At 42.4% G+C, this 41,816-nt stretch carries 29 protein-coding genes (1 of these 29 only partly in view); 13 read left to right on the top strand and 16 right to left on the bottom strand.

Going from position 1 to position 41,816, the window contains the following annotated elements:
* Positions 1-137: hypothetical protein (locus HY063_01930; GenBank protein ID MBI3500526.1), on the top strand; the 137-nt coding region annotated here is incomplete at its 5' end.
* A gap of 62 nt (positions 138-199) precedes the next feature.
* Here the strand turns inward: HY063_01930 and HY063_01925 are convergent.
* A complete protein-coding gene (locus HY063_01925) occupies positions 200-1,726 on the bottom strand; it encodes a hypothetical protein (protein ID MBI3500525.1) in 1,527 nt (508 codons plus the stop codon).
* A gap of 470 nt (positions 1,727-2,196) precedes the next feature.
* On the opposite strand from HY063_01925, the gene HY063_01920 reads away from it, so the two are divergent.
* Both HY063_01920 and HY063_01915 read left to right on the top strand, forming a co-directional pair.
* Positions 2,197-3,063, top strand: coding sequence for a T9SS type A sorting domain-containing protein (locus tag HY063_01920; protein ID MBI3500524.1), 867 nt, complete (start codon positions 2,197-2,199; stop codon positions 3,061-3,063).
* 15 nt (positions 3,064-3,078) lie between these two features.
* Positions 3,079-6,786 (top strand): gliding motility-associated C-terminal domain-containing protein, encoded by a 3,708-nt coding sequence (locus HY063_01915; GenBank protein ID MBI3500523.1) that lies wholly within the window; start codon positions 3,079-3,081, stop codon positions 6,784-6,786.
* A gap of 14 nt (positions 6,787-6,800) precedes the next feature.
* Here HY063_01915 and HY063_01910 read toward each other — a convergent pair whose 3' ends face one another.
* The 9 genes from HY063_01910 to HY063_01870 form a co-directional block, all read right to left on the bottom strand.
* Positions 6,801-7,010, bottom strand: a complete 210-nt coding sequence (locus HY063_01910; GenBank protein ID MBI3500522.1) for a twin-arginine translocase TatA/TatE family subunit — start codon at positions 7,008-7,010, stop codon at positions 6,801-6,803.
* 52 nt (positions 7,011-7,062) lie between these two features.
* Positions 7,063-7,488 carry an ATP-binding protein gene (locus tag HY063_01905; GenBank protein ID MBI3500521.1) on the bottom strand — a complete coding sequence of 142 codons (426 nt, stop codon included), beginning with the start codon at positions 7,486-7,488 and terminating at the stop codon, positions 7,063-7,065.
* Positions 7,489-7,495: 7 nt separating this feature from the next.
* Positions 7,496-10,855 (bottom strand): hypothetical protein, encoded by a 3,360-nt coding sequence (locus HY063_01900; protein ID MBI3500520.1) that lies wholly within the window; start codon positions 10,853-10,855, stop codon positions 7,496-7,498.
* A gap of 97 nt (positions 10,856-10,952) precedes the next feature.
* Positions 10,953-12,236: a gliding motility-associated C-terminal domain-containing protein gene (locus tag HY063_01895; protein ID MBI3500519.1), complete on the bottom strand. Its 1,284-nt coding sequence runs from the start codon at positions 12,234-12,236 to the stop codon at positions 10,953-10,955.
* 87 nt (positions 12,237-12,323) lie between these two features.
* Positions 12,324-16,583: a gliding motility-associated C-terminal domain-containing protein gene (locus HY063_01890; protein MBI3500518.1), complete on the bottom strand. Its 4,260-nt coding sequence runs from the start codon at positions 16,581-16,583 to the stop codon at positions 12,324-12,326.
* 89 nt (positions 16,584-16,672) lie between these two features.
* Positions 16,673-17,155 carry a hypothetical protein gene (locus tag HY063_01885; protein ID MBI3500517.1) on the bottom strand — a complete coding sequence of 161 codons (483 nt, stop codon included), beginning with the start codon at positions 17,153-17,155 and terminating at the stop codon, positions 16,673-16,675.
* A gap of 122 nt (positions 17,156-17,277) precedes the next feature.
* On the bottom strand, positions 17,278-18,369 hold the full coding sequence (locus HY063_01880) for a PorP/SprF family type IX secretion system membrane protein (GenBank protein MBI3500516.1): 1,092 nt from the start codon (positions 18,367-18,369) through the stop codon (positions 17,278-17,280).
* A gap of 112 nt (positions 18,370-18,481) precedes the next feature.
* Positions 18,482-18,910 carry a ribose 5-phosphate isomerase B gene (rpiB, locus tag HY063_01875; protein ID MBI3500515.1) on the bottom strand — a complete coding sequence of 143 codons (429 nt, stop codon included), beginning with the start codon at positions 18,908-18,910 and terminating at the stop codon, positions 18,482-18,484.
* 105 nt (positions 18,911-19,015) lie between these two features.
* Entirely contained in the window at positions 19,016-20,185 is a 1,170-nt protein-coding gene (locus HY063_01870; GenBank protein ID MBI3500514.1) for a homogentisate 1,2-dioxygenase, read from the bottom strand.
* 172 nt (positions 20,186-20,357) lie between these two features.
* On the opposite strand from HY063_01870, the gene HY063_01865 reads away from it, so the two are divergent.
* From HY063_01865 to HY063_01845, 5 genes are all read left to right on the top strand, one after another.
* Positions 20,358-20,990 carry a TetR/AcrR family transcriptional regulator gene (locus tag HY063_01865; GenBank protein MBI3500513.1) on the top strand — a complete coding sequence of 211 codons (633 nt, stop codon included), beginning with the start codon at positions 20,358-20,360 and terminating at the stop codon, positions 20,988-20,990.
* A gap of 65 nt (positions 20,991-21,055) precedes the next feature.
* Positions 21,056-22,924, top strand: coding sequence for a T9SS type A sorting domain-containing protein (locus HY063_01860; protein MBI3500512.1), 1,869 nt, complete (start codon positions 21,056-21,058; stop codon positions 22,922-22,924).
* A gap of 39 nt (positions 22,925-22,963) precedes the next feature.
* Positions 22,964-24,361: a T9SS type A sorting domain-containing protein gene (locus HY063_01855; protein MBI3500511.1), complete on the top strand. Its 1,398-nt coding sequence runs from the start codon at positions 22,964-22,966 to the stop codon at positions 24,359-24,361.
* A gap of 19 nt (positions 24,362-24,380) precedes the next feature.
* A complete protein-coding gene (locus HY063_01850) occupies positions 24,381-25,673 on the top strand; it encodes a T9SS type A sorting domain-containing protein (protein MBI3500510.1) in 1,293 nt (430 codons plus the stop codon).
* 4 nt (positions 25,674-25,677) lie between these two features.
* Complete coding sequence (locus HY063_01845; GenBank protein ID MBI3500509.1) at positions 25,678-27,558, top strand: T9SS type A sorting domain-containing protein; 1,881 nt, start codon at positions 25,678-25,680, stop codon at positions 27,556-27,558.
* On the opposite strand, the gene ispG is transcribed toward HY063_01845, so the two are convergent.
* Entirely contained in the window at positions 27,555-29,525 is a 1,971-nt protein-coding gene (gene ispG / locus HY063_01840) for a (E)-4-hydroxy-3-methylbut-2-enyl-diphosphate synthase (protein ID MBI3500508.1), read from the bottom strand. The two genes, HY063_01845 and ispG, sit on opposite strands and share 4 nt — an antisense overlap.
* Before the next feature lie 59 nt (positions 29,526-29,584).
* Positions 29,585-30,271 carry a T9SS type A sorting domain-containing protein gene (locus tag HY063_01835; protein MBI3500507.1) on the bottom strand — a complete coding sequence of 229 codons (687 nt, stop codon included), beginning with the start codon at positions 30,269-30,271 and terminating at the stop codon, positions 29,585-29,587.
* Between the two features lie 104 nt (positions 30,272-30,375).
* Here HY063_01835 and HY063_01830 point away from each other — a divergent pair, with 104 nt between their 5' ends.
* Both HY063_01830 and HY063_01825 read left to right on the top strand, forming a co-directional pair.
* Positions 30,376-31,836, top strand: coding sequence for a hypothetical protein (locus HY063_01830; GenBank protein MBI3500506.1), 1,461 nt, complete (start codon positions 30,376-30,378; stop codon positions 31,834-31,836).
* A 210-nt stretch (positions 31,837-32,046) separates the two neighbouring features.
* Complete coding sequence (locus HY063_01825; GenBank protein MBI3500505.1) at positions 32,047-33,417, top strand: PKD domain-containing protein; 1,371 nt, start codon at positions 32,047-32,049, stop codon at positions 33,415-33,417.
* A 57-nt stretch (positions 33,418-33,474) separates the two neighbouring features.
* Here the strand turns inward: HY063_01825 and HY063_01820 are convergent, their stop codons facing one another.
* The 4 genes from HY063_01820 to HY063_01805 all read right to left on the bottom strand — a co-directional run bounded on the left by HY063_01820 (position 33,475) and on the right by HY063_01805 (position 36,474).
* Positions 33,475-34,353: a DMT family transporter gene (locus tag HY063_01820; GenBank protein ID MBI3500504.1), complete on the bottom strand. Its 879-nt coding sequence runs from the start codon at positions 34,351-34,353 to the stop codon at positions 33,475-33,477.
* Positions 34,354-34,364: 11 nt separating this feature from the next.
* Positions 34,365-34,670 (bottom strand): type II toxin-antitoxin system RelE/ParE family toxin, encoded by a 306-nt coding sequence (locus HY063_01815; GenBank protein ID MBI3500503.1) that lies wholly within the window; start codon positions 34,668-34,670, stop codon positions 34,365-34,367.
* The gene (locus tag HY063_01810; GenBank protein ID MBI3500502.1) at positions 34,655-34,888 is read right to left on the bottom strand and encodes a hypothetical protein; all 234 of its coding nucleotides are present in this window, start codon (positions 34,886-34,888) and stop codon (positions 34,655-34,657) included. The genes HY063_01815 and HY063_01810 overlap by 16 nt, the downstream gene beginning before the upstream one ends.
* Before the next feature lie 77 nt (positions 34,889-34,965).
* The gene (locus HY063_01805) at positions 34,966-36,474 is read right to left on the bottom strand and encodes a hypothetical protein (protein ID MBI3500501.1); all 1,509 of its coding nucleotides are present in this window, start codon (positions 36,472-36,474) and stop codon (positions 34,966-34,968) included.
* Between the two features lie 134 nt (positions 36,475-36,608).
* Between HY063_01805 and gcvP the strand changes: the two genes are divergently transcribed.
* The 3 genes from gcvP to HY063_01790 form a co-directional block, all read left to right on the top strand.
* Positions 36,609-39,485: an aminomethyl-transferring glycine dehydrogenase gene (gene gcvP, locus HY063_01800; protein ID MBI3500500.1), complete on the top strand. Its 2,877-nt coding sequence runs from the start codon at positions 36,609-36,611 to the stop codon at positions 39,483-39,485.
* Between the two features lie 63 nt (positions 39,486-39,548).
* Positions 39,549-40,616 (top strand): T9SS type A sorting domain-containing protein, encoded by a 1,068-nt coding sequence (locus HY063_01795; GenBank protein ID MBI3500499.1) that lies wholly within the window; start codon positions 39,549-39,551, stop codon positions 40,614-40,616.
* Between the two features lie 382 nt (positions 40,617-40,998).
* A protein-coding gene (locus HY063_01790) for a T9SS type A sorting domain-containing protein (GenBank protein ID MBI3500498.1) crosses the window boundary here: on the top strand, positions 40,999-41,816 show its 5' portion. Its footprint extends 169 nt past the window's final position; the window shows 818 of its 987 coding nt (coding positions 1-818); its start codon is at positions 40,999-41,001; its stop codon lies beyond the right edge, outside the window.

The raw sequence follows: 41,816 nt of genomic DNA, 5'->3' as shown, positions 1-41,816 counted from the left end.
TGTTCACCAGCACTGACACCAAGCGCTGCTGGGACGGAACGAACATGAGCGGCAACCCGGCTAAGGAAGGAACGTACTATTACGTTGCCATCTTTAAGGATGTTGTCTTAAAGGGCTATGTGGAGTTGCTGAGGTAAAAAAATCTTTTCCCATGAAAAATCCCTTCTCCCAAGCGGAAAGGGATTTTTTATTTTCAGCATCAGGATGTTTTAATTTTCTCCCTGATAATTTCCTGGAAAGATTTATTTTTTATTTTGCTCTCGAGCCATGATTCAATATCAAAGTATTTGAAAATATAGTAATGCATTTTTTCGCTGGGAATATTTTCAATTTCTTTTTTCATCCGCCTGAATGCTTCGGGAAGATTTTTTTCCTTGTCGGCACGCGGAAGTTTTTTCAGCAAATCCACCATCACGGTTTCCACTTTTGAAATATGGCTCTTCTTGCGCAGGAACCGGTTAAACGATTCCACGAGGTACGGCAGAATTTCATGATGCCCCGAATCGTAATGTGCAATGAGATAAAAAATATTCAGGAAGTACTGCACTTCGGGGTTGATGGATAAATCAAATTCGTTGCGGAGTTTGTTCAGGTATTGGATGCAGAGTTTCAGATTGCCGAGATAAAAACACGAAATGGCGAAGTTGGTGAGCAGCGCAATTTTTTCAAAGTTGCTGAGTTCGCTTTCGTGTGCTGCCATGCCGCTGATGACGGAAGAAAGTTTTTTCTCCAGTTCCCTGAACTTTGCAGTTTGATAGAGATAATGCAGCGATGCGTTTTCGTGCAGGTAAAAATATTTTGCGCGCTGCGAGTAAGTTTTAACATACGGCAATGCCTTTTCCAGTTGAAGAAGATACGTATATGCCTGGTAATATTTTTTCTGTTCGCTGCGCACGTAAAATAAATTACTCACCATTACGAGATAAAGTTTGATATTGTTTTCCATCACCACCGGAGAAGCAAGGCAGAGGCGTGCGGCCTTGTCTCCTTCCGTGCAGGCGGCATCGAGGTTTCCTTTCGCGTACTGGAAAAAAAATTTCGCTTCGTAAATGCGCAGGCGGCCGGTGAACGATTTTATTCCTTCTGCATTTTTGAAATACGGATTCTTCATCAGTGCTTCCGCCTGCTCCAGAATTTTTTTATCGCGCGTTTTATAATAATGATTGTACAGGTTCACCATTTTCAAACTCAGGTTGCGGCACATCACTGCATCGTTCATAAGCGCGGTGGTGTTGAGCGCGTCTTCGTGCAGCGCGCCTAATTGCCCGAGGTCGTATTTCTCAAGAAGCACATTGAACTCCCAGTGCATGTTTATTTCGAGCAGCGCGTGAAATAAATCGAGCGAGGCGGCATCTTCTTTTGCCTTGCGCAGAAGTTTCATGGAAGGGTCATACAATCCTTTTTTCTGAAGAAGTTCCGAACGGTAAATGTTTCTACGCACCAGGGAATGAATGCTTGAATCGCGGTGGTAAAATTCAAGTGCGTCAAGAATTTTTGAGAACAAATAATTTTTTGCCACCGGAAACTGCCGCATGAATGCCTGGGCTTTGAACTGCTTCTTCAGCGCCTCTTCGTCAAATTGTTTTTGCTTTGCAATGGCATCGAACAACAGAAGATATTTATTGTCTTCCTTTCCGTGCAGTTCGGAGAATTTTTTGAAGTAGCGCTTCTCAGTTTTGCTCAGCGACTGAATAAGTAGAAATAAATCCTGCGAAGGCGTTTTCATTAGACCTCTAAGATATGAATTATAAGATTGCATTATTCCGAAAACAAAATCATCTCTTTCAACCGGTTCTTCCTATAGAAAAACCAGGCAGGGCTGTTTTTCTTTCTCTTATATAAACCTGTAAAGCCGTATGTTTAACGGCTAATTTCTGAAGGCAGATTGCGTTGGATTCATGCGCGCAATGAATGAAATTTGCAGAGCCATGAAACAAAATATTTTTTCAATCAACAACTAAAAATGTTTCCAGATGAAAAAAGTTTTTTGTTTCAGATTTCTTTCTGAAAAACTTGCTGCATGCGCTGCGGTTTTATTTTTTTCTTTCGCTGCGAGCGCGCAATGGATGGCTGTTCCGTGTTCGGGCATTTATTACAACAGTTACACCATTACGCCTACTTCCACTACGCAGCAAATTCCGCCCACTGCTTCGAACACATTTAACACCGGAAGTTCAAAGTATGTGAAAGCGCAGTTTGCCGCAACAGCCGGACAGCAATATTGCTTTGCGCTCGCCTGCGAAGGCAGCGGAGAAATTTACTGCCTGCTCGAACGGAAGCGGCTCTCCGCTGGTGGATTCTTACAACAACAACGGAAATAATAATTTTGGCGGCTGCGGCATGAATCAAATCACGTGGACGGCTCCTGCTACCGCTACCTATTATATATGCCTTTCAGACGGTGGCGGTGCAGGACCTTTCAACGTAATGTTTGGCGCAAACGGAAGCGAGATAGTGAAATTTTATTACAAGACCGGTGGAGGACCCTGCAACACGGTGCTGCCGGTTGAACTTCTTTCATTCACCGGAAAAATTTCCGGCAGCGGAGTATTGCTGAACTGGGAAACCGCTACTGAAACCAACAACGATTATTTTGAAATACAGCGGAAGGATGGAATGCCGGAAGATTGGAAGAATGTGGGAACCATAAAAGGCGCGGGCAATTCTTCTACTGTTCGCAGTTATGAATTTACCGACCCGCTTGAAACTTTAAACCTTAAACCCGAAACTGTTTATTACCGCCTTAAGCAAACTGATTTCGATGGACGATCTGAATATGCCGGCACCATTCCGGTGGAACTTGCTTCGCCCGATGAATGGAAATTATTTTTAAAAAATCCTGCAGGTGAAGAATTGCAGGGCACACTGCTCGCTCCTGAAAACTCGGAAGTTCAACTGGAAATTTTTGATTTGCAGGGAAGAATTCTGCAGAGCGAAAAGCAAAACGCAGTGAAGGGCTCCACGCTGCTGCAACTAAGCATTCGCGAACTTAACAGCGGAATTTATTTTCTCCGCGTGAACGGAGCGGGCAAACAACTTCTGGCTAAATTTGTCAAACTCTGAAACCCGTTCAAGCGTATGAAAAAACTTTCCTTCCCGTTTATTTTTCTTCTTCCGTTTTTTTCTTACTCGCTCGACTGGAACACTTCCTTTCAAACAAAACGCTTCATCGAAAACAAATCGCAGTTTGACGGCAGAAATAATTTGCCCGGCACAAAAATTTTGTATGCGGTGGATTGGGATGCCGCGCAGATTTATTTTACCAAGCAGGGCTTGACGTACCGCTTCGACAAAGCCGAACGGAAAAAAGAAAAAGAGAATGAATGGGGAAAAAAATTCAGGAGCGAAAAAGAATTCCGCGAGCATGAAAAGGAAGAACACTCCGCAAAAATCACCACCGCGCTCATTCATCTGCAATGGGAAAATGCAAACCCCGATGCGGAAGTAACAGGCGAAGACAAATCGGAAGATTATTTCAGTTACGCTACGGCAGCGGGAAAAAACAGCAACTTCATTCCCGCCTATAAAAAACTTATTTACAAAAATCTTTATCCGAATATAGATGTGGAATATATTTTCCCTGAAGGAAAAGAAGGAATAAAATATTCTCTTATACTTCACCCGGGAGCGGATGTTTCAAAAGTGAAAATGAAATATTCCGGTCCCGAAAAAATTTTTACCGATGCGGAAGGAAATATTCATATTCCAACATTGTTCGGAGATATTATTGACCATGCTCCTTTTACTTTCTATGAAAGCAATCATAAAAAAATTTCTTCTTCCTTCTCTGTAAAAAATAATGTTGTTTCTTTTTCTCTTCCTGACGGGGAAGGAAAAGCAAACGCTGCAATCATCATTGACCCCTGGACGGTAAGCCCTGTTTTTACCGGTGGACTGAACAAAGCATGGGATGTTGAAACCGACTATGCCGGCAACGTATATGTATGGGGCGATTCGGTAACCAAACTGAAAAAGTTTAATGCCGCAGGAGCGATTCAATGGACATATAATTCAGGATGGGCTGCTTCCGGCAACTGGATTGGAACATTGATTACGCAGCCGCAAACAGGCGAGAGTTATGTTACTTCCGGTTCGTCCGCAGTCATCCGGAAAATAAGTACTGCAGGCACACAGGCATGGACGGCAAACGGAGGAAGCAACGATGAATACTGGCATGGCTCGTTCAACTGCGATTACACGCAACTGGTCATGGGCGGAACGCGGCTCACTTTTAATCCCATGCTTCAACTCACAGGCGAAGGACGGGCATACACTATTAATTTAACAAACGGCTCTGTCATCAGCAGTGTGGCGGTGGCAAAAGTAGTTTCGTTTCAGCCATTCCCTCCGCCTTTTCCAGCAGTAACCAATCCGAATGAAATACGCGCGCTGTGCAAAGCGCCCAATGGCGATTATCATTTTGCTACGTTCGATACCATTGGTTCGTTCACCACCGCGCTCGCCATTAATTACCGCGCGGCAACCACTTATACATTCAGTTACGGCTGCGCGGGCTATGGAGTAACCAACCAGGGAGTGAACGCCATTGCTGCCACCAACTCCGACCTTTATACACTCACAGGCGCCACGCTTTACCGGAGAAATATTTCCACAGGCGCCATTGTAAACCAGGTTTCTGTTCCGAATGGGATAACTACTACTGCGAGCGGACAAATTTCCATGGGCACCGGAGGAATTGACATTGATTCCTGCGGAAATGTGTACGTGGGCGCGAACGGAAAAATTCATAAGTACGATGCAGGTTTGAATCTGCTTTCTTCCGCCAATGTTCCGGCAGAAGTTTACGATGTGGCGGTGAACACCAATGGCGAAGTGGTTGCCTGCGGAAACGGGTTTGCCGCTTCGGTGAACATGTCGGCCTGCAAAAAAGTTTCACCTGTTTGTTCAACTTCTTCGCTGGCAGTAACCGCAGCAGGCGTGAATCCGAAATGCAACGCGCAATGCAACGGCACTGCCACAGCAACCGTTTCAAGCGGAACATCGCCTTATACTTATACCTGGAGCAACGGACAAACTACTTCCACTGCCACAGGATTATGCGCTGGAAATTATACAGTAACTGTGAAAGATGCTTCGGGCGCAACCAGCACGGCAACGGTTTCCATCACGCAGCCGCCCGCCATTGCAGCAACTACCACCATTACTTCTTCTTCGTGCGGAGGAAACAACGGCAGCGCGGCTGTTTCTTCCAGCGGAGGAACATCGCCTTATACTTATTCGTGGAGCAGCGGGCAAAGCACTTCTTCTGTTTCTAATCTTTCCGCAGGAAATTATTCGGTAACTATTACCGATGCAAACGGCTGCACCACTTCCGCCACTGCGCTTATTACCACCACGCCCAGTTTATCGGTGGCGGTAACGCCAACTAATTTACTTTGCAACGGAGGAAGCAACGGCTCGGCTTCTGCCAACGCAAGCGGAGGAACAGCGCCTTATACTTATTCGTGGAGCAGCGGGCAAACTACTTCTTCCGTTTCCAATCTTTCCGCAGGAACATATACTATTATTATTACCGATGCGGCAGGATGCGCGGGCAATCAAACGGTTTCCATTTCACAGCCGCCTGTAATCACTTCGAGCGTTTCGGTTACCAACACCACTTGCGGTTCGAGCACGGGAGCGGCAACCGTGACAGCAACAGGAGGCACGGGAAACTTAACTTATTCGTGGAGCAGCGGGCAATCCACATCTTCCATTTCCAACCTTGCTGTGGGAAATTACACCTGCACTATTACCGATGCGAACGGCTGCACGCAAACACAAACGGCAAACATTGCAAATGCAAACGGACCCAACGTTAGTGCATCCTCCACCAACACGGTTACCTGCAACGGAGGAAGCAACGGCTCGGCAGCGGCAGCGGTAACAGGAGGCAGTGCTCCTTATACATATTGGTGGAGCAGCGGGCAAACCATTTCTTCTGCCACCGGGCTTTCTGCGGGAACATATACCGTTGTTGTTACCGATGCAAGCGGATGCAGCAATCTTCAGACAATAACTATTGCGCAGCCGCCTGCCGTTACTGCAACGCTTTCTTCCACGCCTGCCAATTGCGGCACGAGCGATGGAACCGCCACCGCAAATCCTTCGGGCGGAAATGCTCCTTTCACGTATGTGTGGAATAATTTCCAGGGAACGCAAACCGCTACGGGGCTTTCTTCGGGAACCTACTCTGTAATTATAACCGATGCGAACGGATGCTCCCAAACTTTTTCCGTATCGGTGGGATTGACGGGAGGACCTAAAGCCGTTGCCGGAACAAGTTCAGCGATTCCTTTCGGAAGTTCGGTTCAACTTTCTTCTTCCGGTGGAACAACCTATTCGTGGTTTCCCTCCGGTGGATTGAGTTGCACCAACTGTGCAAATCCTGTTGCCACGCCAACCGCGAGCACCCAATATTGCGTGAGCGTATCTGACACGAGCGGATGCGCGGATACCGCCTGCGTGAAAATTTTGGTGGAACCGCCCTGCGGAAGCGGTTATTTTCTGCCCAACGCTTTTTCGCCCAACAGTGACGGAGAAAACGATGTGCTGAAAATTTTTCCTCCCGAAATTGTTGCCTGCATCAAAGAATTCAAACTTGCAATTTACGACCGCTGGGGCGAAAAGGTTTTTGAAACCACCAATGCTTCACAGGCATGGGACGGAGTTCCGATGCGACAGGGAAAAGTAATGGATTCAGAGGTGGTGGTGTATGTGCTGCATATTGTTTTTGTGGACGAAACCACCGTGGATAAGCAGGGGAATGTTTCGATTTTGAAGTAAGGAGATAGAAAAAATTACTCGTCCGTCATTTTCTTCACCTCCGCGCTTTCTTTCACCTCATTTACTTCTTTGGTAATTTCTTTTTCAATTCCGCTGGCGGCTTCTTTCATTTCGCGCAGTCCTTTGCCTAATCCGCGCGCGAGTTCGGGAATTTTTTTCGAGCCGAAAAAAAGAAGAATGATGAACAGGATAAAAAAGATTTCGCTTCCGCCTAAATTGAACATAGTAGGTAAAGTTAATTAAAAAGTCCCTTCGATTTCGATCAGGGAAACAAATTCAGGAGGGCTTTTGTTTGTTCAGAATGAATTCCAGAATCACTTTAGTGCCTTTGTCTTCAAAAGAAACATTGTCGGAAAGATGTTTCATCAGAAAAATTCCTCTGCCGGTTGGCTTTTCAATATTCTTCGGGTCGGTGGGGTCGGGAAGATTTGTGTGATCGAACCCGGGACCGTGGTCTTTTACCGTGAAAAATAATTTGCTGTCTTTCATTTTAAAAGTCACCTCAATATTTTTATCGGGGTTTGCTTTGTTGCCGTGCTGAAGAGAATTGTTCACCGCTTCGGTGAGCGCTACGAGAATATGCCCGTATAAATCTTCTTTTATGTCAAACAAATCGCAAACATCGTCCACCAGTTTTTCAACCAGCACCATGTTTTCCGCCTTAGAAGGGATGAGTAATTTCTGATTTTCTGCCAAGACCATTTTTTGTTTATTGTTTTTCGTTTGCTAAATTATTAAAATACTCGGATACTTTATTTTTATAGTAACTTTTAAAAGAGGGAGGCATTGTTTTCAGCAACTCGGTCTCGGTCTCTTTTCGAAGGTTATACTCTTTAAATTGGAAAAGGTTACGTTTTTGTTCATCTTTTGCTTCGGTGGCTTGTCTTTTTTGTTCAGTATCACGTTCTTTCTCTGCCTTTTCGTAATCCAAAAGTTTTTCTAAAATCTGTTGCTGGCGCTTCATTGTTTCTTCCGTAATATTACGGTTCACCACATCTTTTTGTGATTCTTCAATCATCTTCAGCGTATTTTTCATATCGCCCGGGTTCATTCCCCCTTCCTTGTTCATTTGCTGAAGCATTTGCTTGAGGGCTTCCTGCTGCGCGGCAATCTTCACCATTTCCTGGCTCCAGTTTGAATTTCCCTGCTGCCCGCCTTGCTTTTTGCCTTGCTCCATTCCTTTCTTGAGCGCTTCCATTTGCTTTTTTAATTGCTCCTGCATTTGCCGCATGCTTGCCGAAGAAGGTTTTTTTCCATGCCCCGGTTTTTTGCACGAGCCCGGCTTGGTGCACTGCCCGCTGCTCTTGCAATTGTTTTGCATATCGCTCAGCGATTGGTCAAGCATGAGCGCGAGATTGTTTATGGAAGTCATGGAAAATTGCTGCTTCGAAGAAATATCAGGAGCAAAACGATTTTCTCTTTTTCCCATGAGTTCGATGGATTTTTCCATGTTGGAATTGATGGCAGAAATTTCCCTGTTCACTACCGATTGAATAGCCGCTTGCCGTTTACTCAGCGCGAATAAACTATCTTCAATCATTTTGGCATCGTCTTTTAATTTTTTCTGTTGCTGCGAAAGTTTTACATACTGCGGATTATCTGTTTTTGTTTTATCCGCATCTTTCATCAGCGCTTCCTGGTCAAACGAAAGTTGAATGAGGTTGTTCAGAATATCACGCAGCGCTTGTTCGTCTTCGCCTTCCTGCTGTTGCTGCATTTGCGCCATCAGTTCTCCCATCTGCTGCGACATCTGGTTCATCTTTTGAGAAGCGTTCTTCTGCGACTTAGAAGCATTTTTATTTTTTCCGCTGCTTAGTTCCTGCGAAGCGTTCTGCTGGTCTTTTGAAATTTCTTCCTGCTTCTGTTTTGTGTCGGGCATCTTCTCCGGTTTTTCGAGCGCATCATTTTTCTTTTGCAAATCGTCCATCGCTTTTTTAATATCGTCAAATTGTTTGTTCAGTGAATCCTGCTGTTTCTTCAAATCTTTTTCATCCGCTTTTTTATCGAGCGATTTATCTCCGAGTTCATCCTGCTTTTTAGAAAGTTCTTCCAGTTGTTTTAATGTCTCCTGAAACTTCTGCTCGAATTCCATCTTCTTGAAGAGTTCAAGGTTGCGGTCGAGTTCTTTTTCCACATCCTTATTCGACAACTGCATTTTTTCGAGCATCTCCTGGATTTTATTTTTATCCATCTTGTCCATTAATTTCTGCATTTCGTCATATAATTTTTTCATGTCTTCGCTCATCACTTTCTCGAACAAATCCTGAAGTTGTTTTTGTTTTTCCAGCAGTTCGGGATTCGGTTTCTGAAATTCATTCTGCTGCTCGTTGTTCTGCAAGTTTTCTTTTTTGATGTCGTCCATTTTTTTCTCCAACTCTTTTTGCTGCTTCAACAGGTCTTCCAGTTTTTTCTTTTCTTCCCACGAAAGCGTTTTCTTTTCCAAAACTTTTTTATATAAATCTTCCAATTCCTTCTGCAATTCTTTTGCCTGAGAAATGCTTTCTGTCATCTCGCTTTTGATTTCAGAATTTTTCTTCTCGGTGTTCTGCGCAATTTCTTTCAGCGAGGGCGCGTGATATATGAACGTTTGCGACTTGGCGGACTTGCTTCCGTTCACTCCGTCATTGTCCCATACTTCAAAATAATATTCAATCTCATCACCGGGAGAAATGGAAAGATGGGTCATGTCCCAGAAATGATAAAACGATTGCTGCGTAATCGGTTTCGCGATGGGAATATTTTCAGATTTGGGATTTGGGATTTGGGATTTGGGATTTCCTGTTGAGTCAGTGTGCTTGAGAAAATGATAATTAAAAGTTAACCGGCTGAAACCATAATCATCCTTGATATTTCCCGCATAATAAAACTGCCTGAACGAAACAGAATCTTTTTTCTCTTCCACTTCAATGGAAGGAAACATATCGGGCACCACATTCACGGAATAAGAAACCGAATCTTTGTTCTGCAGAAATTCATTGGAAGTGTTGATGGAATAAGTTTTATCCTTCAGGAAAGTTTGTGACGCAGTGAATTTATTTTCTTCCGCAGGCGCGACAAAAAACGCGGTGTCGCCCACGCGAAGTTTCATCTGCTTTGTATTCTGTGTGGAAAAATTCCACGTAACTTTTGTTCCGGCAGGAATTACCAAATCGCCCGTGTTGTGAAGCATTTCATTTTTCTTTCCTATATATTTCGGATAATTCAGCTCCAAAGAAAAATCGAGCAGCATGGGTTTCGGCAGCGCAAGAATTTCATATTCCCTAGAAGAAAATCCATCGGCAGAAAGATGAAACGGAATATTTTTCTGCACGTTCTTGAAAAGAAAACTGAATTCATTTTTGTTTTCTTTCGTCAATTTATATTCTGTTCCATTTAAGTCAACAAAAATTTCATCGGGAATTTCTTTGCCGTTCATTTTAACTTCCAAAAGAAAATCTTCCTGCCGGGGAATTTTCAATTCTTTGTTCTGAATGAGAAACTGGAATGGCGCCTGCTTTTCAAAATAAGTCCGGTGTTCAATCAATCTTTTAGTGCTGTCTTTAATAATGCTGGGCGCGCCAAATAAAATTACAAAGAAAAACAGAAGCGGAATCAATGCATACTTTAAATATTTTTTATTCTGCCGCAAATCAATGGCGGAAGCAAACGGAATGGGTTTGAGTTCTTTTATTTTCTGATTGATACTCGCTTCAACAAGAATGGAAGAGCGTTCAAGATTTTTTAATTGGAGAACATTCAGAAGTTTATCCTGCACATTTGAAAAATGTTTTCCTATGATTTGCGATGCCTCCTCGTTGGAAATTATTTCTCCCATTCGATATAACTTGAGCAAGGGAATGAGGATGAGTTTTGCAATCACATATCCATTCGTGAGAACAAACAAGTAAAATAAAATCGTGCGGACTGTTATGCTGAACTGCCCGTAATATTCCAACAATGCAACTGCTAAATAAAAGGCAAGAAAAACTCCTGTAGTGTAAAGAATTCCTCTGATGAGTTGGTTCTTGTAAAACTTCCGGATGAACTCATCGAGTTTTGCAAGAAGAATATTGTAATCGGATGTATGCATTGCTTATTAAAGATAAGGAAAAACAACAATTTCCATACCTTAAAAATAAAAAACGAATGAGAAGTAAAAATGTTGCAGTAAAAAAACCGGAAAGAAATTATTTCATCAGCGTTACTGTTCCCTTCTTATCAATCTCGGTTCCGTCATTCATGTGCCCTTTCGCTTGGTAGGCATATACTCCTTCGTTACCGTCTTTTCCTTTAGGAGTGGAACCATCCCATCCTTGCGCAGGGTCGGTGGTTTCAAATACAAGGTTTCCCCATCGGTTAAAAATTTTCAGGTCAATATCCTTGATGCATTTATTTCTCACGTTGAAAATTTCATTATGTCCATCGCCATTGGGAGAAAATGCATTGGGAATAAAAAAATCTCCGCAAATCAATTCGTTTCCTGTCAGCGTCCACGGAGCCGAGCCGCTTATGCCCGTTACACTCACCGTGTTTGCATTTGTATTCACAATTCCCACCGGAGGATTTTGCCACGCGCTTCCGCTCCATTTCCATCCTTTCAAATCATCTTCGCTTGCAAAATTGTTGGTGGTTCCCGAAACAGAATTATCCCATTCGGCATCGCGGTAAGTCAAGGTAATATCAGCCACCGCATTGGTGGAATAATTATTTGAGTTGAGAATCCAGTAGCGGTCGAGGCAATAAGAGGCGGCATTTTTTCCGCTTCCGTCAGCAAGATTTGTTACTCCGGTTGGAAACGGCATATTGTTCGGGCTGGCAGTTACATTAGTCGGATACGTAGCAACCGACATATTTCCGTTTGAAGTTTCAACTCCGGCAGTTTTTATGTTCCATAAAAAAGGAAGATATGTTCCGCCAGAAGTTCCGAAAGGATACACATAATTATTTCCCGCAGTTGTGTTGCCCATTCTCCATTCTACAATTCCGTATCCGGCAGCGGGGTCGGTTTCAGAAATTATATAGCCGCTGTTTCGCGTAACTGCCGCGGGAAGCGGGTTGGTCACAATCAGCGTTTTTGAATTCAGGTTAAAGGGCGCATTGTTCAGCGAAAGAACTCCGGATGTTCCGCCAACAATTGTGTTTATGTTCAGCGTTTTTGTTCCCGTGTTCTGGCAATCGAGATTATTGAAAGTGGTGGTCTGGCTTCCTTTAATGAGTTGATTTGCTCCTGCCATGTGAACGGTTCCGGCAGTTGCATCTAATCCGAATGCCGGCTCATGGTTCGTCCAGTCTTGCGTAAAATAAATGTCTCCGTTGTTTTTTATATGCCCCGCAGTGTCGTTGTAAACATCTCCGTCCACAAAAACAATTGCGCCTGCATCGGTATAAAACATATTGGTGGAATTATACAGTTGCGCGTTTGAAAAATTCAGGGCGAAAAGAAAAACTGCTGAGAAAAAAATTTTCTTCATGTAAAGGAAGTTTTGAAAGGGTAAAGATAGGAAAATAATTTTGGTTTGCAAAAAGCAATTTTCCAAAGAAGAACTGCTTTGCTTTTGCTATCTCAGCAGCGTAACCGTTCCTTTTTTTACACCACTGTCGCCATTCACCAGTTCATAGGAGAAATAATAACTGAACACTGCCGTTTCTCCTGTTTTTCCGTGATATATTCCATCCCATCCTTTCGTGTAAATATCATCGGTTTCAAAAACATTTTCTCCCCATCGGTCATAAACAGTGAGGTGAAAACTCCTGAAGCAGATATCGCGCGGAACAAAATAATCATTGTGCCCGTCCCCGTTGGGAGAAAACGCATCGGGAATGAAAAGATCTCCGCAAACATATTCCACCGTAACCGTGGCGCAGGCACTATCTGAACAGTTATTTGCATCCGTAATAATTACACAGTAATCAGTAGTAGCAACCGGTGAAACAGAAATGGTTTGTGTAACATCGCCCGTATTCCATAAATAAGAATACGGAGAAGTTCCTCCCGAAGCCGAAGCGGAAATAGTAGTATTGCTTCCATAATTTACCGACACGCCCGCTGAAGTTGCGCTCGGAGAAGGATTCACATTCACCGTTGCGGTTGCGGTTGCCGTGCAGGTTCCATTCGCGGCAGTTAAAGTATAAGTTGTGTTAGAAGTTGGCGAAACGACAATGGAAGAAGTTGTAGAACCTCCCGGATTCCAAACATACGTTGTTCCTCCGCTGGCGCTGAGCGTAACCGAACTGCCCGAACAAATAGTGTTTCCAGTTGAAGTTACAGATGGATTTGGAACCGGAGTAACGCTAACAGTTGAAGTTACCGATGCTGTGCATCCGTTAGCAGCAGTTACGGTTACTGTGTAAGAAGTATTTGCCGTTGGAGAAACAGAAATTGAATTTGAAGTTTGCCCGGTTGGATTCCAGAGATAAGTTCCTCCTCCGCTCGCAGTAAGCGTTGCGCTTTGCCCCGAGCATATTGCATTGCTTGTTGCCGAAACGCTGGCAGTTGGAGATGGATTTACATTCACAGTAATGTTTGTGTCACTCGAACAATTTCCATTGGAAACAGTCACAGTATAATTTGTAGTGGAAGAAGGAGAAACCACAATCACCGGAGTAGTTTGTCCGCTGCTCCACGAATAATTTGCTCCGCCCGATGCAGTGAGCGTGGTGGAAGCGCCCGAGCAAATAGTGGCGCCCGATGCAGAAATAGTTGCAGCAGGAATAGAATTCACTGCCACATTTGAAGTTGCCGAAGCCGTGCATCCGTTCGCGGAAGTAACTGTTACCGTATAAGAAGAATTTATTGTCGGAGAAACAGTAATTACGTTTGAAGTTTGCCCGCCCGGATTCCACACATAAGTTCCGCCTCCACTTGCAGTGAGCGTTGCCGACTGACCAAGGCAAATCGAATTGCTTGTAGCGGTTACGCTTGCAGTGGGCGAAGTATTCACCGCAACCGCAATGATTGCGGCATCGGTGCAGTTTCCGTTCGATACGGTTACACTGTAGTTCGTATTTGCCACAGGAGAAACAATAATGGAAGAAGTTGTTTGTCCGCCCGGGCTCCACAAATAGTTTCCTCCGCCCGATGCAGTAAGCGTGGCGGAAGTTCCGGAACAAATTGTGAAACTTGATGCCGTAATACTTGCGGTGGGAGTAGAAAGCACCGTTACGTTTGCAACTGCCGCACTCGCGCATTGCCCGTTCGAAATAATTACGGTATAGGAAGTGTTCGAAGTTGGATTATCTGTAATAGATGCGGAAGTGGCGCCTGTGCTCCATGAATACGTTCCTCCTCCGCTTGCTGTGAGCGAAACATTTTGTCCCTGGCAAATAGATGTGTTTCCTGAAATGGTTGCCGAAGGAGTTGGATTCACCGAAACCAAAATACTCGTTGCATCCGAGCAACTTCCTGCCGAAACAGTAACCGAGTAGGTGGTGTTGCTTGCAGGAGAAACAATAATTGAAGCGGTGGTTTGTCCGCCCGGGCTCCACAAATAATTTCCTCCGCCCGATGCTGTGAGCGTAGCCGACTGGCCGGAACAAATGGTATTGTTTCCGGAAACAGAAGCAGTGGGAGTTGCAAGTACATTCACAGTAACAGATGCAGTATTCGTGCATCCGTTTGCTGCAGTAACCACTACTGAATAGGTGGTAGCCGAAGCGGGATTATCTGTAATCGTGGCTGAAGTTTGCCCGGTGTTCCATGAGTACGTTCCTCCTCCGGAAGCGGTAAGCGTAACCACATAGCCCACGCAAATAGTATTGCTTCCTGAAATGCTTGCAGCGGGAGATTGATTTACATTTACCGTGGCGGTTGTGGTGCTTGAGCAACTTCCGTTTGAAACAGTAACTGTGTAGGTAGTTGTAGAAGTTGGATTATCAGTAATTGTGGCTGAAGCAGCTCCGTTATTCCACCACGAGTAATTTCCACCGCCTGATGCGGTAAGCGTAACAGAATTTCCTGAGCATATTGCAGAGGCAGCGCTTATGCTTGCGGTGGGAGTTGAAATTACATTTACCGTGATGCTCGAAGTGCCGGTGCATCCGTTCGCGCCTGTAACGGTCACCGAATAAATTACCGTTGAAGTTGGATTTACCACAATGGTCGGAGAAGTGGAACTGTTGCTCCATGAATAAGTGCCTCCGCCCGATGCGGTGAGCGTAGCAAATTGTCCCTGGCAAATAGTATTGTTTCCGGTGATGTTAATTGTGGGCGCAGAATTTACATTCACGGTTGCCACCACCACGCTGTCGCATCCGGCAATAGCAGACACCCAGCAGCTATACGAAGTAGTTGTGGCAGGAGAAACGGTGATGGAAGCCGAAGCCGCGCCTGTGTTCCACGAATAAGTTCCTCCGCCCGAAGCAGTGAGCACCACGCTGTTTCCCGCGCAGATGCTCGTGGAAGTTGGCGAAACATTCGCTGAAGGTTTCGCGCATACCATGCAGGTAAACGTGGTTGCAGGATTGAATGAAGAATTGCTTTGAGAAAAACTGCTTCCGCTTCCGCCTGTGCGAACAGTGGGAATAATGGTTTTCATGGCCGGAACATACGTGCGTTGAATAGGAACGTAATTGCTCTCGCTGCACGAAGTGCTGGTGTTATCAGTTTTTCCCTGGCTGTCGGTTTTAATCAGTTCGGTTGCCCATCCGCCATACGTTCCATCGGCAGCCATGCTTCCGAGTATATATCCTCCGTTAGTCGCTTCTTCTCCATAGGTAAAAAATCCTCCGAGCGTGCTGGGCTTATAATATTTTGTAAACTGGTGGTTGAATGCGGCATCGAGTTTCACCAAAAACGGGCGGTACGTAATTGCATTTACAATGGCAGCCCAGCCGATGATTGCATAGCCACCGTCTTTTGTATGAACAAAATCGCTCGGCTCGGCAATTCCCACATTTGTTCCGTATGCGGTTGAAGTAATATAATTGCCCGAAGCATCGGTGCGCAAAATAAAAACATCTCCGAAGCCGCTTGCCGCATCGGTAAATCCCATAATGACAAACTGATTATTTCCGGAATCATAAATTATTCTGCGCCCGTCTTCATTTGTTGATAAACTTCCGTACGACCTCATCCATTGAAGATTCCCGCTGAAGTCAGTCATGAATATTAAAATATTGGTAGTGGTGTCGGCTCCGTTATTTTCGCTGTGATAACCGGTAAATACATAACCGGTGGGAACAGTAACCACATCGGTGGCTTCGTCAAAACTATCGAACACGGGAGAAGTAAGCGTATAGGAGCGTCCCCATTGATAGGTGCCGGTAGAGTTTGTTTTAAAAATATAAATACTGGTGGAGTCCTTATCAGGATTCATGGCGCTTTTAGTTTGCGAACCGCCCGCCACAACAAGATTTCCCGAACCGTCTTCTTTCACGCGGTCGCCCCAGCCATCGGTGGAATACGTATTGGAAAAATTAACTGTGCTTGAGTTAGGAACAAACTTCATCAATAGGGCTCTTGAGTTTCTGTTGCCGGTTGCCACATAGTTGCCTCCTGTTTGAAGAAAATCAGAAATGATAAGCGGAGTAAATCCAAATGTGTTGTCTCCCTTATATTTTCTCGCCCACTTCACATTTCCCATCGTATCGGTTTCGAAAACCATTCCGGCCGGAAATAGTTGGCTCGATGCTCCGTAAACCCAGCCCATGGTAATGTATCCGTTGGTGGAATTGCGCGTGGCATTAGGAACAAAAAATCCGTTGCCGCTTGTTCCCAGATTATAAATGTTCTGAAACTTGGTTTGGTTGGTTTGCGGAAAAACAGCGGTAAGCGGTAAGAGGTAAGAAGTAAGAAGTAGGCAGGGTAAATTTTTTTTCATCCTTACTTAAATTAATTGGATGAGCGAAGATAAATAATTTTCTTCGGGGAAGTGATGAAGATTTTTCAGCAATAATTAGAAATCTGAAACTACTCGTCTTCCTTCAAATCCACTGCGGGCTCGGCAGCAACTACTTCTTCATCCTTGGCTGCGGCTTCTGCGGGAAGTTCTTTCGCCACTTCCTTGTCGAGTTCTTCATCACCGGGCCCGCCTTTGAGCGCGTTCTCGTCTTCTTTCTCGTATTTCATTTCGGCAGTTTCGGCTCCCTTGTTCGCCTGGATTGCCATGAGCGCAAGCATGCGCGCCCTGCGCGACTGGTGAATGGCGCGGAAAAATTTTCCTTCGCGGTAAAGGCGGATGGCATAATGCTGGTGCGCAATGGCGCGCGCTAAATTTCCGGTGTACACCTTTCCTTCCTTCACTTTTTTATGGGCCATGAGAATGACCACTGCCGTTCTGCGCAGAATGCGCTTTGCCTGGAATTTTTTTACGAGCGGCCCTTCTGCCGCTACCGCTATTAATAAGGAAGGAAGAAGAACAAACAAGAGCAAAAGTTTTTTGAATACTTGCATGGTAAGTTGTTTTTTGGGTAAGACGAAAATAGAAAAAGAAAAGTTACTGAATAAAAAGATTCTTCATAATAAAAAAGCCCCGCTCACAATTTGCAAACGGGGTTTTTCTTACTTCCCAAAAATTATTTATTGAAACTTGCCTGGCTGTAAATATACGGAGCGGGGTTGAGAAAGTGCAATGAAATTTCAAAGCCGCCTCTGCCGGTGCTCACCGCTTTCAATCCTGATACATTAATATCGTAACTCAGCCCGATGCCGTAACTGGAAAAATCAAACATCATCATGGCTACAAACGCATCTTTGGCGCGGAAAAATCCTCCGGCTGAAATGGAAGCGCCTTTTACAAAGCCGGTATATTTGGAATCCTCCTTCAGCGAATATTTAAACAGCGAGCCGACAAAAATTTCCTGGTTGGGCCCCTGCTTGGCAACCATGATTCCCGGGGCAATGGCAAGGCGCGAATTGGGAATTCCAATGGTGGCGTTTCCGTGAATCACTGTGCGCATGTACAGGTGCTCGCCTGTGCCGAGGAAAGAATATTTTGGCTGGTTCACATGAAACAATGCCGCGCCAATGGTGAAATCCATCTGGTCGCCTGCGGAAGCATAGCGCTCGCTTTTCTTATAAGTATAAATTCCGCCCGTGCTTAAATCGGGAACAATGAAATGCGCGTTCGAAAGATTTTCTTTCGGGTCGAAAGAAGAATTATATCCGGTGGAAGAAGTTGCATCGTACTGGTTTCCCCAGTGCAGTTGGCTGAAGTCAATGCTGCGCTGCATCAATCCTCCCTGGAAACCGAGTGCAAGCATTCCTTTCTGCCCCACAAAAATCTGGTAAGCGAGCGAGCCGTTGAATTGCAGCGTGCCCATGTGCCCATCGCCTGCGCGGTCGTTAAACACATTCAGTCCCCAGCCGAAACCGTTTTCTCCGTTCTGGCGGTATTTCTCCGTCATGTTTTTTACTTTGAACCAGCGCTTCTTACTTTTTATATCGAACGAAGCGCCCATGGTGGAATACGGAACGGTAACTGCGCTCCATTGCGAACGGTACTGCGCGGTGCCGCGAATCCAGACGGTGGTTCCGGCAAGAGCGGGATTCACCGTGAGAGGCGATTGCATGAATTGTGAAAAGTGTATGTCCTGCGCCATGGAAGAAATTCCAACAGCAAGAAAAATTGCGAACGCAGAAGTGCGAAGTGTAAATAATTTTATCATGTAAATAGAAATTTGATGTTAGCAAGAACAAAGTAACGAAATAAAAAGGAACTGGGCAAAATAAAGTGAAACAATAATTACGTGTCTAAATAAGGGAAGCATGGCAAGGGTTTCAACAATCAATCTTCTTCACCCTTCCCTCGTGCCTTCCTCCTTCAAACGAGGTGGAGAGAAAAACATCCACGCATTTTTTTGCTTCGGCTTCTTCAATAAAGCGTGCAGGCAGCGTAAGAATGTTTGCGTCATTGTGCTGGCGCGATAGTTTTGCAATTTCAGAATTCCAGCAAAGTGCTGCGCGAATGCCTGCATGCTTATTGGCAGCCATAGTAACTCCGTTCGCGCTGCCGCACATCAGCATTCCGAAATCAAACTCTTTTTTTTCTACTGCATCTGCAACGGGATGAGCGAAGTCAGGATAATCCACGCTTTGTTCAGAGTGTGTTCCGAAATCTTTTACTTCGATTCCTTTCCCAACTAAATATTTTTTCAGAATCTCTTTGAGAGAAAATCCTGCGTGATCGGCTCCGATTGCAATTTTCATTTTTTGTTTCTGGTTACGAAGTAACGAATCTTGTTACGAATATTACGAATTATTATTTGTATTGGTATTTACTGCAAACTGCTACTGCCACTGCCAACTTGTATTTTATTCTACCCAACTCTTAAAATATTTTCCGTCATCAATTTTCACAGCGGCTTCTGTCACCATCAGCGGGCGGAAGGTATCCACCATCACGGCAAGTTCAATGGTATCTTTCACGCCAATACTTCGTTCCATCGCTCCGGGCGCTGGTCCGTGCGGAATTCCTTTCGGGTGAAGCGTGATGTCGCCTTCTCCAATATTATTCCGGCTCATGAATTCATTGTTCGCGTAATACAAAACTTCATCTGAGTCAATGTTGCTGTGATTGTAAGGAGCGGGAATTGATTTCGGATGGTAATCATACAGGCGCGGACAAAAAGAACACACCACAAAATTATGCGCTTCGAATGTCTGATGGGTCGGAGGAGGTTGATGAATTCTTCCCGTTATCGGTTCAAAGTTGTGAATGGAGAATCCATAGGGAAAATTGTAGCCATCCCAGCCCACCACATCAAACGGATGTGAAGTGTACACCACTTCGTGCATCATGCCTTCCTTTTTTATTTTTATCAGGAAACTTCCTTTGCGGTCGTTCGTCTCCAGATTTTTCGGCAGTTTCAAATCGCGCTCGCAGAAAGGAGAATGTTCCAGCAGTTGTCCGAAATTATTTCTGTAACGATGACAAGTATAGATCGGAGAAAAAGATTCGAGATAAAGAATTTTGTTTTCCTTCGAATCAAAATCCATCTGGTATATCATCCCGCGCGGAATCACCAGATAATCTCCGCTCACAAAATTTATGTTTCCGAGAAAAGTGCGGAGTGTTCCTTTTCCTTTGTGAATGAAAAGCAATTCGTCCGCGTCTGCATTCTTATAAAAATAATTTTTAAAAGATTTTTTCGGAGCGGCAAGACCAAGTATTACATCGTTATTCAAAAGGAGAGGAGTTCTGCTTTCGAGAAAATCATCCTGCGGTTCCACATTAAAGCCGATCAGTTTCATCGCTCTGATATTTTTCTTTACCGCAATCTTCGGCTCCACGCTATAGGATTTTACAATTTCCTTCACCATTGTTGGCCGGTGAACGTGATATAATAAGGAAGACATTCCGGAAAACCCTTCCGTGCCGAAAAGCTGCTCGTAATAAAATGGATGATTTTTATTTCCCTTTGGATTTACAAATTGCGTGTGGCGCTTCTGAGGAATTTTTCCGAGTTTATGATAGATGGGCATTTTGAATTACAAATTAGTGAATGAAATTTTTTTCTATGCAAATGTAGGAAATATGGAGAAGACATTAAAAACGAAAAATCGCTCAAAAAACTACACTCAAAAAAATCTTCTAAAAGATTGCTGGTGTTAAAATAATGTTTTTATATTTGTAGACCATTTGGTCGAATACTATATGAGAAAGAAAAAACTTGATTCCGAAACCGAAAAAAAAATTCTTGATGCTGCAGTAAATGTATTTCACAAAAAAGGAATTCACGGAGCGCGAATGCAGGAAATTGCCGATGAAGCGCAAGTGAGTAAATCCATGCTTCATTATTATTTTGTGGATAAGGACAAACTTTTTAATAAAGTGTTTGAACTGACAATGAAAAATATCTTTCCGAAAGTAAATTCTATTTTGGTTTCCGACCTCCCGCTTTTCCAGAAGATTGCTGTATTTATGAATACCTATACGGATATTTTATTTGAACAGCATCACTCTACCGGATTCATCATTTCCGAGATGGCAATGAATACTGACAAAGTTCTGAAAATGACAGTGAGCGCTGCGGGTTTCGATATGACGAAATTTCGTCTGCAAATAGACGGGGAATACAAAAAGGGCAACATAAAAAAAATGGATGTCAGGATTTTGTTTTTGAATATGATTTCACTTTGTGTTTTTCCTTTCATTGCCATGCCTATTCAGTTGCAACGCTTCAAAATTTCGCAGGAAGAATATTTTCAATTATTGGAAAAAAGAAAATCAGTTATCACTCAAATGGTAATTGATTCCATCAAAAAAGAAGAACTTGTAACCGTATAAATTTTTTTGCGTAAAGGCAGACCAAATGGTCGAACAATAAGAACTAACATTTAATCTCAATAACAATGAAAAAAAATTTACTTGCGGCAGCCATAACAGTATTTTATTTTACAAATATAAATTGCTTTGCGCAAGCGCCTCCCGACTCTTGCCAAATCACAGTTGGAACTTGTCTTGGTCAACTTAACGCATGGAGCCGTGAAGTTCCATTTGTGGACTTGATGAAAACATGTTTGCGCTGGGCAACGCTGCCAACGGCAAATGTGATGGATTCTATCCCGCAGGATGCTGACGGCTACCCGCTCCAGATTCCTTACACGGTGAACGGTCAGCCACAAACGATACAAACAAGGATGATATATGGGCAGAAACCTTCTGTTCTTTATCCAAGTGGAACTTATGTTCTTTTATATGATGGCACCGGAACTTTTTCTTTTACAGGCGATGTAACCGCTGCTACCGTAACAAATCCGGGAAGAATTCTTTTAACAGTCGTTCCCTCAACACAAGGAATATTTATGACCATTATTTCTTCCAGCGCAAGCGACCATGTGCGCAATGTGCGCGTGCTGATGCCGGGCACGGAGTTCACCTACCAATCTCAGCCGTTCAATCAGAAATTTTTGAACTATCTCGCTCCTTTCAAAGTCATTCGCCCCATGTGGTGGCAATTGCTCTGGCAATCCACCGAAGTAAAATGGAGTGACAGGAGAAAGACAACTTTTTACAGGCAATCGTCTTATTTTTCCGAAACCAATAAAAGAGGATGTGCTTATGAGTACATAGTAAAACTCTGTAACATGGCGAATAAAGATTTATGGCTTTGTGTTCCGCATGCAGCTGATTCAGATTATGTGATGAACCTTGCGCAGATGATGAGAGACAGTTTAAATCCTAATCTGAAAATATACCTGGAGTATTCCAATGAACTCTGGAATTCTACCAACACAGTTGCGTATCCCTGGGTGCAGGCGAATGCTCCGCAGAGTTTGAATTCGGCTCAGCGAATTGCTTACTTCTATAAAAAGAATTTTGATATATGGCAAATGGTTTTCGGAAGCCAATTCTCCTCGCGGATTGTGAGAGTAGTTGGTTCTCAACTCACGACTCCATGGTACGGTCAGCAGGAAATGGCTTACCTTATTAATAATGGAAGCGGGGCTGATGCACTTGCTCCAGCAGATTATTTTTTAACCTTCAGGCAGAATCCTACCTACAATCATCATGACTATGATACACTGAATGCATGGGGCGCGTCTACTACGCCTCTTCAGGCAATCAATCTTGCACGAAAAAATATTCCGTCAATGCATATGGGAACTCTTGCTAATAATCAAACTGCAACACAGTATGGATTGCGTTACATATTTTATGAAGGAGGTCAAGATTTAGATCCGCAAAATTATTCAACTCATCCTTACAATCCTGCCATTTACAATGCGCAGTTAGATACGGCTATGTACAACTGTTATATGAATGAATTCAAATTCCTGCGCGACTCAACTACGCTTGATTTGTTCATGCACTTTGTTTTGTTCAGCGACAGGGGAGAATTTCTGAACGGTGCTCCACCATGGGGAGCGCTCGAAAGCGTATTTCAGGATACAAGCGTAAATCCGTCTGTAAAATACCGCGCGCTGATGAACAATATATTTAATTGCTCTGCTTCAACGGGCGTTTCCGAAATGACAAAAAATAATTCAATCACTGTTTTTCCTAATCCATCATGCGGAAAGTTTACGATTGCAGGGTTACAAAGTTTGAAAGTTGAAAGGTTGGAAATTTACAATGTGCTTGGTGAAAAAATTTATTCATCAACTCATTCACCCGTTAATTCAATAATTGATTTGTCTTCGCAACAGAATGGAATTTATTTTATAAAAGTAAGTTCTGAAGGGAAAACAAAGCAATCGAAAATCGTCATTTGTAAATAAATTTTTTAAACACACATCACAAAAATAAAAACCGTCACAATGAAAAACATCTTTACTCTTTTATTTTTTATTCAGGTATCGCTGAACGGTTGGTCGCAAGGCGGCTGCAACCCTTCCTCAGCAACCGGAACGCCTAACTGCACGGCAGCGCAAACAGGGTTTACTCCCATTCACGATTTAGGAACAGGAACCTGGGTAAACAACTGGAACGGAAATTCCATGCAGGGAGGATTATATCCGAATGGCTCCAACTTTATTCCGGCATCGCATAAAGCGGCAGGCATTACACTTGCTTCACAACTTCAGCCGCTCGATACGGCAGGCAATCCAAGCCCGACTGGAAAAATTGTTTTACTCTCCATCGGATTATCAAATACAAATATTGAAGCATGCGAGTTTGATTCGCTTGCCAACATAGACCCCTGCAAAAATTCAAAAGTCGTTTGTGTCAACGGAGCCCAGGGAGGATTTCCCGCCATGCTGATTACTTCACCGTGGTATCAGGGAGGAACGCCATACAATAATTATTGGGGAAGCAGCAGCAACCCGGTTGGAGTTTATGGCGCTCTCGTTACTGCGAGCGGCAGCAGACCCAAACAAGTACAGGCGGTTTGGTTTAAGGAAACGAATCCTGCTCCGCCCAGTAATATATTATATACTTCAAATTGTACAAGCGCAAATTCCAATCAATGCAGGGAAGAATTTTATGATTCATTGGTTGTGCAATTCAAGCGCGCCTTGCTTGAAATTGTTACCCGCTATCCCAATGTGAAAGTGTGTTATATCTCCAGCAGAATATCTGCGCGGTATGCCGATGTTACTTCGGTTCTGAATCCTGAGCCCTTTGCTTACATACAAGGATGGACATGCAAAAAAGTTATTGAAGACCAAATCAACGGATTGCTTCCTTATTCAGGAAGCGGAAGAGTTGCTCCATGGATTGCGTGGAGCCCGTATTTGTGGAGCGATGGAATTATTCCCCAGGTAAATTATCCATCCATTAATTGGACTTGTCCAAATGAATTTGCATTGGACGGAACACATCCGTCTTTAAGCGGTGCACGCAAAGTAGGCAACTTGCTGCTGTGCATGTTTAAAACCGATTCAACCTGTTATCCTTGGTTTACTGCGAGCGGCAATCCTTGTTTTACCGGATACTGTTCAACTACCGGAACAAATGAACTGCCGAATAAAAAAGAAATAAAAGTTTATCCAAATCCATCTGTTGGAAAAATTTCAGTTGAGTTGAAAACTGTTCCCGAAAAAATTAAAATTGAAGTTTACTCCGCGCTCGGAAAAAAAATTTATTGCGCAATAAAAGAAAACTCCTCCGAAAAGATTTTTACTCTTGATTTGAATTTACCTGAAGGAATTTATAACCTCATTATATCAGAAGAAAAAAATTTGTATTCAGAAAAAGTAGTCATTATAAAATAAACATTAAAAATCAACCACAATGAAAACACAATTATTCTCCTTCGTCATTTTATTTCTATTGGCGGCAAAATCTTTCGGGCAGGCAAACTGCACAGCCGCTTCAACGGGTTTCACTCCTATCAATGATTTAGGAAGTGGAACATTCACAAATGCATGGAGCGTCACTTGGACAGGCGGACTTTATCCGAACGGTTCGAACTATCTTCCCGCTACGCACAAGGGTGCGGGAACGCAAATCGCGCAGCAAGTTCTTCCGCTTAATTCATCGGGCAATGTGGATATGACCAACGGAAAAATTGTATGGATGAGCATCGGAATGTCAAATACTACTTATGAAGCGCAGCAATTTATTCCGCTGGCGAATGCCTACGCAAACAAAAACCCGAAACTCACTTTGGTGGATGGAGCGCAAGGCGGAATGTCGGCAGATAGAATTTCATCGCCATGGCTTTCGCAATATTCCACTTACTGGAGCACGGTGGCAACGCGGCTCAGCAGTGCAGGAGTAACTGCAAACCAAGTGGAAGTGATTTGGTTTAAGGAAGCAGACCCTGCAGGAACGATGACTGTTCAAATCTATTATGATTCTCTCATCGTGCAGTTCAAACGGATTATGCACGAAATAAAAACAAGATTTCCGAATGCAAAACTTTGTTACATGGCAAGCCGCATTTCTGCACGCTACGCTTCTTCCACTCTCAATCCTGAACCATTTGCGTATTACACCGGTTGGGCGGTAAAAGAAATTATTGAAGAGCAGATTAACGGAGATACCGCGCTCGCATATTCAGGAAGTAATATTCGTTCTCCGTTTTTATCATGGGGAATTTATATGTGGTCGGATGGAAGCACGCCCGAAGCAACCAATTCAAATATATTTATTACCTGCCCAACGGATTTACAGAATGACGGAACGCATCCATCTATTCCTACAGGTGCAGCCAAAGTAGCAAACTGGCTCCTCACTTTTTATCAGAATGATTCGCTGTCGTGTTCTTGGTTTTTTAATTCTTCGCCTTCTTTTTGTCCGCTAACTGCTGTGAATGAAATTTCTTTGGAGAATGGTATTTCTGTTTATCCGAATCCCACATCAGGAAAATTCCAAATCTCAAACCTGCCTGCGCAGGCAGGTCTCAAATCTCAAATCTCAAATCTTGAGATTTACAATGTGCTGGGAGAATGTATTTACAAATCTTTAATCCTAAATCCTAAATCCTTAATTGATTTATCTTCTCAGCCCAGCGGAATTTATTTTCTGAAAGTAATGGCAGGAAAAAATTCGTTCGATGAAAAAATAATCATTCAAAAATAATCCGATGAAAGCGAAACAACTCCCGGCAGTTTTTATTTTATTTTTCTTTCTGGGAAAAATAAATGCGCAAACATCCGATACCTGCCGCATGAAACTCGGCATGAATTTGTTCAGCATCCGCACTGCCCAGTTTAATTTTGATTACCAGCAGCCGTTTGCGAATATTATTAAGGGATGTGATACATTTTACACGCAATCATCCACAGGTGCCGCCACAACTACAAATACCAATCAGTTGTCTTTATTTTCTTTTGATGCTGACGGTTATCCGCTGCAGGCGCCCATGTCTGGAATTTCGGTTTGCGCGCAAATGCTGCAGGGCGTCAGCGGAAATTATCCTTCGGGAAATTATTATGTATGGTTCAGCGGAAACGGAACGCTGCGGTTTGGCGGAGATGCTTCGGGCGCGGATGTTACTTCCGGTAACGGTTCGCAGTATGTTACCGTCAGCACCCCAACCAACAACGGCATCATCATGAAAATTGTTTTTTCAGATGTAAGCAATCCTGTGCGGGATATAAAAGTAATGATGCCGAATGATTCCGTATCAGATACTTTTAATCTGGCGTTCATAAATAAAATAACTCCGTTCACCGCGCTGCGGTTTATGGAATGGAATAACATGAACACCAATACCGAAGTGCAATGGCAGAACAGGAGATTGCCTTCGTATTACACGCAGGGCGCATCAGGCGGAAGTTTAAATACCATCGGTATTGCATGGGAATATGCCATCGCGCTTTGCAATCAACAACAAAAAGATTGCTGGCTCAGCATTCCCACGCAGGCGGATACAAATTATATTATTCAACTGGCAACTTTATTCCGCGACAACTTAAATCCCAATCTGAAAATTTATCTGGAGTATTCAAATGAATGCTGGAATCAATTGTTGTCACCGACAAATTATAATTGGATTGACGACCCGAATAATTCTTCTTCTACCCTTACAAATCATTCTCAGAAAACAGCATTTCATTTCAAAAAAACTTTTGACCTCTGGAAAAATGTATTCGGCTCTGCAATGGCTGCGCGCGTGGTGCGTTTGTGCTCGGGCAACGACCTGAATCAGGGCGTTTCGCAAATGACAACCATGATGAACTATCTTCTTAACAACGGCAGTGGCGCTGATGCAATTTCTGTCGCACCTTACATATCGCCTAAGGCGGCCGACTATACCAGATGGAACGCTAACTGCACCACTTTATCAACCGAGCCAACAACAATTTTAATTGACACATTAATTAATCTCGGAAGAACGCGCATGAACGAGAGCATGGCATGGCAATGGAAATTTGATACCATCGCGCAAAACCGAAACACCTCATTGGTTTTTTACGAAGGCGGTCCGAATATTGCCGCCTCAACAGTAACATGCACTGCTATTAGAACAGCAATAACCGCTATGCAAAGCGATGTGAGAATTTATAATTTGTATAACGAGTGGCTCGATTCAGTGCGCACTTTATCCAAAGCAACGCTGTTCAATCATTTTGTCCTTGCGGGTTCAGGCGTGATGGGCGCTTTGACGAATATTTATCAAACTACTTCGCAAAAATACAGCGTGCTGACGGATTATATCAATTTTCAAAATTCAAATTGTTCTGTAACCGGATTTGCAGAAAATTATCCGGAAGAAAATTCCTTTGTTTACCCGAATCCTTCCAATGGGAATTTTTTCATTGAATTGCAAAATAATGTTTCAGGGAAAATAAAAATGGAAATGTTTAACACGCTCGGGGAGAAAGTTTATTCCGAAGAAAAAAATGCCTTGAATCAGAAAATAATTTTTGTTGAAAATGTGAATTTGCAAGATGGGATTTATTTTCTGAAAATCACCTATGGAAATAAAATCCATGGACAGAAAATTATTATAACAAATTAATTTTCTTTTTCTACCCAGTCACCGCCTTCTTTAATGAGCGTGATGAGCTCATCCACTGCCGTCTCAGCAGAGATATTTCTTTTCACCACTTCTTTTCCTTTATAGAGTGTGATTTTTCCAACGCCCGTTCCCACATAGCCGTAATCCGCATCCGCCATTTCACCGGGACCATTTACAATGCAACCCATGATTCCTATTTTCACTCCTTTGAGATGAGAAGTTCGCGCTCGGATTTTTCCTGTGGTCTCCTGTAAATCAAACAATGTTCTTCCGCAGGATGGACAGGAAATATATTCCGTCTTTGAAATCCGTGTGCGGGTCGCCTGAAGAATTCCAAATGCAGTTGAGTTAATAATTTGAGGAGACACACAATTTTTTTGTTTGATCCAGATTCCATCTCCGAAGCCATCCAAAAACAATCCTCCGAAATCTGTGGAAGAATACAACTGAAATTTTTCTTCGGAAAGATTCAAAAAATTTCTTTTTATGATGACAGGAATTTTAGAATCCGTTAATTCAAAAAACATTCTGCGCTGTTCAGCCATTCCGTGTTCATTCATAGTATCAAACACGAAAACTACAGTTGGGTCTAACTTGTGAATTGTGAATTGTGAATTGTGAATTAATGCATCAATATCAACCACCACAAAATTTAATTCTGGGCTTGTCATTCCGAGCGGAGCCGAGGAATCTTTTGCTTTTAAATATTCAGTCCCGCAGAAAAGAGGATAAGCGCGGGTTTTATTTTTCAGTTTCGCAAAAGTTTGAGAATTATAAATTAACCCCAGCGTTCCCGGAATTTCAAAATCAATTTCATTATCTCCCAGATAAATATAATCGCACGCCTGGTCAGTCAAATTCCATTTATCCAGCGGGACAGAATAATTATACCCTATAGAAAATAATTTCGCGGGAGTAATCTTTTGCTTGTCTGAAAAATCAGCAATCACTCTCGGAACATTATGTCCACCAATATTACCGACTTGTTTAGTGTCTCTTCTTGAATATTCAAATGGATTATATTTGAGATTTGAGCCAGTTGGAATTTGTTTATGATTTTTTCTATTTGAATATCGCTCTGCTAAATTTTTCGCAACAGGAATTTCAAATTCGGATTCTTCTGTAAGCGAAACGCGAATGGTATCACCGAGTCCATCTTCCAAAAGCGTTCCGATTCCTACGGCAGATTTTATTCTTCCGTCTTCTCCATCTCCGGCTTCTGTCACTCCTAAATGCAAAGGATAATTTCTGTCTGTCTCCATCATTTTATGCACAAGCAAACGATATGCTTGCACCATCACCTGCGTGTTGCTGGCTTTCATTGAAAGAATAATTTCATGAAAATTATTTTCTTCGCAGATGCGCAGGAATTCGAAAGCGCTTTCCACCATTCCAAGCGGAGTATCACCGTAGCGGCTGAGAATCCTATCGCTGAGCGAACCGTGATTGGTTCCGATTCTCATAGTTGTTCCGTTCTCTTTGCAGATTTTTACAAGAGGAGTAAGTCGCTCGCGGATTCTTTCCAGTTCTTCATCGTAACTTTTATCAGTGTATTCAATATGTTCAAATTTTTTTCGGTCGGCATAGTTTCCGGGATTCACTCTAACTTTTTCTACAATTCTTGCTGCGGTTTCCGCTGCATTGGGAGTAAAATGTATATCAGCGCAAATCGGAGTGTTATATCCGCGCTTGCGCAATTCACTTTTTATGTTCTCCAAATTCTTTGCTTCGTTCAGACTTGGCGCGGTGATTCTCACGAGTTCACATCCTGCTTCAATCATGCGGATGGATTGCTCAACGGTTTTAATTGTATTCATCGTATCGGTCGTGGTCATGGACTGAATGCGGATGGGATTGTTTCCGCCAATTCCTAAATCCCCAACTTTCACTTCGCGCGTTTTGAAGCGGGAATATTCAAAAAGAGAATTGCAGTATTGCGAAGAAGATATTTTTGAAATGACAGGCACGTTGTAAAATTTTCAGAGCGAATTTACTGAAAAAGAAATTAAGAGAGGAGAAACAATCGTTAATCTATCTTAACAAACTTTCTTGTACTGCGGAAACTTCCAGCGGAAACTTCGAGAAAATAAATTCCGCTCTGAAGATTGGAAACATCCACAAGGTTTTTCTTTTCTCTTTGAGAGAGAGCAATGGAATTTATTTCCTTTCCCATAATATCGAGGATGCGGATTTTCTCCAATGTGATTTCCTGTTTGTATACTTCTATGTGAATATAATTGCTCGTAATGGAAGGGTGAAGCGAGAACGAAAACGAGTTTAAGATTTCATGAACTCCTGCGCCAGAAGAATCTAAATATACAGAAGTCCAAATAGAATCGGCAGCTGTTTTCGCATTGCCTGACGACCATACTACAACTATATTATTCCCTCCTGTAAAATTAGTAGTGTCAAAAATAATGTTGCATGCTGTTGAAACAGTATCGTTGGGCAGTAAGGTTACCTGTTGGATAAAACAAAATTGAACAGGAGAAAAACCATTGTAAGCTGTTCCAATCCAAATGCTGATAGAGCCGGAATACACAGAGGTATCAAGATTTTTCACAATAACTGAAATTGTAGAATCCGAGTAACCCAAATAAGAAGAGTCGGGGAAAACAAGCGCTTGAGTGCTCATAGTTCCTTGCTGTGCAAAGGAAGAAGAAAGAGAAAAGAAAAAAATTCCGCAGATGAAAAATTTTATGAATGATTTCATCTCCTTGTGATTTACAAAACAAAGATACCACAAAGAAACCATAAGGCATAGACTAAATACAAATTTTCTTGCCCGTTCAAAATAACTACATTTGTCAGGCGATCATGGATATTCTGAATCAAATCATACTTAACCTCAATAAAGAAGACCTGCGCTTTTATAAGTTGTTCAGCGCACGGCACGATATGGGCGATGGGCGAAAAGATTTGGTGTTACTGGATTATATCCGTGATTCGGAAGAACAGTATGATGACGAAGCCATCTTCAAAAAGTTGTATGGCGGGAAAAATAAGAATGCGTTTTACTCTTTAAAGAATAGATTAATTCACGATGTGGCGCGTTCGCTCACGGTGCAGTATTGTTACAAGGACGAAATACTTTATATCTACCATTTGCTTTTTCTTGTCCGCCTCTATTTTACGCGAAGCCAGTTTGGAATCTCAAAACATTTTCTGAACAAGGCGGAGAAAGAAGCAAAACGGATTGAGAATTATGAACTGCTGGATATTATTTATGACGAGTATGTGAAACTATCCCATGAGATTTTAGACATCAATCCTGAAGAATACATCCGCAAGCGCGATGAAGCGAGAAAACTTTCGGCAAGTATTCTGGAAGTGGACAATATTTTGGCAGCGGTTTATTACCGCCTGAAAACATCGCAAAACTTTTTGGAAAAAGAAAACCCCATTCTAAAACTTCTTGAAAAAACCGCGAATACTTTTTCGAAGAACAAAAATATAAAGCAAAGCCCGAAACTCAGGTTCCGGATTTATTCTGCAGTTACGCAGATTCTTCTCCAGCGCCACGAATACGAAGCGCTTGAAAAATATTTATTGAACACCTATAAAGAATTTCTGAAGGACAAACTTTTCCAGAAAGAAAATCACGACACGAAAATCCAGATGCTTCATTATCTTGTGAATGCATCCTTCAAGAACAAAAAGTATGAGCAGTCGCTCAAGCACGCGGAAGAAATGCGTGATGCGATGCTCGAGCACGGTAAATTGCTTTATGACAAATTTCTTTTCTTCTATTATAATTCTCTCGCCATAAATTATTCGGTGCTGAATAAAGACAAAGCCATTTCCATTCTTGGTGAACTAATTTCAAAGCGGACATTAAAGAGTCAGCCATTTTACGAATTATTCATTTATCTGAATCTTGCGATTCTTTGGTTTGAGAAAGGAGAATTTCATAATTCCATCCGAAGTTTAAACAAACTCTATGTTCATCCTGAATTCAAGAACGCGGATATTGCACTTCGTTTCAAGATTGCTGTTGCCGAACTCATCATCCGCTACGAACTTCTGGATTTTGATTTCCTCGAAACAAAAATCAGGCAGGTGAAAAAACATTTTAAAGAAATGCTTTCAAAACCCGAACAGGAGCGCGAAAAAGAATTTTTATCCATCCTGAACCGGATGATTGCTGTGCCTGAACTTACCCGCGACAAGAAATTATTATCCCGCATTCAAAAGTTTTCTTCCCACAAAATTGTCTTGGACGACACAGAAGTAATCAACTATTCCGCTTGGCTAAAGGGGAAAATAAAAAAGGTATAGGGAAACAGGGTATAAGGTATAGGGGTGAACGGGGAAGAAAATCTAAGGATGTTCCTTATACCCCATACCTTATTTCCTTATTCCTCAATACCTGAACGGGCAAGATTTTGGTAATCTTGGCTATGCGTCCTTCCTTTCTTATTCCCACCTTTGTACCATAAAGCCACGAAGGCAAACACAAACAATAACACTAATTAAAAAATCAAACCAATGAAAACACAATTTTACTTCAGCAGAAAAATTTTCGCTTCAATGCTGGCGATTATTTTTTCATCCGCTTTGTTTATGCAAACAAAAGCGCAAAGCACTTGTCAGGCAGGATTCACATTTTCGGTAAACAACAATGTGGTAACGTTCACCAATACTTCCACAGGCGCCAGCATGCCATCGTACTCCTGGAATTTTGGAGACGGCAACTATGACTGGCAGGCAAATCCCGTTCATACCTATATGTATAACGGAACATATATGGTTTGCCTCACGATGTGGGACAGTTTGAATCCATGTCAAAGCACCTTTTGCGATTCGGTGGTGATTACCAACGCGCCTCCCGCTCCATGCAGTGCAAATTTCTCCTATGGATTTCAGGGAAACACTTTTTATTTTTCTGACCAATCCACTGGCGGACCGTTTATTTCATGGAACTGGAATTTCGGAGACGGAAATACTTCCACACTTCAAAATCCTTCGCACATGTATGCCAATGCGGGCACCTACACTGTTTGCCTCACGGTTATTTCGCAAACGGATACTTGCTCGTACTGCAACACGGTGAATTATTATCCGTGCAATCTGCAGGCATCGTTTACTTATAATAATGCCAGCGACCCGACCATTTCTTTCACAAATACTTCCACAGGAGGAACCATGCCGTGGTACTCCTGGAATTTTGGCGATGGAAATTATAGTTATGCAACAAATCCTTCGCACACGTATCAATATTCCGGCATGTATGTGGTTTGCCTCTGGGTTTCGGATTCGCTTCAGAATTGTTCCGACACTTATTGCGATACGGTAACGATTGTGAATGCTCCTCCTCCGCCAATTCCTCCCTGCGATTCAACTTACACTGCGTATCCTGATTCATCAGGAAGTGGGTGGGTTTATTTTTATTCGAACGGAAGCAACAATGTTTCGTGCTCATGGGATTTTGGCGATGGAAATTTCGGAACGGGATGTGTTCAGGTAGCGCATCAGTATTCTGCAACGGGAACCTATTATGTATGCCTCACTGTGACGGATGTAAACGGAAATACCTGCACCAATTGCGACAGCGTTTTTGTTCTTCGCACAGGAACAGGAATTAACGAACAGAACGGAAATGTATCCGGAATAAAAAATTATCCGAATCCATTTACAACTTCCACTACGATTTTCTATTCACTGAAAGAAAAATCAGAAGTAACCCTTTCTGTTTTCAATCACGTGGGAATTAAGGTGGCTGAATTGGAAAATGGAAATAAGGAATCAGGAAATCACCAGTTAGAATGGAACGCAGAAAATTTTACTTCGGGAGTTTATTTTCTTGAAATAAAATCGGAAGGAAATGTTGTATCAAGAAAAATGGTTTTGATAAAATAAGTTTCGGTTAACCAAGTCCCCGTGCAAAGGGCTGTCGAAGAAATTCACAGCCCTTTTTTATTTTACAAACCTTTTTATATACGAATCTGCAAACACCACCGCAAGAATAATTGCTGTGCCGATATAAAAGGAAAGTGACATGTGCTCGGTGCTTCCAAAAATAAAAAATGCGAAAAGGATTCCGTAAATGGTTTCGAGATTCAGCGTGAGCGACATGGTGTAAGGCGAAACTTTTTTCAGAATGTAAACTCCGATGATGAATGGAATGACCGTGCAGCCCACGGCAAAAATTAAAATGTAAAGCCAGTCGTGTGCGCTGATTCCAAAAACAGTTGCCGTTTGCGGGTCAAGTGAAAAAATAAAAATGGAAATGCACGCCCAGCAGCCCACCATTTCATAAACAGAAATTAATCCGGGGGAAATTTCCCTGCGGCTCATGATGGAATTTACCACCGCCATCATGGAGGAAGTGAGCGCTGCCCCGATGCCGAGAAGAATTCCCCAGAAATATTTTGTCTCCACATTGAAAATCAAAAGCAGCGCGCCAATTACAACGAGACCAAAAAAAATTTCGTACCATAAAACTTTTCGCTTGAAGAAAATTGGTTCGAAAAGAGAAGTAAATAAAGTTCCGGTGGAAAAGCAGGCGAGGGTTACCGAAACGTTGCTTGCCTTCACCGCTCCGTAAAAACAAATCCAGTGCAAGCCCACCAATAAACCAATTGCAAGTAATTGTAAAAAAGTTTTTCCTGAAAGAGAAAATAACGGAATGCCTTTGAGCAAAACATAAATTAAAATTCCCGCGAAGGCAATCATCACGCGAATCCAGATCAACTGCAAAGCGGGAAGCGTAATTATTTTTCCGAGCACTGCTGTCCATCCCCAAACGAAAACAATGAAGTGAAGGATTAAAAGGTTGCGGGTGTTTTGGCTCACAAAGAAATAATTTAATCTCCTGAAGACTTTTTCTTTGGATTTTGCCTTGTATCCCAGAAACTCAATAGTTCCACCAGTTTTTCTTCGTCATTAATCTGGTAGAGCAGTAAATTATGTTTGGTCACAAGTGCTTCGTGAATATTTTCTTTATCAGAACCGCGAAACAGATATGGATTTTTCTCCAGCAAATGTTCTATGTCATTGGCACGCTGAATCAATTTTATGATTTCGCGGTGTGTCCAATGCGCTTCAAGATATTCAATAACACTGTCGAATGTGTGAATGGCTTCGGGCGACCAGATTATTTTGTAAGCCATTTGGCATATTTCTTCATTACTTCCTTATGCGGTTTGCCTTCGCCCTGCGCTAATTGTCGTCTTGCTCTTTTTACCGATGCTTTCTGCTCTTCGCTCAATTCATCCCATAAATCGGTTTTAGAACCTTGCAGGATTGCCTTCATCTGTCGGAGCAATGCTTCGCTTTTTATTTCAAGAAGAGATTTTACCAGCGCCAGTTTTTCTGCCTGAATGTTCATGGATTTTTTTATTTATATAACAAAGATACGAAAACTGAAACAAAGCAAAATGCTTTACACTTTAGAAAAAATATTTTTCAAGTTGATTTTTCTTTTAACACTTCCGCAAACGGCCTGTTTTCAATTTTACTCGTTATCCATGAAATCAAATCAAAATATTCCAGCGGGCGTCCTTCAAACGGATCTTTTTGTATGACGAGCAATTGTTCGCGCAGGTTTTTCAAAACGCCCGTTAAATCTTCGGTGGTATCTACCTTGATTAATTTCTTGCGGATGAAATCCAGAATTATTTTTTCGTACTTGTACATCTGTTCGCGCTTGATGAGAAAGCGGTAAGTGCTTCGCAAAAGCGATTTCATAAACTGCGGGCTGCTTCCTTTTTCATATTGCGCTATGATGTAAAAAATCCTCACCATGCTGTCGAAGTCCGCGCGCGCTTTCAATCCGCCCGCGCTGATGATTTTATAAAGCCAGCCGATCGTGTCTTTGTATCTGCCAGCCATAAAATACAAGAACGCGAGGTTCATGTAGATGGAAAACTTTTCAAGGTTTGACATGATGTCATCAAACTCCAGAATTTCCATTTCAATTCTTTTTGCCGCGTCCAGTCCTTTCTGAATTTTTCCGGTCATCATGTAATAGCCCAACTCGTGATAGGAAAGCAACGTTGCCGCTGCCCGCTCAGACCGTTTAGTGAAATGTTTTTTGTTCTCGTTCAGTTTCACAATCGCTTCAAACATTTCATCGTGCTTCTTTAACGTTGTGCAGCAATATAAAAACGCATTTGTGGCTGTAATATAAAAATGAGAGTTATAAGCAATCTGTTCGGGCTGAGTGAAAAAAGAATCTACGCACTTTTTTGTGTAGGCAAATCCTTTTTCAAAATCACCGTCCATAAAGCAGTAGAGAAAATGACTGTAATAAAAATGCCTTTTAGCTTTGAACGTAAGCGCTTCCGATTCGCTTTTCCAGAGTTTTGATTTTACAATGTGTTCAAGTTTTTTCTTCTCTTCCGGCTTTCTGAAAACACCAATCACGTGATGAAGGTTGTAAATCTCCATCAGAATATTTTTATAGTCGGTGAGGTTGGTAAGAATTTTAATATTGTCTTTACTTTCCCGAATCACATTTAACTGCGTATCTATTTCAAATAATTTGCTTGCAATCACATCTTCCCAGTTCAGAATTTCGGAAAGGATGTGGAACATTTCATACTTAACCGCAATTGTTTTTGCTTTCGTCAGAACTTTCCGGCATTGCTTGTACAATCCTTTTTCATAGAGCACTTCGTTGCGGTGAAGGAGCGAGTAAACTTCCGTGTCAATGCTTTCGTGGTACGAGCCGAGTGATTTCAAAATTAAATTATAGAGATGATGTTTCCGCCACGCGAGATTTTTTATGAACTCCTTATCTTTATTTTTCTCGCGGAAAATTTTTTCATCGTACTCTTTCATTTTATCCATCGCGGTGAACAGCGCGAGGTACGCCTTGTCGCCTTTCTGCAGTTGGGAAAACAAATGGAAGTAGCGCCTTTCGTTTCGCGAGAGGGATTTTAGCAGGGAAAAAAGGTCATCGCTTCTTTTCACGGGAATCAAATATACAGGAAAGCGGAAAGATGGAATAATGGAATGTTGGAATGCCAGGTGTTTTCATCTTATTCCATTATTCCAACATTCCATTTGTTATTATATTTGTTCTCCTAAAAATAAGAATAGAAAATATGTCAACCTTCGCATCCCGCCACATCGGCCCCAGAGAAAAAGATTTGAAACCAATGCTGAAAAAAGTTGGTGCAAATTCTCTTGATGAATTAATTTCTCAAACAATTCCTTCCAACATACGATTGAAAAAACCGCTGAACCTTCCGGAAGGATTGAGTGAGTTTGAATATCTGAAAGAACTGAAGACAACCGCTTCGCGAAATAAAATTTATAAATCATACATCGGACAAGGATATTACAACTGCATTATTCCTCCCGTTACGCAGCGAAATGTTTTGGAAAACCCGGGATGGTACACTGCTTACACTCCTTATCAAGCCGAGATTTCACAGGGAAGATTAGAGGCGCTTCTGAACTTTCAAACAATGGTAATTGATTTAACCGGATTGCCGATTGCCAACGCATCACTTCTCGATGAAGCAACTGCAGCAGCAGAAGCAATGATTTTATTTCACAACTCACGCCCCAAGTCTTCTAGTGCAAATACTTTTTTCGTTTCCGAAAAATGTTTTCCGCAAACGATTGATGTGGTGAAAACACGCGCACTTCCTTTAGGAATTGAAGTTATTGTCGGAGATCATACAAAAATTTCTTCGGAGAAAATTTTCGGGGTGCTTATTCAATATCCAGATACAAACGGAAATGTTTCCGATTACAAAGAGTTCGTAAATAAAATTCATTTCGCAGGAGGATTTGTTGCCGTTGCTTCTGATTTGATGGCTTTAACACTTTTAACTCCTCCCGGAGAATGGGGAGCCGATGTAGTGCTGGGAAATTCCCAGCGCTTCGGAGTGCCGATGGGATATGGCGGACCGCACGCAGCGTTCTTCGCAACCAAAGAAGATTTCAAACGTTCATTGCCGGGAAGAATTATCGGAGTATCGGTTGATTCATCCGGAAATCCTGCATTGCGCATGGCTTTGCAAACGCGCGAGCAGCACATCCGCAGGGAAAAAGCAACATCCAATATTTGTACAGCGCAAGCGCTGCTTGCCATCATGGCAAGCATGTACGGAGTGTATCACGGCCCGGCAGGATTGAAAGCGATTGCAGAAAAAATTCATCATCTTGCCTGCGGAATTTCGGAACAATTAGAAAAATTAGGATTGAATCTCAGTAATAAAACTTTCTTTGATACAGTTTCGATTTCTATTGCCGATAAAATTCTGATTCAGAAAATCAAAACGCTTGCTGAAGGAAAACAGATCAACTTTAATTATTCTGAAAATAAAATCGGAATCAGCGTTGATGAAACTACAACAGGAAAAGACGCGAAAGAAGTTGTAGAGGTTTTTGCAGAAGGGCTGGGAAAAAATATTTCCGTTCCTTCTTTGAACGGTGAAACAAATAAAAGTGTTATTAAAAATTCTCCGTTCAATCGCACTTCATCTTACATGACTCATCCTGTTTTCAATTCTTTTCATTCCGAAACAGAAATGATGCGCTACATAAAAAGATTGGAGAATAAAGATTTGTCGCTCACACATTCGATGATTTCGCTTGGTTCGTGTACAATGAAATTAAATGCAGCGGCAGAACTTTATCCCATCACCTGGCCGGAATTCGCCAACATTCATCCCTTCGCGCCTGCGGAACAAACCGAAGGATATAAAATTGTAATCAGCGAACTGGAAAAATTTCTCTGCGAGATTACCGGATTTTCTGCCGTGTCATTTCAGCCGAACAGCGGTGCGCAGGGAGAGTATGCAGGGCTTCTTACGATACAAGCATATCATCAAAGCAAAGGCAACACACATAGAAAAGTTGTGTTGATTCCTTCATCGGCACACGGAACAAATCCGGCAAGCGCTGCTATGGCGGGAATGGAAATTGTGATTGTGAAATGCGATGCGAACGGAAATGTGGATGTAAATGATTTGCGCGCGCAGGCGGAAAAACACAAAGCGAATCTTTCCTGTTTAATGGTAACGTATCCTTCCACGCACGGAGTTTTTGAAGAAGCAATTACTGACATCACAAAAATAGTTCACGATAACGGAGGACAAGTTTATATGGATGGCGCGAACATGAACGCGCAGGTTGGTTTGACAAGTCCTGCAACAATAGGAGCAGATGTTTGTCATTTGAATCTTCATAAAACTTTTGCAATTCCTCACGGAGGAGGAGGACCGGGAATGGGACCGATTGGTGTGGCAGCGCATCTCGCACCGTTTCTTCCATCGCATTCTATGTTAAATCCCAAATCCCAAATCCCAAATCCCAAATCAACAGCCGTTTCTGCTGCGCCTTATGGAAGTTCACTTATACTTTTAATTTCTTACGGCTATATAAAAATGCTCGGCAAACAAGGAGTGACAGATGCAACGCGCTACGCGATTCTGAATGCAAATTACATGAAAGAAATTCTGAAGGAACATTATACTATATTATATGTAGGAAAAAACGGACGCGTTGCGCACGAAATGATTTTGGATTGCGCTGCTATTAAGCGCGCATCGGGAATTGAAGTGGGTGATATTGCAAAACGTTTGATGGATTACGGTTTTCACGCGCCAACGGTTTCTTTTCCTGTGCACGATACATTAATGATTGAGCCAACCGAAAGCGAATCAAAAGAAGAACTGGATAAATTCTGTGAAGCGATGATCTCCATAAAAAAAGAAATTGATGACATCGCAAATAAAAAAGCAGACGCAACTGATAATGTTTTGAAAAATTCTCCGCACACTGCAAAAGTTTTAATTGCCGATGAATGGAAACATTCTTACTCAAGAGAAAAAGCCGCCTATCCTTTGCACTGGGTGCGTGAAAATAAATTCTGGCCATCGGTAGGCAAAATAGATAATGCATACGGAGACAGAAATTTAATTTGCGCCTGCCCTCCTGTGGAGAGTTATGTGAAAGAAAAAGCGTGAATGGCTAAGGAAAAAATTTATATTTGCAAACTCAAAAATAAACATTCATTAAAAATTAGTTCTATGAAAAAAATTTACACATTACTTTTAGCAGTTGGTTTTGTTGCAGCAACCGGTTTTGCGCAGCAGGCAGCACATCCTTCAAGCAAGATGGTTCAGAAATCTTCAGCAACTGCAAAACAAACAGGACCTGTTTCCTCTTCAAATGTTGCTGACTTTACGCCCACCATTTGGGATGATAATGCCGGCAAACCCGGTACTGTGCTGGGCACCGGAACTGCTTTTACGGTTGCGCAAGTTGATACTTCTGTGGCCGCATTAAAGCAAATAGGTTCACCTATTGAAGCAATCTATAATACGGTGGGAGTTTTTTCTTCTGCGGTTACTATTCCGGCTAACCATATATTTTGGGCGGGCTTCACTATGAATTATGCATCGGGAGATTCTGCCGGATTGGTTACATCCAAAGATGCCACTCCCGGAGATGCGCCCGGAACAACAGGAGATTTTCCACAGGCGCAGAATTATACATTTGAACAGTGGAGTGATAACTCGTGGAATTCTTTTAATGATGGCACAACGAATACATGGGGATTAGATATTGCGAATGCTATTTTTCCTGCTGTAACACTCACCTCGGGTGCCGATACATTAACGGTTCATCTTAATATTTCAACCGGAGTTACTCCAACCATTTATAAATCGGGTGGCGGAGGGTATGTTTCCGGCCAGAATAATTATAGCGATATTGCAAAAGTTCAAAAGTTTGATTCCACCATGGGAGTAACTTCCGGTGGAACGATTAACAGCATTCTTTTCTGGTTTGGCGCGAAAATAGGAGGCGGTGCGGCAGTGAATAATTTATCTTCCAACCTGCTTTCTGTTTCCGCTACTCCCAATCCTGCTTTTGATGTTACTACTATTCGATATGAATTGAACGAATCTGAAAATGTTTCCTTATCTATTGTTGACCTTAGCGGAAAAGAAGTTTTCTCACAGGCGCAGGGAACAAAAGCGCAAGGCAAACATCAAGTCAAAGTAGATGTTTCAAATTTTAATTCCGGAATGTATTTTTATACGCTCACTGCCGGAAATTATAAAATGACGGGCAAGATGAGCGTGGTGAAATAATTTTTCTTTTCTCCGCTAAAAAAACCCTGACGGTACTCGCCAGGGTTTTTTATTTTGCAGCGGCTGGTTACGAAATTATAATCTGCAGCAGGTTGGTCCAGGGCGAATTGAATTTGGAATCGGTTTTGCTGCGCCAGCGCACGTAGCAGTAAAATGTTTTTCCGGTAGTGTCTCACTTTAGAATTTATTTAGTGAACCTTTGTGCCTTCATGCCTTTGTGGCTATATTTTTCTCTTCTTTGCTACTAATTCACTAAGAAAAATCACACGAAGAAATACAAACTGAGACACTACCGCCTTTTTTTCTTTTCTGCGCAATGAAATAATATTTTACTTTTGCCGCTCAATTAAAAATTCATAAACTTAAAAAACCCACAACCATCATGAAAAAAAATTACATTCTTTTTCTGCTTGCAGCATTCATTGGCTTTTCTGCGCAGGCGCAGGTAATTAATTCCGGAATTAATCCAATGCCTGTGAAAAATCTTATTCACAAAACCGGAAATCCTTCGGCAATGACAACCGATACATTGCGTCCTCCTTCTTTCGGCTCGCCCGTAATGTGCGATACGGCTCCGGTGTATTATACGCTGGACTCGAAAGCCCCCAATGATACCGGATACGCTTTCGGTAATAATGTATATGGAGAAACTATGTGCGCTGAAAAATATTACGCAACCGGAACAGTGAGTGAAGTGCTGGTGTGGTACGGATATAAAACAGGAACTACCGGAAGCACATCCGTAAAACTTTATTCTATTGATGCAACCACTAAAGGGCCTTCGGCTACTGTGTTGGGCACAAGCGCGGTTGTAACCACTGCAAGCGTTACCCTCACGCCTTATACCACATATACCTTTTCTGCTTCTGTTTCTGTGACAGGTTCATTTGCGGCAGCAGTTGTTTTTCCAACTACCGCAGGAGATACAGTTGCGGTTGTATCAACTAAACTGGGATGCAGCACTGCCGATTCATTATCATATGAGGACTTTCCTACTTTTGGCGGGTGGTTGAATACTAAAGCAGCTTTTGGCGTTAACTTGGATTTATATATTCTTCCGGTAGGAACATTAACGCTTACCACAGGCGTGAAGAATGAATATTCCACTTCCGGATTAAGTTTGCTTGGCGCATATCCGAACCCGGCAAATGAATTTACAAATATCAAATACCGGGTGGATGCTCCTGCTACTGTGTCGGC

This window comes from Bacteroidota bacterium, from assembly GCA_016195025.1.
In the GTDB taxonomy this organism is placed as follows: domain Bacteria; phylum Bacteroidota; class Bacteroidia; order Palsa-948; family Palsa-948; genus Palsa-948.
Note: the sequence above shows the minus strand (reverse complement) of the source record. Positions and strands in the feature narration are given on the sequence as shown.

Bases quoted from the DNA above. Each gene is read 5' to 3' on its own strand.
- gcvP (MBI3500500.1), top strand. From the start codon at position 36,609: ATGTCAACCTTCGCATCCCGCCACATCGGCCCCAGAGAAAAAGATTTG.
- HY063_01855 (MBI3500511.1), top strand. From the start codon at position 22,964: ATGAAAAACATCTTTACTCTTTTATTTTTTATTCAGGTATCGCTGAAC.
- HY063_01830 (MBI3500506.1), top strand. From the start codon at position 30,376: ATGGATATTCTGAATCAAATCATACTTAACCTCAATAAAGAAGACCTG.
- HY063_01870 (MBI3500514.1), bottom strand. From the start codon at position 20,185: ATGCCCATCTATCATAAACTCGGAAAAATTCCTCAGAAGCGCCACACG.
- HY063_01825 (MBI3500505.1), top strand. From the start codon at position 32,047: ATGAAAACACAATTTTACTTCAGCAGAAAAATTTTCGCTTCAATGCTG.
- HY063_01850 (MBI3500510.1), top strand. From the start codon at position 24,381: ATGAAAACACAATTATTCTCCTTCGTCATTTTATTTCTATTGGCGGCA.
- HY063_01915 (MBI3500523.1), top strand. From the start codon at position 3,079: ATGAAAAAACTTTCCTTCCCGTTTATTTTTCTTCTTCCGTTTTTTTCT.
- HY063_01925 (MBI3500525.1), bottom strand. From the start codon at position 1,726: ATGAAAACGCCTTCGCAGGATTTATTTCTACTTATTCAGTCGCTGAGC.
- HY063_01810 (MBI3500502.1), bottom strand. From the start codon at position 34,888: ATGAACATTCAGGCAGAAAAACTGGCGCTGGTAAAATCTCTTCTTGAA.
- HY063_01890 (MBI3500518.1), bottom strand. From the start codon at position 16,583: ATGAAAAAAAATTTACCCTGCCTACTTCTTACTTCTTACCTCTTACCG.
- HY063_01885 (MBI3500517.1), bottom strand. From the start codon at position 17,155: ATGCAAGTATTCAAAAAACTTTTGCTCTTGTTTGTTCTTCTTCCTTCC.
- HY063_01860 (MBI3500512.1), top strand. From the start codon at position 21,056: ATGAAAAAAAATTTACTTGCGGCAGCCATAACAGTATTTTATTTTACA.
- HY063_01815 (MBI3500503.1), bottom strand. From the start codon at position 34,670: ATGGCTTACAAAATAATCTGGTCGCCCGAAGCCATTCACACATTCGAC.
- HY063_01845 (MBI3500509.1), top strand. From the start codon at position 25,678: ATGAAAGCGAAACAACTCCCGGCAGTTTTTATTTTATTTTTCTTTCTG.
- HY063_01795 (MBI3500499.1), top strand. From the start codon at position 39,549: ATGAAAAAAATTTACACATTACTTTTAGCAGTTGGTTTTGTTGCAGCA.
- HY063_01880 (MBI3500516.1), bottom strand. From the start codon at position 18,369: ATGATAAAATTATTTACACTTCGCACTTCTGCGTTCGCAATTTTTCTT.
- HY063_01865 (MBI3500513.1), top strand. From the start codon at position 20,358: ATGAGAAAGAAAAAACTTGATTCCGAAACCGAAAAAAAAATTCTTGAT.
- rpiB (MBI3500515.1), bottom strand. From the start codon at position 18,910: ATGAAAATTGCAATCGGAGCCGATCACGCAGGATTTTCTCTCAAAGAG.
- HY063_01900 (MBI3500520.1), bottom strand. From the start codon at position 10,855: ATGCATACATCCGATTACAATATTCTTCTTGCAAAACTCGATGAGTTC.
- HY063_01895 (MBI3500519.1), bottom strand. From the start codon at position 12,236: ATGAAGAAAATTTTTTTCTCAGCAGTTTTTCTTTTCGCCCTGAATTTT.
- HY063_01910 (MBI3500522.1), bottom strand. From the start codon at position 7,010: ATGTTCAATTTAGGCGGAAGCGAAATCTTTTTTATCCTGTTCATCATT.
- HY063_01835 (MBI3500507.1), bottom strand. From the start codon at position 30,271: ATGAAATCATTCATAAAATTTTTCATCTGCGGAATTTTTTTCTTTTCT.
- HY063_01905 (MBI3500521.1), bottom strand. From the start codon at position 7,488: ATGGTCTTGGCAGAAAATCAGAAATTACTCATCCCTTCTAAGGCGGAA.